Source organism: Aquimarina sp. U1-2 (assembly GCF_017897595.1).
Taxonomy (GTDB): Bacteria; Bacteroidota; Bacteroidia; order Flavobacteriales; family Flavobacteriaceae; genus Aquimarina.
In genome coordinates, this window is the sequence record NZ_JAGKIK010000001.1 from 576715 (window position 1) to 634385 (window position 57671).

62 protein-coding genes and 1 pseudogene (2 of these 63 only partly in view) are annotated in these 57671 nt (G+C 36.8%); 50 read left to right on the plus strand and 13 right to left on the minus strand.

From position 1 onward, the window contains the following. The 21 genes from J8281_RS02470 to J8281_RS02570 form a co-directional block, all read left to right on the plus strand. Positions 1-1484, plus strand: partial view of an efflux RND transporter permease subunit gene (locus J8281_RS02470; RefSeq protein ID WP_210195991.1) — the 3' portion only. It extends 1702 nt beyond the left edge of the window; the window shows 1484 of its 3186 coding nt (coding positions 1703-3186); its start codon lies beyond the left edge, outside the window; it ends in the stop codon at positions 1482-1484. Positions 1485-1509: 25 nt separating this feature from the next. Further along, positions 1510-2979 carry an efflux transporter outer membrane subunit gene (locus tag J8281_RS02475; RefSeq protein ID WP_210195992.1) on the plus strand — a complete coding sequence of 490 codons (1470 nt, stop codon included), beginning with the start codon at positions 1510-1512 and terminating at the stop codon, positions 2977-2979. Positions 2980-3237: 258 nt separating this feature from the next. Further along, positions 3238-3675: a nuclear transport factor 2 family protein gene (locus J8281_RS02480; RefSeq protein WP_210195993.1), complete on the plus strand. Its 438-nt coding sequence runs from the start codon at positions 3238-3240 to the stop codon at positions 3673-3675. Positions 3676-3772: 97 nt separating this feature from the next. Further along, the gene (locus tag J8281_RS02485) at positions 3773-4651 is read left to right on the plus strand and encodes a DUF6268 family outer membrane beta-barrel protein (RefSeq protein ID WP_210195994.1); all 879 of its coding nucleotides are present in this window, start codon (positions 3773-3775) and stop codon (positions 4649-4651) included. 97 nt (positions 4652-4748) lie between these two features. Continuing rightward, positions 4749-5663, plus strand: coding sequence for a response regulator transcription factor (locus tag J8281_RS19910; RefSeq protein ID WP_210195995.1), 915 nt, complete (start codon positions 4749-4751; stop codon positions 5661-5663). Positions 5664-5762: 99 nt separating this feature from the next. Then, positions 5763-6311, plus strand: a complete 549-nt coding sequence (locus J8281_RS02495) for an aldo/keto reductase (RefSeq protein WP_210195996.1) — start codon at positions 5763-5765, stop codon at positions 6309-6311. Between the two features lie 57 nt (positions 6312-6368). Beyond that, entirely contained in the window at positions 6369-6569 is a 201-nt protein-coding gene (locus J8281_RS19915) for an aldo/keto reductase (RefSeq protein WP_371812574.1), read from the plus strand. 31 nt (positions 6570-6600) lie between these two features. Beyond that, entirely contained in the window at positions 6601-7176 is a 576-nt protein-coding gene (locus J8281_RS02505) for a VOC family protein (RefSeq protein WP_210195997.1), read from the plus strand. 11 nt (positions 7177-7187) lie between these two features. Then, complete coding sequence (locus tag J8281_RS02510; protein ID WP_210195998.1) at positions 7188-9125, plus strand: L-dopachrome tautomerase-related protein; 1938 nt, start codon at positions 7188-7190, stop codon at positions 9123-9125. Beyond that, positions 9122-9985: an alpha/beta fold hydrolase gene (locus J8281_RS02515; RefSeq protein ID WP_210195999.1), complete on the plus strand. Its 864-nt coding sequence runs from the start codon at positions 9122-9124 to the stop codon at positions 9983-9985. The genes J8281_RS02510 and J8281_RS02515 overlap by 4 nt, the downstream gene beginning before the upstream one ends. 4 nt (positions 9986-9989) lie before the next feature. After that, positions 9990-10181, plus strand: coding sequence for a hypothetical protein (locus J8281_RS02520; protein WP_210196000.1), 192 nt, complete (start codon positions 9990-9992; stop codon positions 10179-10181). Positions 10182-10266: 85 nt separating this feature from the next. Next, positions 10267-11172 carry an AraC family transcriptional regulator gene (locus tag J8281_RS02525; RefSeq protein WP_246848948.1) on the plus strand — a complete coding sequence of 302 codons (906 nt, stop codon included), beginning with the start codon at positions 10267-10269 and terminating at the stop codon, positions 11170-11172. A gap of 95 nt (positions 11173-11267) precedes the next feature. Then, positions 11268-12113, plus strand: a complete 846-nt coding sequence (locus J8281_RS02530; RefSeq protein WP_210196002.1) for an oxidoreductase — start codon at positions 11268-11270, stop codon at positions 12111-12113. 58 nt (positions 12114-12171) lie between these two features. Further along, on the plus strand, positions 12172-13020 hold the full coding sequence (locus J8281_RS02535) for an aldo/keto reductase (RefSeq protein WP_210196003.1): 849 nt from the start codon (positions 12172-12174) through the stop codon (positions 13018-13020). Continuing rightward, the gene (locus tag J8281_RS02540) at positions 13017-13316 is read left to right on the plus strand and encodes a putative quinol monooxygenase (protein WP_210196004.1); all 300 of its coding nucleotides are present in this window, start codon (positions 13017-13019) and stop codon (positions 13314-13316) included. Before J8281_RS02535 ends, J8281_RS02540 begins: the two co-directional genes overlap by 4 nt. A gap of 21 nt (positions 13317-13337) precedes the next feature. Beyond that, a complete protein-coding gene (locus J8281_RS02545; RefSeq protein ID WP_210196005.1) occupies positions 13338-14303 on the plus strand; it encodes an aldo/keto reductase in 966 nt (321 codons plus the stop codon). Positions 14304-14759: 456 nt separating this feature from the next. Further along, positions 14760-15644, plus strand: a complete 885-nt coding sequence (locus J8281_RS02550; RefSeq protein ID WP_210196006.1) for an AraC family transcriptional regulator — start codon at positions 14760-14762, stop codon at positions 15642-15644. A 204-nt stretch (positions 15645-15848) separates the two neighbouring features. Next, entirely contained in the window at positions 15849-16769 is a 921-nt protein-coding gene (locus tag J8281_RS02555; protein ID WP_210196007.1) for an alpha/beta hydrolase, read from the plus strand. A gap of 221 nt (positions 16770-16990) precedes the next feature. Then, complete coding sequence (locus J8281_RS02560; protein ID WP_210196008.1) at positions 16991-17848, plus strand: oxidoreductase; 858 nt, start codon at positions 16991-16993, stop codon at positions 17846-17848. 104 nt (positions 17849-17952) lie between these two features. After that, positions 17953-18387, plus strand: coding sequence for a hypothetical protein (locus J8281_RS02565; RefSeq protein ID WP_210196009.1), 435 nt, complete (start codon positions 17953-17955; stop codon positions 18385-18387). Next, on the plus strand, positions 18384-19253 hold the full coding sequence (locus tag J8281_RS02570; RefSeq protein ID WP_371812575.1) for an IS3 family transposase: 870 nt from the start codon (positions 18384-18386) through the stop codon (positions 19251-19253). Before J8281_RS02565 ends, J8281_RS02570 begins: the two co-directional genes overlap by 4 nt. 305 nt (positions 19254-19558) lie before the next feature. Here the strand turns inward: J8281_RS02570 and J8281_RS02575 are convergent, their stop codons facing one another. Beyond that, on the minus strand, positions 19559-21841 hold the full coding sequence (locus tag J8281_RS02575; RefSeq protein WP_210196010.1) for a xanthine dehydrogenase family protein molybdopterin-binding subunit: 2283 nt from the start codon (positions 21839-21841) through the stop codon (positions 19559-19561). 16 nt (positions 21842-21857) lie between these two features. Then, positions 21858-22316: a (2Fe-2S)-binding protein gene (locus J8281_RS02580; RefSeq protein WP_210196011.1), complete on the minus strand. Its 459-nt coding sequence runs from the start codon at positions 22314-22316 to the stop codon at positions 21858-21860. Between the two features lie 204 nt (positions 22317-22520). On the opposite strand from J8281_RS02580, the gene J8281_RS02585 reads away from it, so the two are divergent. The 7 genes from J8281_RS02585 to J8281_RS02615 all read left to right on the plus strand — a co-directional run bounded on the left by J8281_RS02585 (position 22521) and on the right by J8281_RS02615 (position 28475). Beyond that, positions 22521-22970, plus strand: coding sequence for a cytochrome c (locus tag J8281_RS02585; RefSeq protein ID WP_210196012.1), 450 nt, complete (start codon positions 22521-22523; stop codon positions 22968-22970). Positions 22971-23001: 31 nt separating this feature from the next. Next, a complete protein-coding gene (locus J8281_RS02590) occupies positions 23002-24081 on the plus strand; it encodes an XdhC family protein (RefSeq protein WP_210196013.1) in 1080 nt (359 codons plus the stop codon). A 14-nt stretch (positions 24082-24095) separates the two neighbouring features. Then, a complete protein-coding gene (locus J8281_RS02595; protein ID WP_210196014.1) occupies positions 24096-24707 on the plus strand; it encodes an NTP transferase domain-containing protein in 612 nt (203 codons plus the stop codon). 575 nt (positions 24708-25282) lie between these two features. Further along, on the plus strand, positions 25283-26002 hold the full coding sequence (locus J8281_RS02600; RefSeq protein WP_210196015.1) for an SDR family oxidoreductase: 720 nt from the start codon (positions 25283-25285) through the stop codon (positions 26000-26002). Positions 26003-26004: 2 nt separating this feature from the next. Then, positions 26005-26670 carry an SDR family oxidoreductase gene (locus tag J8281_RS02605; RefSeq protein WP_210196016.1) on the plus strand — a complete coding sequence of 222 codons (666 nt, stop codon included), beginning with the start codon at positions 26005-26007 and terminating at the stop codon, positions 26668-26670. Positions 26671-26735: 65 nt separating this feature from the next. Next, positions 26736-27626 carry an AraC family transcriptional regulator gene (locus J8281_RS02610; RefSeq protein ID WP_210196017.1) on the plus strand — a complete coding sequence of 297 codons (891 nt, stop codon included), beginning with the start codon at positions 26736-26738 and terminating at the stop codon, positions 27624-27626. Positions 27627-27773: 147 nt separating this feature from the next. Further along, entirely contained in the window at positions 27774-28475 is a 702-nt protein-coding gene (locus tag J8281_RS02615) for an SDR family NAD(P)-dependent oxidoreductase (RefSeq protein ID WP_210196018.1), read from the plus strand. 267 nt (positions 28476-28742) lie between these two features. Here J8281_RS02615 and J8281_RS02620 read toward each other — a convergent pair whose 3' ends face one another. From J8281_RS02620 to J8281_RS02640, 5 genes are all read right to left on the minus strand, one after another. After that, positions 28743-31004, minus strand: coding sequence for a 2Fe-2S iron-sulfur cluster-binding protein (locus J8281_RS02620; protein WP_210196019.1), 2262 nt, complete (start codon positions 31002-31004; stop codon positions 28743-28745). 120 nt (positions 31005-31124) lie between these two features. Beyond that, positions 31125-31784, minus strand: coding sequence for a DUF2461 domain-containing protein (locus J8281_RS02625; protein ID WP_210196020.1), 660 nt, complete (start codon positions 31782-31784; stop codon positions 31125-31127). Positions 31785-31786: 2 nt separating this feature from the next. Beyond that, the gene (locus J8281_RS02630) at positions 31787-32302 is read right to left on the minus strand and encodes a DUF892 family protein (RefSeq protein WP_210196021.1); all 516 of its coding nucleotides are present in this window, start codon (positions 32300-32302) and stop codon (positions 31787-31789) included. Between the two features lie 91 nt (positions 32303-32393). Next, positions 32394-32813: a YafY family protein gene (locus tag J8281_RS02635; protein WP_210196022.1), complete on the minus strand. Its 420-nt coding sequence runs from the start codon at positions 32811-32813 to the stop codon at positions 32394-32396. 131 nt (positions 32814-32944) lie between these two features. Further along, positions 32945-33844 (minus strand): helix-turn-helix transcriptional regulator, encoded by a 900-nt coding sequence (locus J8281_RS02640; RefSeq protein ID WP_210196023.1) that lies wholly within the window; start codon positions 33842-33844, stop codon positions 32945-32947. Between the two features lie 286 nt (positions 33845-34130). On the opposite strand from J8281_RS02640, the gene J8281_RS02645 reads away from it, so the two are divergent. Then, entirely contained in the window at positions 34131-34427 is a 297-nt protein-coding gene (locus tag J8281_RS02645; RefSeq protein WP_371812569.1) for a MoaD/ThiS family protein, read from the plus strand. Further along, positions 34387-34848, plus strand: coding sequence for a molybdenum cofactor biosynthesis protein MoaE (locus tag J8281_RS02650; RefSeq protein WP_210196024.1), 462 nt, complete (start codon positions 34387-34389; stop codon positions 34846-34848). The genes J8281_RS02645 and J8281_RS02650 overlap by 41 nt, the downstream gene beginning before the upstream one ends. A gap of 135 nt (positions 34849-34983) precedes the next feature. On the opposite strand, the gene J8281_RS02655 is transcribed toward J8281_RS02650, so the two are convergent. Beyond that, positions 34984-35298, minus strand: a complete 315-nt coding sequence (locus tag J8281_RS02655; protein ID WP_210196025.1) for a hypothetical protein — start codon at positions 35296-35298, stop codon at positions 34984-34986. A gap of 543 nt (positions 35299-35841) precedes the next feature. On the opposite strand from J8281_RS02655, the gene J8281_RS02660 reads away from it, so the two are divergent. Further along, positions 35842-36405 carry a porin family protein gene (locus tag J8281_RS02660; RefSeq protein ID WP_210196026.1) on the plus strand — a complete coding sequence of 188 codons (564 nt, stop codon included), beginning with the start codon at positions 35842-35844 and terminating at the stop codon, positions 36403-36405. 130 nt (positions 36406-36535) lie between these two features. Then, complete coding sequence (locus J8281_RS02665) at positions 36536-37516, plus strand: lipid A deacylase LpxR family protein (RefSeq protein ID WP_210196027.1); 981 nt, start codon at positions 36536-36538, stop codon at positions 37514-37516. 191 nt (positions 37517-37707) lie between these two features. Here J8281_RS02665 and J8281_RS02670 read toward each other — a convergent pair whose 3' ends face one another. From J8281_RS02670 to J8281_RS02690, 5 genes are all read right to left on the minus strand, one after another. After that, positions 37708-38268: a Crp/Fnr family transcriptional regulator gene (locus J8281_RS02670; RefSeq protein ID WP_246848939.1), complete on the minus strand. Its 561-nt coding sequence runs from the start codon at positions 38266-38268 to the stop codon at positions 37708-37710. Positions 38269-38341: 73 nt separating this feature from the next. Further along, complete coding sequence (locus tag J8281_RS02675; RefSeq protein ID WP_210196028.1) at positions 38342-39001, minus strand: glyoxalase; 660 nt, start codon at positions 38999-39001, stop codon at positions 38342-38344. Between the two features lie 217 nt (positions 39002-39218). Beyond that, positions 39219-39632 carry a DUF2000 domain-containing protein gene (locus tag J8281_RS02680; protein ID WP_210196029.1) on the minus strand — a complete coding sequence of 138 codons (414 nt, stop codon included), beginning with the start codon at positions 39630-39632 and terminating at the stop codon, positions 39219-39221. A gap of 7 nt (positions 39633-39639) precedes the next feature. Beyond that, entirely contained in the window at positions 39640-40593 is a 954-nt protein-coding gene (locus J8281_RS02685) for a bifunctional helix-turn-helix transcriptional regulator/GNAT family N-acetyltransferase (protein WP_210196030.1), read from the minus strand. Positions 40594-41054: 461 nt separating this feature from the next. Then, a complete protein-coding gene (locus J8281_RS02690; RefSeq protein WP_210196031.1) occupies positions 41055-41528 on the minus strand; it encodes a hypothetical protein in 474 nt (157 codons plus the stop codon). A 511-nt stretch (positions 41529-42039) separates the two neighbouring features. On the opposite strand from J8281_RS02690, the gene J8281_RS02695 reads away from it, so the two are divergent. The 18 genes and pseudogenes from J8281_RS02695 to J8281_RS02780 form a co-directional block, all read left to right on the plus strand. Further along, positions 42040-42660: a TetR/AcrR family transcriptional regulator gene (locus tag J8281_RS02695; protein WP_210196032.1), complete on the plus strand. Its 621-nt coding sequence runs from the start codon at positions 42040-42042 to the stop codon at positions 42658-42660. Positions 42661-42698: 38 nt separating this feature from the next. Next, positions 42699-43364 carry a DUF2461 domain-containing protein gene (locus J8281_RS02700; protein WP_210196033.1) on the plus strand — a complete coding sequence of 222 codons (666 nt, stop codon included), beginning with the start codon at positions 42699-42701 and terminating at the stop codon, positions 43362-43364. A gap of 1 nt (position 43365) precedes the next feature. After that, positions 43366-45618, plus strand: a complete 2253-nt coding sequence (locus J8281_RS02705) for an HlyD family efflux transporter periplasmic adaptor subunit (protein WP_210196034.1) — start codon at positions 43366-43368, stop codon at positions 45616-45618. 1 nt (position 45619) lies between these two features. Continuing rightward, positions 45620-48766: an efflux RND transporter permease subunit gene (locus J8281_RS02710; protein WP_210196035.1), complete on the plus strand. Its 3147-nt coding sequence runs from the start codon at positions 45620-45622 to the stop codon at positions 48764-48766. Further along, complete coding sequence (locus J8281_RS02715; protein WP_210196036.1) at positions 48766-50118, plus strand: TolC family protein; 1353 nt, start codon at positions 48766-48768, stop codon at positions 50116-50118. The genes J8281_RS02710 and J8281_RS02715 overlap by 1 nt, the downstream gene beginning before the upstream one ends. Positions 50119-50123: 5 nt before the next feature. Next, complete coding sequence (locus J8281_RS02720; protein WP_210196037.1) at positions 50124-50699, plus strand: YdeI family protein; 576 nt, start codon at positions 50124-50126, stop codon at positions 50697-50699. Between the two features lie 146 nt (positions 50700-50845). Next, the gene (locus J8281_RS02725) at positions 50846-51274 is read left to right on the plus strand and encodes a nuclear transport factor 2 family protein (RefSeq protein ID WP_210196038.1); all 429 of its coding nucleotides are present in this window, start codon (positions 50846-50848) and stop codon (positions 51272-51274) included. Between the two features lie 118 nt (positions 51275-51392). After that, positions 51393-51827 (plus strand): annotated as a pseudogene (locus tag J8281_RS19920) (thiamine pyrophosphate-binding protein). Between the two features lie 55 nt (positions 51828-51882). After that, positions 51883-52215 carry a DUF5655 domain-containing protein gene (locus tag J8281_RS02735; protein WP_210196040.1) on the plus strand — a complete coding sequence of 111 codons (333 nt, stop codon included), beginning with the start codon at positions 51883-51885 and terminating at the stop codon, positions 52213-52215. 47 nt (positions 52216-52262) lie between these two features. Next, on the plus strand, positions 52263-53141 hold the full coding sequence (locus tag J8281_RS02740) for an AraC family transcriptional regulator (protein WP_210196041.1): 879 nt from the start codon (positions 52263-52265) through the stop codon (positions 53139-53141). Positions 53142-53231: 90 nt separating this feature from the next. Beyond that, positions 53232-53849 carry a hypothetical protein gene (locus J8281_RS02745; protein WP_210196042.1) on the plus strand — a complete coding sequence of 206 codons (618 nt, stop codon included), beginning with the start codon at positions 53232-53234 and terminating at the stop codon, positions 53847-53849. A gap of 22 nt (positions 53850-53871) precedes the next feature. Further along, positions 53872-54336 (plus strand): DoxX family protein, encoded by a 465-nt coding sequence (locus tag J8281_RS02750; protein ID WP_210196043.1) that lies wholly within the window; start codon positions 53872-53874, stop codon positions 54334-54336. Between the two features lie 13 nt (positions 54337-54349). Continuing rightward, positions 54350-54979, plus strand: a complete 630-nt coding sequence (locus J8281_RS02755; protein WP_210196044.1) for an FMN-dependent NADH-azoreductase — start codon at positions 54350-54352, stop codon at positions 54977-54979. Next, positions 54976-55305 (plus strand): multidrug efflux SMR transporter, encoded by a 330-nt coding sequence (locus tag J8281_RS02760; protein ID WP_210196045.1) that lies wholly within the window; start codon positions 54976-54978, stop codon positions 55303-55305. Before J8281_RS02755 ends, J8281_RS02760 begins: the two co-directional genes overlap by 4 nt. 122 nt (positions 55306-55427) lie before the next feature. Beyond that, complete coding sequence (locus J8281_RS02765; RefSeq protein WP_371812576.1) at positions 55428-55736, plus strand: DUF983 domain-containing protein; 309 nt, start codon at positions 55428-55430, stop codon at positions 55734-55736. Between the two features lie 446 nt (positions 55737-56182). Continuing rightward, the gene (locus tag J8281_RS02770) at positions 56183-56599 is read left to right on the plus strand and encodes a RidA family protein (protein ID WP_210196047.1); all 417 of its coding nucleotides are present in this window, start codon (positions 56183-56185) and stop codon (positions 56597-56599) included. 19 nt (positions 56600-56618) lie between these two features. Beyond that, complete coding sequence (locus J8281_RS02775; RefSeq protein ID WP_210196048.1) at positions 56619-57023, plus strand: cupin domain-containing protein; 405 nt, start codon at positions 56619-56621, stop codon at positions 57021-57023. 34 nt (positions 57024-57057) lie between these two features. Beyond that, positions 57058-57671, plus strand: the start of a protein-coding gene (locus J8281_RS02780) for an MFS transporter (protein ID WP_210196049.1). The gene runs 958 nt beyond the window's last position; only the first 614 of its 1572 coding nucleotides appear in the window; the start codon lies at positions 57058-57060; its stop codon lies off the right edge, out of view.

The following is a 57671-nucleotide window of genomic DNA, read 5'->3' on the forward strand; positions in this document are numbered from 1 at the left end:
CAAGTGGTTTTGTTCCGGCAATGGATCAAGGGTATATGATTAACATTATACAATTACCTCCTGGCTCATCATTAACAAGAACAGATGAAGTAGTTCAAGAAGCCATGCAAAAAATTCTGAATGTACCAGGAGTAGAACACGGTGTTGGTTTTGCAGGATTTGATGGTGCATCAAGAACAAACGCTTCTAATTCTGCAGCAATATTTTCAACCTTAGAAGATTTTGAAACTCGTGCAGAAAAAGGAATTACTATTGAACAAATAACTCAAGACTTAAGAGCTGCTGTTGGTAGTCTTGAAGATGCCTTTGGTGTTGTCGTACCACCGCCACCTGTTACAGGAATCGGTAATGCTGGTGGTTTCAAAATGATGGTACAGGACCGTGGAAATTTAGGTACCAAAGAATTGATTAATGCAACCCAAGCAATGGCACAAGCCGCTAACCAGGACCCTGCTTTAACCAGTGTGTTTACCTTTTTTAATGATCAGACACCACAATTATTTTTAGATATCGATAGAACGAAGGCAGAGCAATTGGGTATCGACACGGGTGATGTATTTCAGACTTTAGAAATATTTATGGGTTCTGCTTACATCAATGAGTTTAACTTTATAGGTAGAACCTATCGTGTGTATGCACAAGCGGATGCACCAAACCGATTAACTCCAGATGATATTGGTCGAGTACGTATACGAAACAAATACAATGAGATGGTACCACTCGCCAGTATCAGCACACAAGAAGATATTTCTGGTACGGTACGGGTACCAAGACATAATTTATACCCTTCCGCAGGATTACAAGGTGATATTAATCCGGGCTTTAGTACTGGTCAGGCGCTTGCACGTATGGAAGAACTTGCTGAAGAAATTTTACCACAAGGCATATCCTACGAATGGACAGAAATGGCCTATCAAGAAAAGCAAACCGGGAATACCGCAATGATTGCATTTATTCTTGCCGTTATATTTGTATTCTTATTGTTAGCTGCTCAGTTTGAAAGTTTAATTCTTCCGCTTGCGGTGATCTTTATTGTACCGATGGTACTACTCTCGGCAATGATTGGGGTAGATTTAGCAGGATTAGACAATAATATAATGGTTCAGGTAGGATTAGTGGTACTGGTCGGCTTGGCAAGTAAAAACGCCATCTTGATTGTAGAGTTTGCCAAACAGCTCGAAGACCAGGGGAAAGACCTTAAAACAGCGGTTATTGAAGCCTCTCGATTACGTCTACGGCCTATTTTAATGACCGCTATGGCATTTATTTTAGGGGTTGTACCTCTCGCCATCGCAACTGGAGCAGGTGCCGAACTAAGAAACGCTTTAGGTATCGCGGTATTTAGTGGAATGCTTGGTGTAACGCTGTTTGGGATATTTCTTACCCCTGTCTTTTACTATCTGGGGAGAAGGTTAACCACCAAAAAGACAAAACCGAAAGCAGAAGTCATTGCAGATACCAAACAGTCACAGCTTGCACACTAATCCATAATTATTAAAACAAAATACAATGAAAAATTCAATATATACAATCGTGATAGCCCTCGTATTGGTGTCCTGTGGGATTACCAAGAGAGACCATGAGAATTCAGTTGAGATAAATCTGGAAGAAGACTATCTCACCGCAAATCTTAACAATAACCAGTTTGAAAAAGCGGCTATTAATCAAGAATGGTGGCGCACCTTTAATGATCCTATTTTAGATACACTTATCGCAAAAGCAAAAGACCACAACCTGGATATCGATATTGCTGTTGCCAATTTTTATGGAGCAAGAGCCGCTTTAAAGGGCACAAAGTTCGATCGTTTCCCAACCGTTACGCTTAACGGTTCATATCAAAGACAACGTTTGGGAGAAAACGTGTTTATCGCAGGAGTTAACCCAACATTTAACACCTATAGCGGCAGTTTTGATGCATTTTGGGAAACAGACCTTTTTGGTCGTGTGACCAATAGAATCAAAGGTGCTTATGCTAACCAACAGTTAGCGCTGGCAGATATGCAGGACGTTTATGTAAGCATCTTTGCTGAAGTGACCCGAAATTATATGGAACTACGTGGCATTCAATACCAGTTGGATATTGCACAGCGCAATCTGGATGACCAGCAGGAAACCTATGATTTGACGGTTCGTTTGACTGAAGCTGGTACCAGTAATAGTCTGGATGTATCAAGAGCTTTGGCACAATTAGAAAACACAAAAGCAACTATTCCACCTTTAAAAGCAAGGGAAATTGCCATTAAAAATAGTCTAAGTGTACTTTTAGGAGAAATACCCGATCAATTAAATGAAAGCTGGACAATAGCTAAACCATTGCCTAGCTTACCTGAACAGGTATTGGTTGGTAACGGTGTTGACTTTTTAAGAAGAAGACCCGATGTACGCCGTGCAGAAGCAGCATTACAGGTACAGATTGCACGTTACAATATTTCGGTAGCAGAGCTATACCCAAATATTCAATTTGGAGGAAGCATAGGCTTCTCAGCTATCAACTTTTCAAGTTTTGGAGAAAATCAGGCTTTTACCTGGAGTATTTTACCACGTATCAGTTGGGCAGCTTTTAACCTTGGCAGAGTGAAAAAACAAATTGCCGCTGAAGATGCTTACACACTCGCTGCTTTAGCAGCATATGAGAAAACGGTATTGATGGCCTTGGAAGAAATCAAAACCTCAATGGCCACATATACTAGCGAATTGGAGCGTCGTGAATTACTACGCAAATCAGCAAAAGCCAGTCAGGATGCTGCTAACTTTGCGCAAAAACGTTACACCGCAGGTCTAGATAGCTTTATTGACTACTTAAGTGCAGACCAAACCTTACTGGAAGCGCAAAACAGGCTTGCTATAAGCGAAATAAACGCAGCAACCTCACTAGTTGCTATTTACAAAGCTTTAGGTGGCGGCTGGGAAAATACCACGCAAGAAGAACTAGACGAAAAATTTAAAGGAATGAAGACGGCAGACAAATCAAAACGGTAATTTGTTAGTTTTTCATTGATTTGTTTTATTGATTGATGGTAGAAGGCAGCGTTTGACTACTGAACAGACGCTGCTTTCTTATTTTTGAATGTATCAACATCTCTATAGTTTGTGGTATTAGTTCCTGATTTTCTATTTCTAAATTTCGAATACTATAGCGTATTAGATTTTGGTCATGTTGTGCTTGATTCTGGTTAACCGCAAGGTAGCCTTCACCTCTAAATTTGAACCTGTAAACAAACATAAAAAATTATAAAAATGGAAACACAAAAAATAATAACAAACATAAAAGTAGTTCAAAACTTTTTAACCCTTCAGTATGAAGGTAAAGTTGAAGAAGCCTTTGAAAAATATGCAGACCCCAATTTTAAATGGGTGGTATCTACCAATAATAATAAAGAATTGACTAAAGCTATTTCTTGGGCTGGATATGAACACCGCGGCCTTGAAGGCTATAAAAAACTTAATGAATTGCTTTTTGGAGAATACGAGCCTTTAGAATTCAATACCAACGAGTTTTACGAAGTCGAGAATAAAGTCTTTATGATCGGTGATTTCAAATTCAAACATTATACAACCGGAAAAATTGCTGAAAGTGACTTTGTAGGAATATTTAATCTAAAAGAAAACAAAATTACTGACGGACAATTTTATGAAAATACACTCGCAGTAGCGGCAGGAAGAACTAATTATTAAAAACTCAGAGTAAATTAATGAATTCTTTATTTGCGACAAATCCATAAAAATCGAAAAAGAGTCGTATTAGAATTATAATATTAATGACACAGGTAAGATGTACAAATGGTGTTGGCTATTCGTTGTAATATCCCCAATAGGGTTAATAGCCCAGGTCTTTAACCTAGCCAGTGTAGACTACACCATTTTACCCGCTGGCGAATCTGATTTTGAATACAACGGTATTCGCGTAAGCCTTAACTATCCGATAAAACTCAATGAGCGCGACTATATGTTTTTGGGTGGACGTTACGCCAACGCTAATCTTATTTTTGGTTCAGAACCCAGGCCCTTTGATAAAAAAGAAATAGATGGTTTTCAGATTTTGGATTTGAACTTCGGCTACTTAAAACGACTTAAAAACGACTGGTTGGTGCTGAGCCGCTTTTCACCAGGACTAAGTTCTAACCTAACTGCCAAAGACCTCACCATTAATGATTTTGTAATTTCCGCAGATGTAGTTTTTATTTTAAACCGAAAAGAGAATCCCAAGGGGAAACCGTTTCGCTTGATTTTTGGGGTATCGTATTCTGAAAATCGCGGTTTTCCGTATCCGCTTCCGTTTTTAAGTTATTACCGTAAATTTCATCCCAAATGGTCATACAATTTTGGAGTCCCGAAGACCAACTTACAATTTCACGCCAGTGAACGGCATCGTTTTAAACTCACCGCAGAGCTGGATGGTTTTACTTCAAACTTACAAAACGGTACTTTGCTGGATGATGGTCAAGTGGCAGAGAGCATTAATGCCTCTCTCATTTTAGGTGGTCTTAAATATGAATATCATTTTTTAAAGCGATTTGAGCTTTACGCGAAAGCGTCCTACATCCTGAATAAACGTGTACAACTTCGGGATGGGAATCAGGAAAATATATTTCTACTGGACGATGCTAATGGGTTTTACTTGCGTGTAGGCGTAGAACTTAAGGTGAACTGAAAGAAATATATATTTATTTCAAAGAATACAACAAATGAAAGAATTTTGAAATGCTCATGTAATACAACTACAAATTTTTATTGATTATCTTTTTCGAGTGAAAACTGAGACTAATTACTACAAAGACATTTACAAGTTACTTGAAGGGTTAAAAACCGTAAAACCTTTAAGTAAAGACTTTCACATTCATAAATTTTCCGATACGCCATCCACCTGGGTTAAGGAAACCAGTATCTTCAGAAGCAATACTTATTCCATCATTTTATTGACTAAAGGCGAAGCAAAATATAAGATTGGTCTTTCAGATTATCACATTACAGATGGGAGCATTTATTTTCAAGCACCCCAACACTTGAGGTATTACAATAGGCTTTCAGATTGGGAAGGCTATGTCATTGTTTTTATGGATAGTTTTTTTGAAAATCATCCTACATTAAAGAAATTGGTCACAAGTTTTGACGGATTTAAAATTACTTCAAAGGTAGTGGTACCATTAGATGAAGAAACACTCTTGGAGACCCAAAAAATGTTCCAGCATATTTATGACATAAGCTATTCAAATAGCACTCATAAGTTTGATAAAGCTAAATCATTATTGGAATTAATAATGAGACAAAGCACAGAACATTATAATTTGCGATATAAAAATCAAGAAGAAACCAGACAAAACCGTATCGTAAAAGCTTTTGAACATATTATTGAAGAACATTTGTACGACATCACCCAAAACAAGGTTGAAAGAATTATTGGGATTTCAGAAATCGCGGAAAAAATTAATGTAAATACTACCTATCTGGGCGAGGTACTGAAAAAAGCAACCGGAAAAACACCTAAAGAAATCCTCTCGAATCGTATAGTTCTTGAAGCACGTTCCTTACTTACCAATACCGATATGGCGATTAATGAGATTACTTATTTTTTGAAATTTCAGGACGCTTCTAATTTCGCAAAATTTTTTAAGTCTAAAACTGGTTTTTCACCTACCGATTATCGTTTTAAAACTAATAATTGACATAAAAACTGGGAAAAGTACCCACCTTTCTTCCTTTTTCACCCTAATCACACTCACATTCATTCGCACCTTTGTACTGTAATTAAAACACAGTATACCATGGAAACAAATAAAACATTCAGATTAGGAGATTTTGAAATCAATCGAATTGGTTTTGGAACAATGAGAGCTTCAACAGGAGTAGGTATTTGGGGAGACAACTCGAATAAAGAAAACACAATAAAAGTCATTAGAACTGCCATTGAAAATGGTGTCAACTTTATTGATACAGCAGATGCTTACGGGCCTTATACGTCGGAGCTTTTGGTTCAGGAAGCAATTAAACCTTTCAAAAACCAATTGCGGTTAGCCACCAAAGGTGGAGCGGTAAAATATAAACCAGGTGCTGTAATGGCAAATGGACATCCTTACTACTTGCGTACCGCTATCGAAGGTAGTTTAAAACGCTTAGAGCGCGAAACTATTGATATGTACTTCCTGCACCGAGTAGACCCAAATATTCCTATTGAAGAATCGGTAGGTGCGTTGGCTCAATTTCAAAAAGAAGGGAAAATCAAGCATATAGGTATTTCTAATGTGACGGTAGAGCAATTGGAAAAAGCGCAGTCGGTTACTAAGATTGATGCCGTTCAAAATGCTTTTAGTTAGAAGGACAGACGATACGAAGCTGTTGTAAACAAAACCACAAAAGAAAATATTGCTTTTATAGCACATACGCCTGTAGCAGTAAACAATTGGGATGATAACGCTTTCGCGAAAGCAGACAAAGAAGGAGTATCCGTAAACCAAATGTCCTTAAAATGGTTATTGGACTATGCACCGAACGTGATTTCGATACCTGGCACTTCATCGGAAAACCATTTGATGGAAAACTTATCCTCTTATGGCATAAACATCAAATTTTAAATCAAAAAATAACTTATAAAAATTAGAAACAATGAAATCGAAGATTCACGAATACCAAAACAAATATGTAGCGATGAGTAAAAAAATAGTAACAACAATCGCAATCGTAGTAGCAAGTGTAATCATCTACAGCTTTGCTAACAATGAAACTACCAACACTGACAAAGGTTTATCAACAATGAAGGCAGACCACCTGTTAATTGGCGTGAACAACTTTACTGAAACACTACAATGGTATGAAGATATTTTAGGTTTTGAAGTGGAAGTACAGTGGAAAGTAGATGGACTCGACAACCTTGACCTGGCTTATTTGAACAATGGAGATTTTAGACTTGAAATTATAGGGGACAATTCCGCGCCACAGACCAACAGACAGGCATCAGGTTTTGCTGACCACTTATCACACCAAGGTTTTGCTCATCTCTGTTTTCAAGTTGAGGATATAGATTTAGCAATGAAGCAACTTAATGACAAAGGCATTGAAACTTTTGTAAAGGCAGAAACATATCCATTAAGTTTTTATGAAAGACGAGTGGCTTTTATCAAAGACCTAAATGGAAATATCATTGAGTTTGCTGGGCCATTAAAAGACACAAGAAACAATTAAAATAAAGCAAAATGAAAACAATAATCACAATGGTATTGGCTCTTATGACGGCATTCATAAGCCTTGCTAACGAACAACTACAGTTGAAAGAAGTCGCTTCTTTCAAAGAAAACAGACCCACAGCAGTAGCCGTATCTCAAGGAGGTAGAATATTTGCCAACTTGCCTTATTCGAGCTATTCACCAGACTCGCATACCGTTTCGGTAATTGAGATTTTGGCAAATGGAACTCAGATTCCATATCCAAATAAATCTTGGAATGAAAAGTCAAATAATGTAACCAACCACTATTTGAACATTCAGAGTTTAGTTATTGACTCACAAAACGATTTATGGGTATTGGATACAGGCTCACCCAAACGCCGAGGCGTTGTCAAAGGCGGAGCCCGATTAATACACATAGATTTGGCTACAAACAATGTACTTCGAACGGTAACAATTTCCAATGAAGTGCTAGGCAATCAAAGCTATTTAAACGATTTGCGAATCGATAAAACACAAAGTTTCGCCTACATCACAGATAGTGTCGATGGAGGAATCTTGGTTGTCAATCTTTCTACTGGTGCACAAAAAAGGGTTCTTCAAAATGAGCTCATCGCAACTAACGATACACAGAAAACTTTGGTCATTGAAGGCATTACCTTAAACGATGCCGCTAATTTTTATGCGACCGATGGTATTGCATATGACCCTCAGGAAGAAATGATTTACTATCAGTACCGTCCATTTGCTGGTTCTTCAGCATTGATGAAAGTCGATGTTAATGTATTGAACGATTTTACGCTTTCGCGAAACCAATTAAAGGACCAGGTAACGTTTGTTGGTAATACAGTCATCGCCGATGGTATCACTTACAAAAATGGTTTCATTTACCTAACGGATTTGGAACGTAACGCAATATCTAGATATGATTTAAAAACCAAAAAACTTGAAACGGTTGTTGCTAATTCAGATATCAGCTGGCCAGATAGTATTGCCTTTGATGCTGAAGACAATATCTACTTCACAACCGCACAATTTCATCGATTGCCAGGTCTTAACAATGGTGTCGATTTACAGAAAGGCGATTTTAAAATCTACAAAACAACTGCTTCAACAGCGGTAGAAAAGACTGAATTCAAACTAAAGTTCGCGCCTCACATAGGTCTTACCAGTCTGGAAGACGGAATGTTTGTCAATCACGCCGGCCAAGACCCTATTTCACAAATTGAATTTATTGCATCACAAGGTTTTAAAGGAATAGAGGACAATTTTATGAAGATACGCCCTGTGGCACAGCAAATTGCCATTGCTCAAGTATTGGAGAGAAATGGAATGCAATTAGGCTCTTTTGTCCACAACACAACTACTTGGCAAGATGCCACATTGGTTTCTGAACCCTCAGAAGTACGTGAGATTATACTCAAAGAAATCAAGGAAACCGTAGAAGTTGCAAAACGGGTCAATGGAAAATATTTGACACTACTTTCTGGCAAAAGTCACCCAACCTTGGAGCGACAATATCAAAAGGCAAACTTTATCCAAAACCTTCGAGTGATAGCTGAAGAAGCTGAAAAGGCTGGTCTTATTTTAGGATTGGAAGCCATTAATGGAACAGAATTTCAGGGTACGTTCATCACAAAAGTGACCGATGCCTATGAGATTGTAAAGGCAGTAAACAGCCCGTCCATTAAACTCACCTTTGATATGTACCACGTACAGATTGAAAACGGGAATGTTATCAACAACTTTGACAAAACTTTTGACGAAATCACCTATGTCCATATGGCAGACAATCCTGGGCGAAGCGAACCAGGTACAGGCGAAATGAACTTCGAAAACATCCTTAAATATATCTACAAAAGTGGCTACAAAGGATTCATCGATATGGAACACGTAAGCACTATTCCTGGTAAAGAGGGAGAGCAGAACATTTTGACCATTTATAAAAATTTAAACGAGAAACTATGAAAAAGATGATAATCGTATTTGCCATACTCTTGGCGAGTACTGCCTTAGTGGCACAGAATAAAGAAAGCGACTTTCAAAGCATAGAAGTCTTTGGCCAGACTTTAAAATATATTGAAAAAGGGAAAGGTAAAACACTGATTTTACTTCACGGTCTGGGCAGTAATTCTGAAAGATGGAGGTATAACAATGATGAATTATCCAAATCATACAATGTAATTTCATTAGAACAAATAGGGTTCGGTTATTCAGATAAACCAACAATTCCCTACCGCGGTGCAACATTGGTGGAGTTCCTAAATGAGTTTATGAATCAGAAAGGTATTAAAAAGGCAACACTCATTGGTAATTCGATGGGTGGTTGGGTATCAGCGTTATTTGCCGTTACGCATTCTGAGAAATTGGATAAACTCATTCTAGTTAACCCTGCCTTTTTGTTAGGAATGCCAGACGATGCCGATGTTGATGCGATATACGCTTTTGCTAATCCCTCAACCCTTGAGGGTATGGCAAACTATACCAAGCGTATCTATTTTCAAAATGAGGAGTTGCTCAAGACCGAAAATCTCAAAGAAAGCTTGATTAAGAAACTGAGCTGGAATGATGGGTACACGGTGTATCAAATCATAAAGTCCCTAATTCAAGGTAAAGATCTTATGGTGGATAGCTTAAACAATATCAAAGCAAAGACCCTTATCATTCAAGGGCAACACGACCCTATTGTACCTATGAAAACCATAGAAACACTAAAAAAGCAAATAAAGGACAACGTTACTATTATCTATGAAAACAGCGGTCATTCACCAATGGTAGAAGAGCCCGAAAGATTTAATACAGATATTCTCAAATTTTTAAAAAAATAATAAGATGAAAAAGCTAAGAACCATAATGATAGTCTGGGTAGCCATCTACCCAACTATTACCGTAATACAATACTTTTTTGGAGAAACGTTGAGTCAATTGCCTCTCGCACTACGTACGCTAATCCTAACAAGCGTGCTAGTACCTTCAATGGTGTGCGTGTTGATTCCGTTTTGGACGAAAGTATTTTCTAAATGAGCTGTCTAAAAGTTGAGTTACTTTACAGCTATATTTCAGATATAAAAGTTCTTGCTGTTTAATGTAAAAATACTACCTTTTGAAAATGAAAATAGACGGTATTCATACTTTATCTACAATTCAAGAGTATTTTAATTTTATCAATTACAAAGGAGCTATATTTAAAGAGTTTTCTATTGCCAGATTAGAGGAGACCGCTAAGGTCATACCACAAAAAATGCCGCCATATCGAAAACGCTTTTTTAAAATCATGCTTATTCTCAACGGAGAAATAGATATGCATAACAATGAAAATGAAAATCATTTAAGTAATAACACTTTATTCTTTTCAGGTTCAGGTCATATACAATCCTGGGAAAGTATATCACCTTTGAGTGGCTTCGTAATTTATTTTACCTCAGACTTTTATTCAGTTGTACACAAAAAGAATAAACTACATTCGGATTTTCCTTTTTTTACATCAAATGCAGCTATGAGTATAGCTATCGCTCAAGATGAGAGTAAGCATTTACAGCGAACCTTTGAAAATATTATTTTGCTATCTAAGCAAGATTTACCGAACAAAGAAGATATTTTTAGGTCTTATCTTAATATTTTGCTTTTAGAATCTAAAAATTTGTACGAGCAAAAGCTTGGTACAACAGCGGTATTACAAGATTCAGATAAGCGCATTCTCAATAACTATAATCAATTAATAGAAGAGCAGTACGGAACTGACAATGAAGAAGTCTTTAAATCTGTTCAAGAGTTTGCTGAAGCACTGTCCATTCATCCTACCCACTTAAATTATGTGGTAAAAAGCCTAACGGGCAATACCGCATTACAACTTATTCATAATAGGAAATTGCAAGAAGCAAAGTCTCTACTATTTCAAACTTCCAAAACAGTTAGCGAGATTGCTTACGACCTTCATTTTGATAATCCTACCCATTTTGTCCGTTTTGTAAAGAAAAAAACAGGCAAAACACCCTTACAACTTCGCAATACTTAAAAGTGGTCATATTTCCTTGATTTGTGGTTTAGCTATAGCCCTATTCCACGGGTACATTTGTAGAGTAATTGTTAAATAACTTAAAATATATACAAATGGAAACTGAAAACCAAAAAATATGGCTGGTAACAGGTGTTTCTAGCGGATTCGGGAAAGCCTTAATGACCGCTATTAGTGAAAAAGGAGATATTGCCGTCGGTACCGTAAGAAAGAAAGAACAGTTAGTATTAACAGAGTCTATCAATCCGGGTAAAACCTTTGCCTATTTATTAGATGTAAATAATAGCAAACAGGTTAGCGAGGTAATTGATAATATAAAAACTAAGTTTGGTAAAATTGATATTGTAGTAAACAACGCTGGTTACGGATTAATCGGTGCGGTGGAGGAAACTTCTGAACAGGAAGCAAGACAGCAAATAGAGACCAACGTCTTTGGTGCATTGAGCGTAACTCAAAAAGCATTGCCAATAATGCGAGAACAAGGTAATGGTCATTTTTTTCAGATATCATCTATCGGTGGATTGGTTTCTTACCCCGGTGCCGGAATTTATAATGCCAGTAAGTACGCATTAGAAGGGTTTAGCGAGGCTATTGCAAAAGAAGCAAGGCATTTGGGAATAAAGGTGACGATTGTAGAGCCAGGACCATTTAGAACAGAATGGGCAGGCACATCAATGAAACAAACCAAAAATCGGATAGCTGCATATAATACCACTGTTGGTGAGTTTAGAAACTGGTTAGAAGCCGATAATGGTAGCCAGGTAGGTGACCCATATCTGGCAGCCAAAGCAATGGTCACTTTAGCGCATTCAAATAATCCACCTTTAAATTTTCCTGTTGGCGAAATGGCAATTAATGATGCTCGAGAAAAAATAAATAGGTTGCAACAAGAAATTGATAAATGGGAAAGTCTATCTGTCAATACAGCATTTAACGAATAATTATAATGTAAGCATCACCTAAAGTTACGTTTGGGTGATACCAAAAAAACAAATTAAAATGGAAGCAATAGTAGAAAACAACACCTTTAAAATAGGTGGAGAACTAGAAGTAAATAGACTTGGATATGGCGCTTTACACACAACAGGTAGAGGAGGTTACGGCAATCCTGAAAATAAAGAAAGTATAATTAATGTACTTAATAAAACCAATGACTTATGTGTCAACTTTATTGATACCGCTGATAGTTATGGTCCTTATATTTCAGAAGAAATTATTGCCGAAGCACTATATCCTTATAATAATAAAACGGTTATTGCAACCAAAGTTGGCTATGAACGCCCAAACGGGAGCTGGATTATCAATAATGATCCTAAACGAATGCGTAAAGCACTTGAAGGCAGTTTAAAGCGATTAAAAGTTGAACAGATTGATTTGTACCAATTACATCGAATTGACCCTTTAATTCCTTTAAGCGAACAAATAGGTTTTTTAGCAGAGGTTCAAAAAGAGGGATTGATAAAACATATCGGTTTATCAGAAGTAAACCTTATACAGCTTCAAGAAGCTATGAAACACGCAAAAATTGCAAGCGTACAAAACCAGTATAGCTATGGGAACAGAAAATGGGACGATGTTTTAGACTATACTACCGATAATGATATTGCCTTTATTCCTTGGTATCCTTTGGATGCAGGAAGTGTCTATGGCAAACAAAAGTTAGAAATTATCGCTAGTAAGTATGGCTTTTCTTCTCATCAAATTGCCCTTGCTTGGTTGTTACATCGCGCAAAAAATATAGTTGTAATTCCAGGTACATCAAACCTCAAACATTTAGAGGAGAATGTGGTAGCAGGTCATATTCCGCTTTCAACAAGTGATATGGATTATTTAAATAGTGCGTTATGAAAGTAGCTGTTGGAGTTTGGCAAATTAAGGGTAACTATCGGGACGAATTTATAAGCTTGAGTAAAGACATCGCTCAACAATCAAAAACAGAAAATGGTCTACTTAGTTATTCATTTTCAGAAAGTAAAGCCAAGAAAAATGAATTTATATTTCTTGAAGAATGGAAAGATGATAAAGCCATTGAAAATCACGTATCTCAAGATTACTTTAATTCGTTTATAGAGAAAACTAAAGTGATGTTAGAAGAGGATTTCAGTGGAAAAATATATGAAGTAACAACAATTGAAAAATTTTAAACAAACCAAAAACAATAAATTATGGAATATCGAAGAATAGGGAATACTGGCCTACAGTTAAGTGCCTTTTCCTTTGGAAGCTGGGTAAGCTTTCATAAACAGATTGATGATGCCCTTGCCGATAAACTTATGGGTATAGCATACGACAATGGTGTCAACTTTTTTGATAACGCCGAAACCTATGCTTTAGGCGAAAGCGAAAAAATGATGGGGAGAATTTTTAAGAAAAAGAATTGGGAACGTAGTTCATTTGTCGTATCCTCAAAAGCCTTTTTCGGATGGCACGGAAAAGACAACAAACCCAATCAAATGGGTTTAAGCAGAAAACATTTAGTTGAAGCCTGTAATGAAGCATTACAGCGCCTTCAAGTAGATTACTTAGACCTTTATTTTTGTCATAGACCAGATGAAAGTACACCGATTGAAGAAGTCGTTTGGACAATGAATATGCTTATACATCAAGGTAAAATATTGTACTGGGGAACTAGTGAATGGAATGCAGCACAGATTATGGAAGCTCACCGAGTTGCACAACAATACAATCTTATTGGCCCCAAAGTAGAGCAATCGCAATACAACATTCTAAAACGTGATAAAATTGAAACTGAGTTTAAGGATGTCTATAAAAATGTAGGTTTGGGTATTACCGCTTGGAGTCCTCTCGCAGCAGGATTTCTCACAGGAAAATACCTGGATGGTATACCAGAAGGTTCCAGATTTGCAATTAAAGGTATGGATTGGTTATCGAGCCAATGGCTACAAAAGGAAAAGATGGAACAAGTACGGCAACTTAAAAACATCGCAGATGATTTAGGCGTAAGTATGCCTTCAATGGCATTGGCTTGGACGCTTAAGAATCCAAATATTAGTTCAACCATTTTAGGGGCGACTAAAGAGGAACAGCTACTACAAAATTTAAAGGCATTGGAGGTATTGCCGCTGTTGAATGATGATATTCTAGAAAGAATAAACCAAGCTACAATCTAACAAATAGCACTTTTAAAATTAATTAAATAATTCAATGTAAACCATAGTACCCTACTACTATGGTATTACTATTTATAGGGATTCGATTTTGGTCATACTAACTTTTAAATTGGTTCCTATATAATCCTAAGGTCACCGTAATTTTGAATTATAAAATAGTAATAACATAAACATATAAGTGATGAAAAAATTAAAATCAATATTTATCGTCTGGATAGCCATCTATCCCACAATTACGGTCATACAATATTTTTTCGGCGAGATTTTAAGTGAACTACCTCTTGCGATACGCACCCTAATTCTAACAGGCGTACTAGTACCATCAATGGTATATATTTTAATTCCATTTTGGACAAAGGTATTTTCTAAATAAACCACTAAAAGTTAAATGCAATTTCGTCTGTAATGTGGTAATGAGTGTCGCTGTTTTTTTTAATTTTATAAAAAAAACAGAACTTGTCACAAATACCCATCCATAAAACCATAAACGAACTTTACGAGTTTTTGGGTTCTGATTTGGCAAAAAATGCTGAAGCATTCCATATCGCAACTCACGAACAAATTAGAGAACTCTTACCTTCAGAAGTAAAACCTTTTAGAAATGATTTTTTTGAAATTTCTATAGTTTTGGGAGGTACAAGTATTGAATATAAAATAAACCAAAAAACCTTTAAGACACCACAACAATACCTTGTATTCAATGCACCCGGACAAGTACACAAGTGGAGTGGTATAAAGGGTGACCTTTCCGGATATGTAATGTTCTTTAAACCAGAATTTGTGAGTAAGCTTTTTCAAGAGCGTGCCCTCAGTAATTTCCCTTTCTTTAATATTTATGAGGCTAACTTATTTGAAGTAAATGAAGAGAAAGTAGGACAATTACACTTCTACTACCAACAAATTTTTGATAATTATTATAGCCAAAGCAGTAGTGCTAACCAATTGGTTAAAGCCAACCTGCAAGCCATCTTATGGCAGTGCAACCAATTATACGAAAATAAGAACCAAGCGCTACCAGAAAAAAAAGAAACAGACGGTATAGTAGCACGATACAGGCATTTGGTTAATAAACACTTTTTATCAGTTTCTACAGTAAATGAATATGCAGGAATGCTTAATATAACGCCTAATTATTTAAGTCAAATTATTCTACAAACACTAGGTATCAATGCTAAAAGTATTATTGATGACCGCATCATTTTAGAAGCCGATTATCTTTTAACCTATTCTGATTTCAGTATCAAAGAGATTGGCTACAGTCTTAATTTTGACGAACCAACACATTTTACACGTTTCTTCAAAAAACATAAGGGTGTAACGCCCGGTTCTTTCCGAAAATAAAGTAGTAACCAAGAAATTGGTCATTCCATCATTGTTATAGGTTTCTAATCTGGTAAACTACTGGGATATCTTTGTATTGTTCAATTATTAAAAGCAGATACAATGAAAACAAGGAATAAAACTTTGACAATGCTAAGTCTAATACTCGTAGCAACATTAGCAACCTATGCACAACAATCGTATAACAATTTAAACTCAAAAAAGATGAAAAATTTAACAAAGACAACAACTATTACAAAAGAAAAAATCAATTTTAAAAGAGATGGTTTAAACTTGGTCGGTCACTTATTTAAGCCTACAAATTTTGACCCAATGTTGCAGTATCCTGCACTAATCGTTCAGGGTTCTGTATCATCCGTAAAAGAAATGATGCCTGACAATTATTCACAGTTACTCGCAAAAGAAGGTTTTGTGGTTATTGATTTTGATTATGCCAGCTGGGGCGAAAGCGATGGTTTACCCAGACAAAATGAAAGTGTAGATGGTAAACTTAAAGACCTTAAAGCTGCTGTGACCTACTTAGAAAACTTACCCTACATAAATAAAATAGGAATGGTGGGCGTTTGTACCTCTGGAGGCAATGCTGCATATCTTGCCGCAGAAGATGACCGAGTAGATGCTATTGCAGCTGTTGTGCCTTGGATGTATGAGCCTGCTCTTGCAGAGCCTTTCTGGGGAAAAGAAACGTTAGATAAAAACCATCAACGTTCTTTAGAAAATAGACAACTCTTTAAGACTACTGGTAAAAATGAAAAAACACAGATATTCACCAACACCACAGAAGTTGAAGGTTTCAATTTTACACCTGGTGAATATTACTTTGACAAAAGCCGTGGTGGTGCTATAGAAAACTGGAAAAATGAAGTTTCCTGGAGTTCTTGGATAGATTGGGTAGAAAAATTCGACCCTATTAGTCAAGCCGAAAAAATAACTGTTCCCACCCTTGTGTTTTCAACAGATGAAGCCCTTATTCCAGATCAGGCCAAAAAGTTCTACAGCTTATTAAATACAGAGAAAGAACTCGTTTGGGGAAACGGATATCATTTTAACTTCTACGATGTGTATCCTCAAATGCAACAGGCTGTAGATGCAGTTGTTCCCTTTATGAAAAAACACCTTGATTAAATCAGTAGCAGATTAATTTACATAAAAATGATTTCCATAAACGGGAGTCATTTTTTATTTAAAGTTCTGCTTGTAAAATAATAGTTGTGTTAAATCAAGTATTGTATTATGAATAACATCATAGTAATTGATCACTGTAACCAATATACAGGTCAGCACTAAGGTAATTTGACTTCGTAATTTTGAAGTATCAAATAAGTTTAATTAAAAAAATTCACAAAATGGAAACAGCAAATAATAAAAGAGTGTGGTTCGTAACCGGAGCTTCTTCTGGTTTCGGCAAAGAACTCGTAAATGAAATTACAACACGTGGCGAAATTGCCGTAGCTACCTTTAGAAAAGAAAATCAAGCACAAGAATTCACAAATTTAGATGAAGGAAAACTTGGGGTTGTGGTTGATGTTACACAAAACAACCAAATTAAAACTGGAATTGAAACGGCCATAGCACATTTCGGTAAAATTGACATTCTTGTCAATAATGCCGGTTATGGTTCTATAGGAAGTATAGAAGAAGTTTCGGAAGACGAAGTGAGACGTCAAATGGATATTAACTTAATTAGCCCTGTTAATCTCATTAAAGCGGTATTGCCTTTTATGAGAAAAGAACGCTCAGGGCATATCATCAATATCACTTCAGTAGGTGGTGTTATTGGTTTTACAGCTTCAGGTATTTATAACGCTTCAAAATTTGCGTTGGAAGGTATTGGCCACTCGCTTGTTCAACAAGTAAAACATTTAGGCATCAAAGTAACTAATGTAGAACCAGGACCTTTTAGAACAAATTGGGCCGGAGCTTCAGCAAGCTACGAGGACACAAAGATTGAAGACTACAAAGCCTCAGTAGGCGAAAACCTAGCTTGGATGAAATCTATTAATGGTAAGCAGGCCGGTGACCCTACAAAAGCAGCAAAAGCAATTTACGAAATGTCCCACTTGGATAATCCACCGTTATTATTCCCTTTAGGCGAATATGCCTACCAGGTGTTAGAGGAGCATTATCAATTTGCTTTACAAAACCTGAAAGATGTAGCGTACTTAGGACGTCCTACTGATTTTCTTGTAGAAGCAGTTCTTTAATTGGTAATCTAAATGTTAGAAAAAACCCGCAACAGAAATGTTGTGGGTTTTTACATTAGGTAATTGTCTCGTCCTAAAATATCGATACACTAAATTTTAGTGTAATGAATAATTCAGCAAAGACGGGATATGTAAAACGTACCCAAAAAGATTATTCGCTTTCTTTCAAGCTCCAAGTTGTGGAAGAAATCGAATCAGGTCAATTAGATAGGCTCAACGCCCATCTTAAGTATGGTATCCAAGCTAGATCAACTATAACCCAATGGTTAAGAAAATATGGTACCTTTGACTGGGAAAACTTATCCTTAGTTACTGTGGCAAAAACACCTGAACAACGTATCCTAGAGCTTGAAGCAAAGATCAAATTGCTAGAAAAGCAGAAAGCCAGAGCAGAGCATTTGGCTGAGCGTGCCGACAAGAAAGCTATTATTTTTGATATGATGGTAGATCTTGCCGAGCAGGAATATAATATCCAGATCAGAAAAAACTACGCGCCCGAGTTATCGAAAAGTTCAAAACAGAACACAAAGAAACCATAGTTTCCACCTGTAAGTTACTCGGGCTAGATAGACAGGTATATTATCGTAGTATTAGATCCACGGCGCACAAGCAGTCAATAGCGCAACGAGTTGTTGCATTGGTTCAAGGTATACGCAATGTAATGCCCAGGCTTGGGACCAGAAAACTCTACCATATCTTGAAAAACGAACTTGCTACCTTGAATGTTGGCAGGGACAAACTATTTAAAATTCTTAAAGCAAACCATATGTTGATAAAACCCAAAAAATCATACCACGTAACGACAGATTCACACCACCGGTTTAGAAAACACAAAAACAGGGTTCATAACTTAAAAGTTACCAGGCCGGAACAAGTTTGGGTCAGTGATATTACCTATGTCGGAACACGGGATAACCCCTCGTATTTAGCTTTGGTTACTGATGCCTATTCTAAGATGATAGTAGGATACAATGTATCTAACTCCCTATCAGTAGAAGGTTCACTTAAAGCATTACAAATAGCTCTTGACAATAGAAAATATAAGAATCTTCCCCTAATACATCATTCAGATAGAGGATTACAGTATTGCTCTAATGACTATCAAAACTTATTGGTCCAGAACAATATCCAAGCCAGTATGACTGAAAAATATGACCCTTATGAAAATGCAATAGCAGAAAGAGTCAATGGGATTTTAAAGCAAGAATTTAATGTGGATCAAAAAGTAACTAACTTCAATATCAAAACTAAATTAATTGAAGATGCAATAAAAGTTTACAATCATATCAGACCTCATCTATCCAACCATATGCTTACACCTAAACAAATGCATCAACAAAGAGAACTAAAACCAAAACAGTATAAAACAAAAATTCTCAGAGAAGCTAGCTTCTCTGAGAATTAAATAATAAATTTAATCTATCAATAATCTGTATCGATTATTTAGGACTGGTCAAATGGTCATTTTGTCTATTGTTTTTGTTAACAAAAAGGCTTTTACAGAAGGTAGCTTTGTGATGAATATAAAACCATAAGAAAACCGAGACCAGACTTGAAGAATTGCTGTCTCGATTTCCCCTAAGTAAACTACCTCCGGGCAAGCCCATTGAGGCATTCGTTGTAAACAATTTTTCAATTTCGAGGCAAGCCTCGGGGTATTATACACTTTGGCGGTGCCAATAAACTAACCAATTTCCTTATAAAGTATCCTTAACTCACCATCATTGGCATTTTTGTAATTCGTTTTCCAGATGCGCGGCTCAATGCATTGGCTAACGCTGGAATAAAAGCCGGCACCGGTGGCTCGCCCACTCCAGTAGGTTTTACATCGCTTTCTACTAAATGCACAAATACTTTTTTAGGCGCATCAGGCATTCTGGCTATTTGGTAACCGTCAAAATTATTTTGTGCTACTCGACCGTTTTTAAAAGTGATAGCGCTGTTTAAGGCCAGGCTTGTTGCAAAAGCTGCGCCACCTTCAAATTGGGAAATCACTCTGTCACGATTTACTATCACACCACAATCTACCGCGTAATGTACTTCCGGGATAGTAATCGTACCGCTATCATCAATGGCGACTTCGACGACACAAGCTACATAGGTCAAAAAGGAATGATGAAAGGCAATACCTTGCGCTCTTTTTCCAGAAAGGGATTTACCCCAATTAGACTTTTCCCTTGCAAGCTTTATGACATTTTTCATCCTACCCGTGCTCATCGGATAATCTTCTTTCTTTTCGTTATAGGGTTTGATATCCCATTTGATTCCTTCGTGGTCTAGGTCGCGGTCATTCCCCAAAAGTTCAATGATATTATCTGCCGCATCTTTCTTTCGCGCAAGAGCAATCTCATCGATCATACTACCTATCGCAAAAGAATGGTGAATGTTAGATACAGAACGTATCCAACCAATACGGGCATGGGCTTTTGCAGGTAAGGTTTCAATTCGTAAATTTTTAAAATCATACGGAATATCGACAGCACCCAAGCCAAGCTCAAAATCAGCAGGCTCTAAGGCTTCAACTACTGATGTAGCTACAATGGATGAGAAACAAGTTTTATGGTTCCAGGCGGTCACTTTGCCTTGTGCATCAAGACCTACACGAATATTTTGGGCACTTTGAGCGTGATAAAAGTCGTGGTGAATATCATCTTCTCGGGTCCAAATGACTTTGATGGGCATTCCTGTCTTTTGAGAAAGCATTGCTGCTTCCACAATAAAATCGGGCTTAGACTTCCTACCAAAACCACCACCCAAAAGAGTCACATTTACGGTAACATTTTCAGGTTTTATTTTCAAAGCTTTAGCAACAGCTTCTTTAGCTCCTTCAGGATGTTGGGTACAGGCCAGTACTTCGCATTTCCCATCAACTACGCTTGCTACTGCTGCAGGGGGTTCAATAGTGCCGTGAGCATAAAAAGGGGCTTCAAAAGAATAATCGATGGTGTGTGATGCGCTGCTCAAATTACTGTCCACATTACCGCGTTCCATACGTGCATTACCTTTTTTAGACAGAGAACTTGTCATTTCGTTTAACTGTTTGGCACTATCAAAATTACTATTGGGTCCAAAATCCCATTCTACATTCAACGCATCTCTACCTTTAATTGCTGCCCAAGTATTTTCGGCAACTACTGAAACTCCGCCTAAAGGCACATTGATTTGAGGTGGTAGCAACCCCGAAGTCAACTCTATCACATCTAAAACGCCTGATATTGCTTTCGCGGAAGCGGCATCAAACGATTTAACCTTTCCTCCCACAACTGGACATCGGGCAATGACGGCTATCTTCATCCCATTCATCACGGCATCCATTCCGTAGATTGCTTTTCCTGTTACTATATCTTTATTATCTACAATTGGCAATAACGTACCTATGAATTTGAAATCTTTCGGGTTTTTTAATACGAGGCTTTCAACATCTGGCATGGGGAGTTGGGAAGCGGCTTCTGCCAATGCACCATAATCCAAAGTATTGCCATTAGTAGTATTAATAACTTGATGGTTTTCTGCCCTGCATTGCGCCAGCAACACGCCCCATTGATTGGCAGCAGCTTGTATTAACAGAGCTTTTGCTGTAGCGCCGGCTTGTCGAAGCGGTTTGTAAAACATTCGAACCGAAAAAGAACCATCGGTATTTTGGTTGCCATATTTGGCTTCGTTGCCTTCTGCCTGAATGATTTTTACACGACTCCAATCAGCATCGAGTTCTTCGGCCACAACCATAGGCAGCGACGTTCGTATGCCCTGACCCATTTCTGAACGGTGAGCAACTATGATTACCGTGCCGTCTAAATCTATTTTTAGGTAAGCATTGGGTTTAAAAACTGTTTTTAATGATTCTTGATGTTGGTTTTTAAGGTTATTTCCAAAGGCAAAATGTACGCCCAAAATCAGCCCGGTTGTGCTTATTGAGGTAACACGCAAAAACTGCCTACGGCTTACAGCAAAAATTTTAGCCTCTTGTGTTTTAGATTTTAAAAATGGGAACATATCTGGTAATTTTTTATTATGATTTTGAAGCTGCTGTTTTGATAGCCTCTTTAATTCGCGTATACGTCCCACAACGGCAAAGATTTCCTGCCATTGCTATTTCAATATCTTCATCTGAAGGATTTGGATTGTTGTTCAATAACGATGCAGCAGCCATTATTTGTCCGGGTTGGCAGTATCCACATTGCGGTACTATGTGATCTATCCAGGCTTCTTGGACTGGGTGAGAACCATCTTCTGACAAACCCTCGATAGTGGTAATTTCACCAGAGGTTGCTGCAGCAACGGGTAAGCTACACGAGCGCACGGCAGTACCATTCAAGTGTACGGTACAGGCACCGCAGAGCGCACGGCCGCAACCAAATTTGGTACCCTTCATATTAAGCGCATCCCGCAAAACCCAGAGCAATGGTGTGTCTTCAGCTACGTTTACAATTTTACTTTCCTTATTAATAGTTAAAGTGTATTCTGCCATAATATTAGTTTTGGTCTGTTGTGAAATTACCAAAAGACAACGGGTAGACTTGGTACATTTTTGCAGTTTTTCTAACACTTTCTAATACCACTTTATTTAAAAAGTATCCTTTATGTGATAAAAAGTGACGTAATCTGAAAACGGATTGCTCCTAATTTTGTTTAAGAGTTAAACCACTTCAATAACTAATAAATAGTAAAAAAAATGATATCAAAGAATATTTTAATACTACCAAGCCTCTTTATCATACTGCTCTCAGAGAAGATTGAAATAAACAATGATGACTTCTTAGGCTATACTTCAGTCCTCGAGATTCAGGATCCGAAACTTAAACAAAGTATTGCACAAGGTAAAAAAGTATATACTACGTATTGTGCCTCCTGCCATCAAACTACTGGAAAAGGTGTTGCTAGAGTTTTTCCACCTTTGGCACAATCAGATTTTCTACAAAACCGTGAAGAAAGCATACGTGTAGTAAAGTATGGACAAAGTGGAAAAGTAACCGTAAACGGTAAAGTGTACAACAGCGCAATGTCACCTATGGGGCTAAACGATGAGCAAGTGGCTGATGTAATGAACTACATCTTCAATTCCTGGGGTAATAAAAACGACAACATCGTAACGGTGCAGGAGGTGGCTTCGGTAGCAAAGTGACGCACCAAGCGCCTTGTGATAATTGAACGAGATGTTAGAATTGTATTCTATAATAGAAGCGTACTATGCAGCACAAGCTAAAGGCTTGCGTTCTGTTTTAGCATCGGTTGTGGCATTAGAAGGAAGCTCTTATCGACAGCCTGGCGTACGTATGCTACTTATTGAAGATGGTTCTATGGTAGGTGCTTTAAGCGGTGGATGTGTAGAAAAAGAAGTGCTAAGACAAGCTCAAGATGTTTTTATTAAAGGATTAAGCAAGGTAATGACCTATGAAGGGCGTTATAAATTAGGATGCAAAGGAACACTTTATATTTTATTGGAAGAAGTAAGATTATCAACTGGATTTCGTAAGATTTTTTATAAACAATACGTCTCTGATCAAAAATGGAACTTACACTCTTTTTTTAACAGGAGTAATGACAAGCCCGAAGCAATGGGAACCTATCTCGTATTTTCAAATTTAGGTATTTACGGATTTTCAGGAACTGTAAACTATAACTACAAACCCTATTTCTTTAATGTAATTCCAAAAAAGACATTACTCCTTGAGATAGTTATAGGAACATATGAAGTTTCATTATTTAGCCAGAAAATGAAACCACCTTATCAGCTTTATATTTTTGGTTCAGAACACGATGCTCATATCCTAGCTAAGGTAGCCGTTACTTTAGGATGGCATGTTAGTATCATACGTTATCCTGAAAGTTCAAAAATTCTTGTTGAAGGCGAAGATAATTATAGGGTAAGAGAGATTGCTCCATCTGATTTGAAACAGGTCAAATTCTCTCAAAAAAGTGCCGTAGTCTTAATGACACACAGTTTTTCAAAAGATTTGGCTTACCTACTTGAGTTAGAAAAACACAACTTTGAATATTTAGGTATTCTGGGGCCTGTACATCGTAGAGAAGAATTATTACAAGAATGCTTAGAACGTGGAATGCTACCAGAGGAAGACTTTCTCGAAAAAATTTATGCCCCGGTAGGTTTAGATTTAGGCGCAGAGACCCCACAGGAAATTGCTTATGCCATCGTTGCTGAAATCCTGGCTGTTAAAAATAAAAGAGAACCCAAATCTCTTAGACAAAAAACCGGAAGTATTCACGTCATTTAAAATAAGACATTCAGATGATAGTAGCCATATTGGTTTTAGCAGCAGGAGCATCGAGTAGAATGGGGCAACCAAAACAGCTGTTACAATGGAAAGGCACCACCCTAATACGGCAAGCAATGATACAGGCATTGTCTTGTGAAGCAACCAAAACTTATGTTGTTACCGGTGCCTACCATAATGAAGTATGGCAAAACATCGAGAACTTTCCTATCGAACAGGTCCATAATCCAAACTGGAAAGACGGTTTAGCCAGCTCGATTCGTATTGGTATTGAAGCCATTGAAAAATGCTCGCATTATAATGAGGGTGTCGTCATAAAATTAGTAGACCAGCCTGCGGTAGATTTTGTATACCTAAATAGAATCATTAAAAAAGCCAAAAAATTATCGCATCAAATTATAGCTACAGCATACAACAATACCCTTGGAATACCAGCACTTTTTAAGAGATCGATGTTTGAAGGCCTTAAAAGTCTTGAGGGTGACGTGGGTGCTTCCTCAATTATTAAGGCGAATCAATCTGTGACGCATATTGTAAAACCTAAAGAACATTTTTGGGATATGGATACGCCAGAAGAATATAAATTTCGTTTAAACGAATTAATAAGTGAAAATACGGTTAGCTAAAATTTCAATATCAGATTTTGGTCATTACCAAAAAGATTTAGGTTAGTCAAAATGCTAGGGTACAGTTTAACTTTGAAATGAATTTAAAACATACTATTATGAACACCCAATGTATTCAATGTGAAAGACCATCGTTACTTTATACTATCCTATCAGAACTTACATTTCTGAATAAAACCGAGCGCATAACTACTGCTATATCTAAAATTACTCATCGCTTTTTGAGTAAGATACGATCGAACTATAAAAGTGCTTTACAATTTTTTTGGGTGCAGGTCTCAGTTTTAGTAACGAGTTATTTACTGATATCGACACTTATTTTATGGATTGGTTACAAGTTGGTAACGATGTATTAGATATTGGTTATAATTAAAAAACATTGCCATTATTTCTTGGGAGCATAAAAAAACAGCTCTGTACGTAGCTTAAAACTATAACAAAATGAAAACAACATACAAACTCAATAAAAAAATCTCTTCTAAACTGTTTAGTGATGGTTTTTTAATTGAAATTAAAAAAATGCATTGAAGCAAAGAATAATAAATAAAATATTTTAATCCATAAATTATAAAAAAATGATTCCTGTAGAAAATAAAAAAGTAGTCATTGTAGGGGCATCGTCCGGTATTGGGAAAGCATTATCACATATGTTTTCTGATAAAGGAGCCATTGTTTATCTTGTAAGCCGTACAAAAGAAAAATTAGAAGCTGTTCAAAAAGAGTTGAAAGGCAAATCGTATGTTTTCACCATGGATATGCTTAACGATTCCTCGGTAGAAGAAACTTTTGAAAAAATTGGACATTTTGATTATTTAAGCATATCTGCCGTAGCCGATGAAACAAAACTAATGTCTCCTATAAAATCTATGAGCAATACCATAGCGCATAGAGGAATGGAGAAGTTTTGGGGGACTTTTAATGTGACTAGAGCTGCTTCAAAATACATAAATCAAGACGGAGCAATAGTAGTTACCTCAAGCATTTCTATTTATAGGCCTTCTAAAAACGGTGCTTCTATAATGAATGCAGCAAGCGCTGCGGTAGCCACCTACTCAAAATCCCTAGCACTTGAAATCGCACCGGTACGTGTAAATATCATTGCGCCAGGAGTTGTTGGCACTGGCGTATGGACAGAACAGGAAAAAGAAAGTTATAAGGAATGGGGTAAGAATACCTTACCCATAAAACATTTGGGAAAACCAGAGGAATTGGCTTATGCATATTATTCGACATTAACAAATCCCTATATGACCGGTAGTATCATATCAGTCGATGGAGGATTAACAATGATTTAGTTATGAAAAAAGAAAATATATTAATTATAGGAGGTACAAGTAGTATGGGTTTAACTACTGCGCAATTAGCTTTAAAAAAAGAGTATACCGTTTTTGTTGCTGGTCGAAATGAAAACAAACTCAATACCACTGCCAAATTACTAGATGTACAAACGATAAAGTTGGATGCTACGAGCGATGAAGACTTTTCTAAAGCATTCCAAACATTGCCGAAGTTAAACCATATCATCATAACTGTAAATGCTCCAGGTACGGCCTCAAGCATCATTGAAACCGATGTTTCTACCGCAAAAATAGCCTTCGAACGTTTTTGGATGAATTACAGATTACTTCATATAGTAAAGAATTATATGAATCGCATCGGCTCAATAACACTAATTTCAGGTAGTAGTAGCAAAACTCCTATAAAGGGTTATGGGTTTTGGGGTACACTTCACGGTGCAATAGAGGCATTAGCAAAAAATGCCGCACTTGAGTTAGCACCAATACGGGTAAATGTAGTTTCGCCAGGAGGTATAAGCCTAAAACCAAACAATCAACTTTTAGAACATTTTGGAACACCTGAAGATGTGGCACAAGCGATCATATCTTTAATCGAAAATCCTGCTATAACCAATACCAAAATTGATGTTGATAGCGGAGAGCGTCAGGGGGATTGGAACGCTTAGATATTGATACTGAACGGTTACTTAAGGTTTTGGTCATTTTTGCAAAAATTGTTTAACTTTGGCTTATGTCAAAAAAAGATATTCCTGTCTTCGAAACCAGTAATGACCTACATACCTTTACCGGCTATGAGCACAGAACCCATATTTCTGATTTTGACATATTTACCTTAGAATCTTTAGAGCCTACCTGCCGTAGATGTATGCCGCCGTATCGGCAAAATTTTTACCAAATAGGTATTTTGAGCTATACAGGAATTAGCGAGATTAACTTAAACACTAATGCTGTAAAATTAGACCAAAGTCCTTTGTGGTTTGTCGTACCCGGACAAGTATTTTCCTGGGTACGTGATCCAAAAATAGCAGGGTATCACATTCAATTTAAACGTGAGTTTATAGATGATTCTGTAGGTCATCTTACCAGAGAATTTCCATTTCTAAAAGTAGAAGAAAATAGTGTTTTTCTATTGACTCAAGAAGAGCAGTTGCATCTTCAAAATGATATGAAACACATACATACCGTATTTCAGGCACCACACCCCTATCAGGAAAAAATGCTTCAAAATATGTTATTGGGTATGCTGTACTTTTGCAAATCTATTTATGAAAGGCATAAAACCGTAGAGAGTACCTTATCAAGAGGACAAGCATTAACTCAAAATTTTCAGCAATTGGTAGACAAATTCTATGTAGATACCAAAAATGTAGGTGATTATGCTGATAAACTAAATGTTACTCCAAATTATTTGACCACTGTCGTAAAAAAAGTTACAGGCAAGTCAGCAAAAGATCTTATTCATAATCGATTACTTTTAGAAAGTAAAAATATGCTCTCTTTTACCGATATGGATGTCGCCGAAATAGCCTTTCAATTAAACTTTCAGGAGCCTACTCATTTTACTCGTTTTTTTAAAAAACTAAGCGGTACCACACCCAATAAATTTAGACAAGCTCAGTAGATTTTAAAATTGACTTACTTCATTTTATCATTCATTATCCTGAATCAACTATAGTTGATAACATTTATATCATTATGTATTACAAAGTGGTTATTTATTGACTGTATAACACGGTACCTTTGTGGTGTAATTATAAAGCATAGGAATATGAAAAGGAATAAAGTTGCATTAGTCACGGAAGGTGGAAACGGAATGGGAAAAAAATTTTCTCGTATTCTTCAACAAGAAGGGTTTGATGTTATTCTTGCTACAGAAATCAATAGCTTTCATACACTAAAGAATGAATTTTTTAATGAACAATCAATTTTTGTCATAGAAAGTGATTTCTCTACAAGTGAACGCTTACAACCTCTTTATGCCTATATCAAAAAGAAATACGGAAAGTTAGATGTGCTTATCAATAATGCCGAAATAGCCAACGGTTTTGGACAAGATATAGACGCAGTAAAACTGAATGAAATTAAGGAACTTTACGAAGCAAATTTCTTCTCGGTAATTCGTGTAGTGCAAACTTTCCACGATTTACTAAAGCGCAGCCGTAAGGGAATTATTGTTAACATTACTAGTACCCTTGGTGATATTGAAAAAATACAAGACCAAAATTTTCCCTACGCCTCCTACAAAATGATAGCCTACTCTTCGGCGAAGGCTGCTTTAAATATGTTGACAGTTCTTTTAGCCAAAGAAACACAAAGCGAAAATATTAGTGTAGTCGCTTTTGACCCTGTTCTTATGAAAAATTGTACACACAATTCTGTTTATTTTTGTGAAAATGTACAAAAGAAGTTTGTAGAACTGATCAAAAATGATGATACATCGAGAAACCCTATTATCACACTACAGGATTGAGAACGTTTGCCAATTCAAGCATCTGGGTACATGGTAAAACTCCTACATTCCGCAGAAAAGCATTAAAGAAGTCAAAACCTATGAATACAAATTATAACTCTACCAAACTGATTAAAGCTTCAACATAGAACCAAAAATAAAATTGGACGGTTTATTGGTTAAAAGCAGTCCTAGTTTTGTTCATAGGAATTTGAGGCTATTCCGTCAATAGGATGCTTTTGCTACTTTATTCGTTTTACTTACAAATTATACCTTATTGACCCTTGTTTACAAATCGATAGTAAGGTCTTTGGTTTTACTTCTAGAGCAGCAAAGTGTAATTTTCATATGCTTATCTTCTGAAGTAAGTATTCTATCTCTAGCATCAGGTTCACCCTCAAGCACGTCGACAGTACAAACTCCACAAATACCATAACCGCAAGAAACTGGTGTAAAAATACCATGGCGATCGAGTGCTCTGGTAATCGTTTCGCCCGGTAACACAGGTATTTTTTCTCCTGATGATGCCAAAACTATATTGAATTTTTTATCGTCTATGGTAGATCCAAAGTCCTCACTATAAATGGAATTTACATTAATACCACAATTTTCGCCAGCGGCTTTTACATCATCCATTAAAGAAGAAGGACCACACGTATAAATTGCAGAATTTTCTGGTGCATCTGTAAATGCTGTTTTTATCCAGCCACGCTCATTATGAATAAAAAGGTTATCCCCGGCTAGCGACCTCAACTCATCAGCATAAAGATCTTTATTTTCTTTTTTTACTGCATAATGCACCGCAAAAGATTTATTTAGTTCCGCAAGTTTATGTGCCATAGGAACCAATGGTGTGATACCAATACCGCCTGCGACCAGATAGTAAAAATCGTGATGAATACGAAGTGGAAAGTTATTACCTGGCCTATTGACTTGTAATACATCACCTACTTGAAGTGTTGCAATTTCTAAAGAACCACCATTTCCTTTCTGTTCTGCTTTTATTCCAAACCTATAATCGTTGTGGTCGCCAGATGGATTTGATAAGGAATATGCCCGTATTTTACCACTTGGCAACTTTATTTCTGTATGAGCCCCAGCTGCCCATCTCGGCAATACTACACTTTCATCTCTGGCAGTAAGCTCAAGCCCTATGATATCACCTTTAAATTTTTTGATTCGTTTAACCTTAACTGCTTGCCAGTAATCCTCAATTTTTTCCTTCTTGGTATCAATATAGAATTGTTGCTTGTTACTTTTCCGCACCAATCTTTTTTCACTCGGCAGCAGTTCAGGATAACTTTTTTTAACTGCTTTTCTATGCATTTGTAGCTGAGAGAGAAGATTCCCGTTGTTCGTCTCACTCCAAGGACAAACGGTGATACAAATACCACAGGTATCTTTTTCGTTAAAGTAAGGCATACATCGATCAAAATCTAAATGGTATTTTTCCGTACCCCTAACCATTTGCTTTTCTGGATAAATAGCCTGTGGAGGGCAGTTCTCTACGCAAATCCTACAATTGACACATACATCTTCAACACCTATATCTTGAGGCTTATCATATTCTAGCGGCATATCTGTTAATACAGTTGCAAGCCTTACATTTGCCCCATGCTCCCTGGTAATTAGTGAGGTATGACGCCCCATCTGTCCCAACCCGGCATTTACGGCTATAGGAATATGAAGAACCTTTGTTGTTGCATTCATCAAATTTGTGTTGGCTTCTGCATTATAACCTAGGCTTCTTATATACTTTGCCACTTTGTTTGCAGCTTTACCTACATCTACATAGCCTTCAATAATTGCGGCACCACTATCGTTAGAAGGTATGGTGAGCATTGTCTCACGATCCATTGGTGCTGCTAAGGACACCGCATTAGGTAAATAATCTTCTACGCCTTCATAGACAGCTTCCTTAGTTACTTTGGTACACCCAATTGCCGAAGCACCTGCTTCAATTCCTATTCGCTTAATTTCTTTTGAATAGAAACTTGGATCATCGATTTCAACTTTTCTCAAAGAAACAGCTCCATTTTTAAAGTTATTATACCAAGAAGCCTTTAAAACTGATCTCAAAGCTTTTTTAGGTGTAGACATTACAAACAATAATTCCATTGCACCATACGTGTGAGAATACCCATTGTGATAGAATTTCTTAACTGGTCTAAATTCAGTTTCACCCATGCCTGATAATACTTTACCTGGTAATGGTTCTTCGTCGTATTTTAAAACATAATTAGGCTCTGGATATTCAGCTTTCCTCATTTGTCTAGCCTTAAACCTATGAGGTACCACAGGTGCAGCCGGTATAGGCTTATTGTGATTTTTCTTCTTCAGATCCTCCGGTAATTTTTTCGCAAAAACAAACTTATCTACAAAAATGGGCTTACCTGCTTTTTTTCTACGATTCAAATACCAAATCCATAATTCTCTAAGACCGTGGGAAAATAAAAATAGTAATGATATTGCTATACTGGTTTTGACAACAGTATATCCTCGATTCAAAACCTGAGTTATATATGTAATTTTGGCGTTTGACCTTTCCATAAGGGAATTTCTTGATATGATGATTATAACTTGAGAAAACACTTTTTTAAGGCAGTACTTTACAAAGAATTCATAAATAAATACAACGACTCCCTTTAATTGATAGGTACTCTTTACCTGTTAGGAAATTGCCCTTTCTAAATATTCATTAAGCGGTTGTAGTTTGAGATATGTGTCTTCTACAAAGTCTACAAAATCATCGCTGGCTACAAGCTCTTGGGTAATATCTGCTTTTGCTAAAATATTTTTGTATCGAAGTAGTTCTATGTGCTCGTGATCATCGCTGTATCCGCGAGGTGATGTTTTTAATTTTTGATCATCTTCTGCTAATCCTCCAAAATGTTTTTGAAAATCTTTTTCTTCGATAATGTTTTGAAGCTTTTCGCCATCGTAATCAATAGCATCTCTTACCTTTTTAAGTGTATTGTTGTCTGGTCGATGCAGTCCGCCACCGATAAAACAACCACCAACACCCACAGAAATATGTATTTTGGAAATTTTGCTTTCTTTGGTCATCGGCGAGCAGGTAAAATAATCTTTGTAGATAGGTTTATCCGGTTGAAAACGCCTATTGTTATTGATTCTCATTATTGTGTCTTTGGGTTTAAATTGCTCAAAGTAAGAATCGCGTTCCTCGAGTCGTTCCAGAATAAGAGACACTTCTTTGAGCCATCTCTCTTTGGCTGTGTGGTAACGCTCACGGTTTTTATCCATCCAATCTTTAGCGTTGTTATTACTTAGATCCCTTAAAAACCGAAAAATATATTCTTTCTGTACCATACCTATGACAACTCACTTAATAAACGTTGTTCCATATCACGCATTTGTTTGATGGCATCATCGTTAGAAATTACTGATTTGCCATCTTTTTGAAGTAAGCTGAGATCTTCTTCAAGCCCCATATGTTTGGCCAACGTAATAAAGGTTTCAAAACCAGCAATAGGATAATGTATAAGGTTACGTAGTTTACTGATAATGGCTAAATCCCTGAGTTGTGATTTTTCGTAGTCCTGTTCTAAGACCAATGCCTCAGCTTCAGCGCCCAATGCCGTAAGTGCTTTGTTCTGGGTATTGTCGAAATGCCGGTTATGGTTTTCAAATATTCCGTCAAAAATCTCCAAAGCTTTGTCCATTGCGCTCAATGCAATGCCAACAAATTCTTTGACTTCTTTGTCTTGAGCTTTATCTTTAATTTTCTGTATTGATGAACGTGATTTTTCGCATCCATTGCTCATATCTTCTACCTGCGTAAGGTAAAGTTCTTTGACTGTTGTAATTTCTAATAATTGAGTTTTCATACCATTCATTTTTTTAGTTTGGCTTAATATAAAAGTACATCGTGACAACGTATTGTCACAACATTGAAAATTTAGCAAATACTTATGAATATTAGCGATGCACTATATCCCTTATGGAGGTCTGAATGGATAATGGAAGATTTTCGAACAGCTTTTTCACAGCATTGTCAAAGTCCTGATAATACTCAGGGGAATGGCATTTTATATGGAGCTTACTTATGTAAAGGGCACGAATTTCTTCTTCACTGAGATCAGATACAAAAACATCTAGTGAATTTGCTAAATATACTCCCTGTTCTTTATTGATAAGTATCGGAATATTTGCCTTCTGAAGTGTGTTAATATCTCTATATATAGTTCGTTTAGATACATTGAATGCCTCTGCAAGAAATGTAGGAGTTAATTTCTTGGGCGTATGACAGCGGTCTATAATGGCGATAAGCCTTTCTAATTTTTTTTGATCTTTTTCTTTCAATACTAAATAAGTACTCGCTACTAAATCGGTAGTCAAGATTTCACATTTAAAAGAAAAAAATACTAAAAATTTTTAATTAGGATGAACTCATTACATTTTGGGAATAGCGCTTTCGCGAAAATTTTTCTATACACAAACTGAGCTTTTTAGACTATTTTTCAAATTTCTTATTGCGCCATAAATTCTGAAGGCGTCATACCTGTATGTTTCTTGAAAAATTTAGTAAAGTAACTGGTGTCAGAAAACTTTAAAATGTAAGCCACCTGGGTAATACTTATCCTACTATTTTTAAGCAACGACTTTGCCTCAAGGATTAGCCGCTCTGTAATAAGTTGCCTGGCAGACCGACCCGTCATTTTTCTTAGTACATCACTCAAATGATTAGGGTGTACAAAAAGTTTTTCAGCATAATCTTTAACCGAAAACAAATGTTCAATTTTATCTGATACTAATTCATAAAAATGATGTTCTAATGCCGAATTAAAGTTGATCACCAATTCGTTATCGGCATCCTTAGGAGAATTATCTAATTTGTATTTGCACACCACGCCTGCTTCTTCTAATATAATATGCAACTGATGCCAACAACAATTTATAGAGTTGCGTTGGTAATACTCGTACAACTGTTTAAAATAGTTTAAAAAGACTTCTAATTGCGAATCATTAAGTTGAAACTTTTGCTGTCCTTCTAAAGAATAATAAGGATAATCGCTGTAATGCGTTGTCAATTTGATTTCTGTGGTAAAATCATCAGAGAACAGACATACAAAACCTTCCCAATTATTGGTATCTCGATGATAATGTCGTAAATGCCTTGGCCCCAAAAAATATAGAGAACCACGGCACATTGTATAATCATGCAATCCTATTTTATACGTAGCTGTTCCTTCCTTTAAGAGAATAACTACATAGGTACTACTGCGGTAAAGTCCGGTATGATTAAGTTGGCTATCCGGTGCATCTTCTAATCTGTGAATATGAAAATGCAGATGTTTAGCACGTACCGTTTTCAAACCTTTGAGTAAATCGGCTATGGTATCATAGTAAGCAATAGATTGTTCCTGCATTAAATTAAAATTTCAATTATTGTACGCTACAGACAAAAAACTGCATTCATTATTCTTAAGTATAAAAAAAATAATGATCTATAGCGTACCCATTCTATTTGATTAATTCAGATTATGCATTAAAAGTCTCATAACGAAGTTCTAATGTACAATCCGGGTTTAAAATTAAAGATAACCATATACAAATGCTTAGTTATGACACTTTTCTCAGGTTAGAGGGCACAAAAAGAACATTTTCATCATATATAAGGAGTGACAGAAAATATAGAAAAAGTGACATAATAAAGTGAAGCCACAAATCTACATTTACGATTATAACGAACCTTACGGTAGTGCGAGCAAAAGTATGAGAGTTAAAACATTTGGAATATCAAAGGATATTATAGGTGAGTCAACATTAACATTGAATGTAGATAAACCGATGACCGTAAGTGATTTGAAAGAATTTTTGAATAAACAATATCCCAAAATGAGCACGATAGGCACTTACAGTATTGCTGTAAATCAAGAATACGCAGATAACCATCAAAACTTATATCTGGATGACGAAATCGCAATCATTCCGCCCGTTAGCGGCGGTTGAGAAAAAAAACCAATCCATACAACTGGTCAACACCATTAACATTGCTAAAGCCATAGAACAGTTGGAAAACTCAGAAGCAAGCGCACAGTCTATTTTTATAGGAACAGTACCTAGTATGAGTGGCAGCTTTGAAGTAAAAAAATTGTTTTTTGAAAGCTATGAGCAAATGGCTATTAAGGAAATGGCTAAAATTTCAGACGTAGCACTAAGCGAATTCAACCTTAAAAAAGTAATACTCTGGCACTGTTTATCTACAAAGGTTGTAGGAGAAACCGTTGTGTTTGTGGGTACGTGCTCTACCCATAGAGCAGATGCTATAGCCGCCACCAAATATATTATAGACACACTTAAAGAAATGGTTCCGATATGGAAAAAAGAATACTTTAAAAATGGCTCGATCTGGGCCAATGCTCATCCTTAAAATGCTACCACAACTACCTTAGAGAAATAAACTACTCTAGTAAAAAGAGTTCATCAGAACTGGAATGGAACCATAATTGAATCTTTTACCATGTCAAAAAATAACACGCAGTATTTGTTGAGGGGTTACAGGAACCTACCTTAACAGTAAGGGTTTTTCGGACACCAACACTTTCCTATCTTGTCGGCTTTCGGACTTAGCTAGGTTTTTCAGCACTTCCTTATCAATTTCAAAAGGAAACTGCTGATTGTCTATCGCTTCTTTAAATATTACCAGTTCGGTAATGGTCGTTTCTGTGGCCTGCATTTCTCCCTTGTGTATCACCTGGGTGATCACCTGGTTCTGAAAAAGGATAGCGTCTTTGGTTTGTGAATAGGCTTTTACGGCTACAATCATAAAAATAATGATAAGGCTTATAGATATAAGGTCTTGAGTTTTTGAAGTTTTCATACGTTTAAAATTTTTCGATTTCTGAATGTTCAAAAATTTTTTGAATGAATTCAGGAACTCACATAAATTTCAATCATTTCATTGTGTTCATTTAAAATGATGAAAATTTACGTTCGTTTCACAATATTTCGTTTTTAAATTCTATGTAAAGGTACCTTCAAATAGAGCCTATTATGTGGTAGGAATTAAAGGGATTATAGTAAGTTTTTTTTGGAAATGCTTAAGTAAATAGACAGTCGCTTATTGTTTACTTCAATCAGAAAAGCAAGTAATCGTTTTTTCTGATTTACCTCTGTTAAAGTCATCTTTTTTACAAGAAGTGACCTTTTTTATGTTGCTATTTATCCTTCAAAAAGTGCTACGCTTACCTTAAAAAGTGACGAATCAAAATTGATTCGAGGTGATATTTTGTGAACCGTTAAAATTGATGTAAAAAAATAATATGCCACAAAAATGACCATAAAACCATAAAAAATGACCATTCTCAAGTAACACTTCTATAGAACTTTGTACTAAAGTTAAACCCTAAAAACAATCAAAAAAATGAGAAAATCAACAACCTTAATCATTCTAATTTTGTGTACAACTGCCATGGTAGCACAAGATTTTCATTATGGCGTACGAGCAGGGCTTAATGCTGCCAACTTTACTGGCGACCTGGAGGATACCGAAGTAAAGTATGGCTTTTCAGCAGGTATTTTTGGCGAGCTAACGATAACAGATCAATTTTCGGTGCAGTTAGACGCGTTATTCTCTTCACAAGGTGCAGAAATTGAGAATAGCGACGACGCTAAATTCAAGCTCAATTATCTCAATTTTCCGCTTACGGCAAAGTATTACTTCGTAGATGGTTTCTACGGGCAGACTGGCCCTCAGTTTGGTTTTTTGCTTAATGCCGATTTTGAAAATGGGAACCAAGAGACCGACATTAAAGATGACTTGAAAACTTTTGACCTTAGCATCCCCATTGTTTTGGGATACCAATTTGACTTCGGGCTATTGGCCGATATACGATACAACATCGGGGTAACCGATCTTAATGATGGTTTGGGAAATGATGATCTTAGAAATGGGGTTTTTCAACTTATGGTAGGCTATCGCTTCTAAAAGAGTTTCTTAAGAACCTAAACGAAAAGAGGTATTTATCTTGCAAGCTGCTTTTAAGTAAGTGGCTTTTTCGCATAGATGAGTTATGCTTTCGCGAAAGCTCTACATTCAAAAAAAACGACAAAAAATAATGAAACGATTCACAAAGACCATTCAACTTTTTATGGCGACTTTGCTCTGTATGTTTGCCAATTTAGAAATAGGTTCTGCACAAGTGTCTTTACATAAAGAACAATCACCTAAGTATGTACTCACTTTAGGGCACGACAATGATTTTTTAGTCTTTTTTGACAGTACAGACCGATACTACTCTTACGGATTAAATGCAGATTTTAAATGGATTCAACCCGACGCCAAATTTTTATCCAGCTGGTTTACTACTAGAAAAACGGCAATTCATTCCGTTTCATTAAATATTGAAGCTTATACTCCTGAGTATAACGAACGAACAGGTGAAGCCATCCCCACCGAAGAGCGGCCGTATGCCGGACTAAGCTACCTCAACTACAGTATTGCTTCGTATTATGAAAACTACATCATTACTTTGGGTGTAGATTTAGGAATTTTAGGGCCTCAATCACAGGCTGGGGAAATACAGAACTGGTTTCACGGTATTATAGGCGATGAGAAGCTGCAAGGCTGGAACCAACAGTTGGAAAATACACTGGCCTTTAACCTACTCGGGCAATGGATACAATCGCTTTATAGAGCAACTAATTTTGATGTGTATGGTGATGTAAAAGTGTCGATAGGAGCAATACATACCAATGTACACCCTATGTTACATTTTCGTTTAGGGAAGTTAAAACCTATCACACAATCTATAGCTTCGAACAGCGGTCTCATAAATTCTGATACCGAATTTTATTTTGATGGTGCCGTAGGTTATTGCATTTCTGCTTTTGATGGTACGGTACAAGGCAACATTTTTGAAGATGATGATTTTTTTGACTTTGATGCGATGAACAACTTTATCTTTAACGCCTCTGCTGGCTTTGGCTTTCAAAAAAACAACTGGAAGTTATTGTTGAACTACCATTTTACCACGGGTGCGCTCAACTCAAGCGATACGCATACGTTTGCAGCGTTTAAGGTAGGACGGTTTTTTTGAGGTTATTTTATAATCAACATATCGTGTTTTACGCAACTACTTTTCGGTTGACTAGATACTCAATTAATTTTTTAAGTAGCTCTAATCCGATACCAGAATAGCCCCCTGTAAGTATAATGTTCATTATTTCTGTTTTTGAATTTGTAGAAGGCAAATTTCAGCATACAAATGGTCAAAAACATTAATAAATATTAAGATTTTCTATTTCTAATGGTATCTCCTTTAACTTTACTAAGTGCCTCAGGTGTTACACCTAAATAAGAAGCAATCATATGTTGGGGAACTCTTTGGGATAAGTCTGGATATAATTCTAGGAAGTGATGGTATCTATCTATAATGGATGAGCTCATTAGCATTAAAACGCGTTCCTGCAATCGGGCAATTCGATTAACCAGTGTCATTTTTTCCTGTTGTTCTAATGCTACTTGCTTATCAAGCGGGATAACCACAGATGGCTCTAGTGCTTCAATAAATAATTGACATTTAGTTTCAGGCGGATTGCTATCTCCTATGTACCAACCAGAAGGGCTGAACATATAGGTGTGCTCCTTTCCGTTACTATCTATTAAATAGCTTCGCAGCAAGCCTTCTTCTACAAAGTAAATCTTCGTATTTACATCGCCCTGCGATTGCAGTAATTGCTTACGTTGAAGAGATAATTTTTCGTTTTTCATTTTCAAAATGACACCCCCTAAAGGTCCTCGTCTATGAACAGTTGGGATTTTGTGCCTAACTTTTTGGTTTATTACCAACCTTTTCTTATTAATTCATTTCAATCAAGTGATTAAACCGCTATTATTTTAATACATTAATTACCTTATTACTTTATTTTCTTATTTTAATAGTTGTTTCTTTGTCTGATTCGGTTAGCGTAATATTTGTCCAATTACTTGTTGCTGGGATTTCTGTCGGAAACCAATTTCGATTATTCTTCACAATAATCAGCAAACCATGATCATCACCAACTGCTGTGAACAATTCGCTATTTTGATTTTTCTCAAAGAGTTTTAGATCGAATTTTTCAATCAACTCCTTTCCATATTCGTCTGGCTTGGTTTGCACTATTCCTATTTCGCTAATGTTTAAAATTTGATTGCTATTAAATTCGTTTGACTCTTCGTTGTTCAAATCTTGTCTTGCTATAAATTCTAATACATTTCCATCTGTGTCAAAGAAATAGACCGAGTTAGCATTCCAGGTTTCAAAATTGGCAATCAATACCTCATCCTCTTTTTTTATTAATTGGATTTTATCGCTTGACCAACTAATTGCCTCTTGTAACTTGTTCTTCGGAATATTGAAAGCCAAATGATATATCGGTTCAGATTTTTCCGTATCCTCAATTATCTTCAAAGTAGATTGTCCTATGATAACTTTGATTGAATTTTTATCAATTCTCTCAATTGGTAGTTCTAATGTATTTTGATAGAAATTGCCAATATCATTAAGATTGGTAGTCTTTATTTCAATTTCGTTTAATTTCATTTCTGAATGTTTTTTTAGCTTGCAGGGAACGGGATTCTACAAAGTCAGATGTGGTCATATTTCCTGAAATTTAATTAAAAAATGGGATTTTTGTATCATTTTCCGAGTTTCCATTAGCATTACACTTCAGCACAATTGGCGTTATACGCTGTCGACAACAGTTATTTTTTCATTGAAGTAAGTCTCATTCCGAACTTAATTCGCTTGTTTAGTGGTTTTAATTGTGATATTTTAATCCATTCAGCGCTTTGTTCACCTTCATATTTTCGCCATAAATTATAATGCCTACGAGTTCTTGATTTTCGTCTGAAGTCTTTCCAATTTCAATATGATTTTCATCTTCATTTTTTGTTCCAAAAAACCGATTCGTATATACTCCTATGTTTAGTTCTCTTTGTCTTGCTCGGTTGAATGCTCTTTGTATTTGAGGTTGATCATCGGCTTTGTAAATGGTTATAGGTTGCTTGATAAAAGGTAGGAATTCAGAATTTGAAGCGTTAATAAAAGATTTTCCGTGAGTTTCAGGGAACTTTATTGCTACTGAACTTGCTAAAAATGATGCTACATTCAGTTTTTGCCAATCCAACAAATCATTCTTGATTACAATTGCTATTTTATTTTGAAAAGTCATTTTGAAATTAGTTTAATGTGAGTTCCATTTGAATGTTACATCTTTCGTATGGTGTATAATGTCCAGAGACTTTTTTGAACCCTAATTTTTCATACAATGTTATAGCAGGTTTTAAGATAGTATTGCTTTCCAAATACAAGTCAGAAGCATTAAGTTCTTTGGCTTTTTCTATGATTGATTTTCCCAACAAATGGCCAATTCCTTTACCTCTTGCTTTCGGGGAAACCGCCATTTTTGCCAATTCATAATCATATTTGACATCTTGCATTTTGAGTAATGCACAAACGCCAAGTACAACGTCATTCTGTACTGCTACCAGAATTTTTCCGCCTTTGTCTAATATATGACTTTGTGGGTCGTCTAAGGCTTTTCTGTCTGCATCTTCGAGTTTAAAATATCGTGTAATCCATTGTTCGTTGAGTTCTCGAAAAGCGGAATGGTGTTCTGGCAAGAATTCAAGAATGACAACATCAGATGATTCTCTCAGTTTTTTTTCTTCCAATACTCTCGTTAGTATAGATTTTTCTTCAAGCAAGTATTCAAACTCTTGAATAGCCAGCCAAATATTGTGCTTTGTTTGTTTCAGCATATTTTTTATGGCAGATTCAACGTCTTTGTATTGTTCCGCTATTTTTGAGGTTACTTCCATTCCTTTTTTAGTTAATAGAATGTTGTTTTTGCGTCCATCAAGAGGGTCTTTTTGCTCGGTTACCAATTCTGCTTTTGACATTTCATGTACGATTTTGATAACCGATGGATGCGAATGTCCAATAGCATTTGCTATGGAAGTAATGGGTTTTCCCTTTTCTTGATTAGATAAAAAATAGAACACTGGAAACCATTTTGGTTTTAGTTGTATCTCGTAAGCGTTATAGATTTTTTCGGCATCCTCCGTAACCTTTGTACTTAAATATCGTAATCGGCTTCCTAGTGCCATTTCACCAATTTCTTCAAAATTCATTTATATATGTTATTAAATACGTAACTAATTACAAATATATAGAATTAAATTATAGAAAATAGCTAAACTTTGATAAATAAAAATAAATTGTTCGCTCTAGTTTTGATTGTTGCCAACTTATTACATCGATACCAAACATAACTTTATCCCGATTTTATAACGGGATAACGATAACTTTTCTTTCATTTTTTATATATAATTTAGTAAGAATGTATGATTCTCGTAAAGCTCTCAAATCAGGCTCATCTTCCTGAGGTAAGCGGAATTCAAAAAAAATTGAAAATAGTGTCTAAGATTATTTCGATAAAATAGTTTTTCTACAACAATTCGATACCGCAGAAAATTTTTAATAGAGCAATAGTACTTTTAATAAAAGCTTGCTGATTTGATATCATTACTAACTTTGGCTTAAACTCCTAAAAGCTACATTTAAAAATTTAATCGAATTGTAATTTTGTTTTTCAGAAAAAGACAACGCCGTCATTTTCCAATTGGTCCAAATACCCTTGAAACGTAGAAGCTCTAAAGCGTTCATAAACTTCTAATTGCTCTGAGATAGTAAGACCATTTAGCAACGGAAGATTCTCTTTTTTCAAAAAATGGTTGAAAGCCTGAAAATCATCTGATTTTCGCGCAGCCCTTTTTAAAGTTTTAAGCATTTGCGTTTCGCTGTTTATAACACCTTTGTCGTAATAAAGTTTTTTGTTTTTACGAGATGCTCTTAAAGCATTTCGATAATTAAATTCACCGTCATCTATAATTGATAATAATGCTATGGTGCTTTTAGAACGCTCCGATTTAACCTTGGTTACCGAAACTCTTTCAAAATTAGGCGCTGAATACGCGATTAATTCTTGAGACCTTAAGGTTTGTACGCTCGTTACTATCATAAAAATGAGTGTAGCTTTTATACTGCGTGATTGTAAAGTTTTCATTGTGCTTAAATTTTATACTACAAAGTTACGAGCATACTCGCCTTAGGCATTAACCAGAATCACCTTTAAAAAGACCATTCTTTAATGTGCCTTATTTTTATTAAAAAGTACCCACTAAACCTCATTTTGTGACGACATCGCAATGAAAAGATATCATACTTTTTCAGTTACCACGCTACGATAAACAACCTTCGACCATTTGGATGCGATAACCGATATAAACCCCACTCTTGTAGGGGTTTGCGAAGACCGTGAAAAAAAATTAGTATTCCAATGGGCTGACCTCTATAAATATGTGGATTATTACCTTAATGTCTATTTCTATTCTTCTACGCGGCTTCTATAATGATTATTTTATGTAGCCTCGCTTTCTCAAAAACTGATTAATTAAAAGATTTTGATTGAATAGTAAAATGAGGAAGGTTTTGAACTTGTTTAAAATTTAGTTAAAAAGATCAAACAATAATTAATTATTAGTTTACTTTGCATAAAAATGACCTTAAGTCAACGAATGAAGACTACAACTCGTAAACATCTTAGCCCATTAGAACGTCGTGAACAAATTGTAATGGCAGCAGATGCTGTACTGCAACGCGTAGGTGTAAATGATTTTACTATTGACAAGGTTATTGAATCCTTAGGTATTGCAAAAGGAACAGTCTATAAATATTTTGAAACTAAAGATGATGTGCTGGCAGAAGTAAGCATTAAGGCACTTAATCAGTTGCTTAACTATTTCAAGTTAAGTGAGAGAAACAGTCCTGAGGGTATAGAAAAAACGAGAGCAGTGATTATGTCTTGTTACTATTTTGGCCAAGACCAGAGTAGATATTTTGAACTTTTGGTCTATATGGAAAGACCCGAGTTTCTTACCATCTCTGACGCTTATCTCGAAATTAGCAATAAGCTTACAAATTGGTATTCAAGTCATATTGCCTCTCAACAGGAAAAAGGACATATAAGAAAGGATATCGAACCGCTTGTCGCAAATTATATGACTTGGGGTTCTTGTATGGGCGTAATGCAGTTTCTCGACGCAAAAAGAATATTTATAGAAAACAACGACGAGATTACACAAAAGCAACTGATGGAAGCCTATGTAGACGTTATGATTAAAGGGATGGGAGCATAATTTTTTTTAATTAATATGACTTACAGTCATTATAAGTTATGGTACAAAAAGAATATATATTTAGGTTTTTAAGGGATTTGAGTAATAACAACTCAAAGGAATGGATGGATGAAAATCGTGAGCGCTACCATACGGCAAAAGAAAGATGGATTGAAGAAGTGGATTTAATCCTTGATAAACTGGTCAAACACGATAACTACTTCCAGAATTTCAAGCCAAAAGACACGCTTATGCGTATTACAAACAACCGTCAGTTTCACCCCAATAAACCTATCTATAAAGACCACTTTAGCTGTTCTCCTATAAATAAGGGTGACGCTTTCGCACGTATATATATTTCTGTCGGCGTTGGTCATTCCTTCATCGGTGGTGGGTTGTGGCGACCAGAAAAGAAAGTACTTAAACAAGTAAGAGAAGCTATCGATTATGATGGTGAAGAACTTAGGGACATATTAGAAGATAAGAAATTTCAAGATTTCTTCGGTGGTCTGGCACATGACCCCGATAAGCTGAAGACATCACCGCGTAACTATAGCAATGACCACAAGCACATCGAGTTATTACGCTATAACAACCTCACGGCACAAGTAAAACTAACTCAAGAACTTGTTGTAAGTGATGACTTTGTAGATTATGTAGAAGAAGCTTTTGTGACACTACAGCCGCTCAACAAATTTATTATGAAAGCCATTTCTGTAGCATGATATGAAACGACTCAAGAACCATATTATCATTTCCTTAATCGCACAAGTAGCGACGAATATATTTTTTATAATCACTTTGCTCATTGGTATTTCTTCAATAAATCAAGCGATGGTGCGTGGCGTTAGCTTTCTTGAGTTTGTTGCAATTACAAATGGCGCATTGATAATTATTTCTGCATTTAGTATTACCTATAAAAATTTTGGCAATCAATTGCTTAAATGGGGCTATTCTAATGCTTTTAGAGGTCTAGTGCTTATTGTTTTGTCTGTGATAGTCTTTTATTTCGCCTCATTAATCCTTTTTGGTTTCCACTTTGTCATAAAGAAAATTTGGATAATTGAAGGACTGCTAAACGTAATGAGCAACTCATATTTTGGTGCGCTTACCTTCTATTTCGCAATGGTAAGTACGCTAATGTTTTTTATTTCAAATCTAGAGCGTCGTTCGGGTAATGTTTTCCGATTGATGGCACAATCAATGGGAAACTCTATGAAGCCAAAGTTAGTCGACCGTGGTTTTATGTTCATTGACCTGAATGACGCTACTAGTCTAGCCGAGCAACTGAGTGGTAAAGATTATGCTAAGCTATTACGGGATTGCTTCAGAATGCTCAACGAGCTGGTCTTTGTCTCTTCGTTTGAAGTTTATCAATATGTAGGGGATGAAGCCGTTATTACCTGGAAAGCTGAAACAAAGAATGCCGATTTAAGAGCACTACAGCTTTTTAAAGATTTCAAAGTCTATTTAGAAGAACAAAGTTCTGCTTTCGCGAATGCATACCACCTACAACCAAAATTTAAATGTGCTATTCATAGTGGCGAGGTCGTGCAGAGTGAGATAGGTCGCGATGTAAAACACCTAGTCTATCATGGTGATGTGCTCAATACTACCGCTAGATTATTATCACAATGTCACGAGAATAAAACAGATATCATTATTTCTGCAGCTGCAGTTCAAAACAAAGAACTCGTTGAACAACACTTTATATTAAGCCCTGCTGTTTATAACCAGTTAAAAGGAAAACAACAAAAAGTATACGCCTACACTTCAAAACCAATAAAACAACATAACTCAAAAGATTTTTTTTTGAACTCAAAAATGACTAATAGTCGCAATAAATTAAAAATGAACCCTATGAAAATTAAAACTCTATTTGCATCGCTACTTGCGTGTTGCATCTTGCTCACATCTTGTGGTGGCGATAACGATAAAGAGCAAGAATCAAAGAACAATCCACAAACTGAAAGTTCAGTACAAGTTATTAGAAAAAGTGACCTAAGTCTTTATGAGGTTAATCCCAGGATGATACAGAATTTTAACGTGATTACCGGTCGTGTGGTACCTACTAACTCAACTAGCCTTCTTGCAGAGGTACAAGGTCGTATAGGCTCTGGTGCAAAGCCTTTTAAAACTGGAAATAGCTTTAAAAAAGGTCAGGTCATTTTACGCATTAATGCTACAGAATTTAGCTACAACGTTCAATCACAAAAAAATGCCTTTCTTAATATACTAACAGGTATAATGCCCGATTTGAAGGCAGATTATCCTGATAACTATCAAAATTGGCTCAGCTATGTTAATTCTTACGATGTAAGTAAGTCCTTACCGCCACTTCCTGAACCAAAAAGTGACTCAGAAAAATATTTTGTCACATCAAATAGCGTATACAACACGTATTACCAGATAAAGTCACAAGAAAATCGATTGGGTAAATACACCATCGTTGCACCGTTTGATGGTTCACTTACAGATACAAGAGTAGATGCAGGTGGTCTGGTATCACCAGGACAGCCTTTGGGCACTTTTATCAGCAGAGATAATTATGAAATTGAGACCGCAGTTTCCTTTGCAGTTTCAAAAGACCTGAAAGAGGGGGATATCGTAACATTCAGCGCTACCGAAGACAGCGATGAGTACGAGGCAAAAGTCGTACGTATCAACGATGTGGTTGATGCGCAAACACAGAACATTCCCATCTTCTTTTCGGTAGATAATCCAGAGCTTAAGGCTGGGCTTTATCTTCAGGGTAAAGTTATGAACAGGACGTATGATAATGCCGTACGCCTTCCGAAGAAAACGATCTACCGTGATGAAACAGTACACATTCTTCAAAATGATGTAATTGTAAAAAAACCAGTTGAGTTGCTCAACACACAGCTAGATAGCATCACAGTAAGGGGTCTTGAGTCTGGCGACAAGGTCATACTCAACACATTTGATAATCCAGTTTCAGGACTAAAAATTACACAGTAGGATGAAAAAGCTAATTACCTACCTCATCCAGAAACCGATGATTTCTAACATCGTCGTCGGATTAATCGTTGTTCTAGGGCTCATTACCGTACTGCAAATGCGCTCAAACTTCTTGCCTACAGAGCCAGTAAGTTTTATAGATGTAAGTGTTGTTTTTAGAGGTGCCTCACCACAAGAGCTAGAAGAAGAAGTCATCAATAAAATTGAAGATAATTTAGACGGAATCAAAGGCATAAGACGCGTGACCTCGACTTCATCAGAAAGTTTAGGACGTGTCGAGGTCGAAATTCTAGACGACGCAGATCCCAATGAGGTTCTACAAGACGTTACAAATGCCGTAGACCGCATTACCACGTTCCCAGATGCCGTAGAAAAACCGAGTATAGGCAAACGAGAAATAGTCAACTACACGATGACCGTAGGTGTTACGGGTAGTAACAGTTTGAGAGAACTAAAGGACTATGCAAAAAATATTAAGGATGAACTTTTGCTATCCCCTAAACTGTCACAAGTTGCAATTTCTGGTTTTCCTGATGAAGAAATCGAGGTGCGTTTTCGCGAAAGCGAACTAAGAAAATACCAAATCACTTTTGACGAAGCTAGCGTGGCCATACAACAGGCAAACCTAAAAGCGTCTGGTGGTAAAATTGAAACAGGTAGCAAAGAAATCTTGTTGCGACTGGACAATCGTTCCTACACCGCGCGTGGTCTTCGTGATATTCCTGTGAAAGCAACTGCAGATGGTAAGATAATTACGCTAGACGATATCGCGGTCATCAAGGATCAGTTTGCCGATAAGCCCGATGCTGTATATCTCAACGGCGAGAAAGCGGTAATGATGACTATTAACAGTCGTAGTGAGGAAGACATTCTTGAAAATGCCGAGTATGTAGCAAACTATATCAACACCTTCAATGCCACACACCAGAACATTAAAGCGCAAATTGTAGAGGATAAAAGTATCTCGCTCAATCAAGCTATAGGAACGCTAAAGAACAACGCTTGGCAAGGAATTCTTTTGGTACTCATTGTACTGGGTCTCTTTCTACATCCTCGGGTAGCCTTTTGGGTAGCGTTTAAAATTCCTGTCGCTTTGCTTGGGATGTTCGTGCTTTCCAACTTTTATGATTTGACTATTAATCAAGTATCGCTTTTTGGTACCATCGTCGTTTTAGGAATTATTGTTGATGATGGTGTGGTGGTCGCCGAAAATATTTACCAGCGATATACCGATGGCGATAGTCCGCTTAAAGCAGCCGTGCGAGGTACCATAGAAGTTATTCCTGCCATTGTAGCATCCCTCAGTACCACGGCTCTTGCTTTCTCGCTGTTCTTTTTTATAGACGGTCAGCTAGGTGATTATTTCAGTGATATTTCGTTTGTGGTATGTGCAACACTTGTTATCGCGCTTATAGAAAGTATGTTTATTCTACCAGTGCATATTGCCCGCTCTAAGGCATTAAGTAAAAACGATAAACCGTGGAAACTTACTCAAAAGACAAATAACAGTTTACTCTGGTTCAGGGACAAAGTTTATGACCGTGTCATTAATTTTTCAGTAAAGTTACCTTGGGTAGGAATTGTAGGCGTGGTGTTAGCGCTGATCTTGACCGTAAGCGCTTTGGGTAGTGGTCTTATTAAAAGTACCTTCTTCCCTACTATTGACCAAGATGTCATTACCGCACAACTGGAATTGCCTTTAGGAACAGCAGATAGTATCACAAACCAAAAACTCAAAAGGATTGAAGATGCCATCTGGGAAGTCAATAAATACTACACAAACCAGCGTGAGGATAGTGTTGACGTTGTGAAATATACAGAGCGTATCCTCGGACCCAATAGTGACGAAGGTCGTATTAATGTCTATATGATGCCTGGTGATGAACGTGGTATCCTCAGCTTTAAAATTGCAGACCGCATCCGCGAGGAAGTTGGCGGTATTCCAGAGGCGACCAATTTGAAATATGGCAGCATCGCGGTCTTCGGTAAACCTGTTTCTATCGCCTTGCTGGGCAACAATCTGGAAGATATGCGTGAGGCAAAAACCATGCTGCGCAATTACCTGAAAAATCAAGACGAGCTTAAAGACGTCACAGATACCGATAAAACCGGAATGCCAGAACTGAAAATGGTGCTTAAACCACAGGCCAAATTCTTAGGGTTGTCTGAAGGGCAGGTTTTTAACCAAATACGTAAAGGATATTTTGGTCTTGAGGCGCAAAGCCTGCAACGTGGCGATGAAGAAGTGAAAATCTGGCTACGCTATGACGAGAGTGATAGAAAAAACCTAGACCAGCTGAAGGATGCACGCTTGCGTTTACCAACCGGTGCATCTATCCCTATAGGTGAAGTAGCGACTTTTAGAGAAATCGAGGGTGTGCGCAGTATCAATCATCAGAGTGGTATTAGAGAAATACGAGTTGAGGCTGATGTAGCGAGTCTTACTACCTCAGTCCCAGCGGTACTAAGCGAAGCAGAAGGTACCATCTTAAAAGAAATCAAGGAAAAGTTTCCTAACATCAAGTATACCCTTGAAGGTGAGGCTAGACAAAGTTCGGAAACTCAAGAAAGTAGCGGTGGTCCATCAATGGTCATCCTTATCTTAATCATTACACTCATTCTCATCAATTACCGCTCGTTTGGTAAAACGATGACTATACTCGCAATGCTCCCATTTGCCTTTGTGGGCGTGGCTTGGGGTTCGTTTATACACGGTATACCCGTAAGTATTTTCTCATTTCTGGGGATGATTGCGCTCTGGGGTATCCTCATTAACAACGGTCTGGTTTTGATGTCCACTTACAATGAGTTCCTCAAAAAAGGAAAAGAGGCTAAAGACAGTCTTAGAGAGGCCGCTATTTCAAGATTTAGACCTATCGTACTCACTACAATAACTACCGTTTTGGGTCTCGCACCTTTATTACTGAACAATTCAGTAAGTGCTCAGTTTCTGAAACCTACGGCGATTGCCATATCCTATGGACTCATCTTCGGTATGGTACTTACGCTTATCTTTTTACCTAGTGTACTCACTTCAGTAAACGGGTTTAAACTGTTCTATCATAAAAAACTGAGAGGAAATAAAGAGGCAACTGTCGCATCTCTGGATATCGAATTAACCGAAGAAAAAAATGAAATCGAATACTAATGAAATATCAATTTATATCTATCCCTACGGCACTTGTTGTACTCTTTTTCGCTTTCGCGAAAGCGGGATACAGCCAAGAATCAGCCATACAAGAATCATTGACCTTGGAGCAGGCAATGGCACTAGCGCTAGAAAACAACTTTTCTATACAGATAGAGCGAAAGCAATCTGAAATAGCCGAAGAGCAATATTCCATAGGAAACGCTGGGCTGTTACCATCTATACATCTTATAGGTAGTGGTAATTATACGAACAATCAAACTGATTTGACTATCAGAACGTTCCAGCCACCGCCAGCACCGGCGACACAAAGTTTTGACGAGAGTGGTGTGGCGGCTCTCACAGCTCAAGGTGTCGTTCAGGCAGATTATACAGTCTTTGCTGGTTTTTCTGGTCGGTATCGCTATAAGATTTTAGAAAGTGCCAATCAAATAGCGCACTACCAGCAACAGGTGACCATTAATCAAACCCTGGTACAAGTTTCTACTCTGTTTCTTGAAATAGCAAAACTTCAGCGACGTGAAGAACTGTTAAAGCAAAACATCGAGATTACCAGCGATAGAATTCAGCGCATACAAGACCAAAAGCAGTTTGGAAAAGCGACGGGCTTAGACGTTTTGAATGCCGAGAGTAATCTTAACCGCGATAAAACGCTACTTGACCAGGTTCTACTCACAAAAAACAATCTCATTAGGGATTTGAATTTTGTTATAGGCTATCAACCGGAACAGCAGTATCGTGTAAGTGTGATGTACGCGCCACAAGGTTTGCAGGATATACCTTCCATTCAACAGGAAATATTGAAAAACAATCCGCAATTATTACTCGCAGAGCAAGGTATTGTGACCTCTGATTATGAAATAGGATTGGCAAAATCCAGAACAATGCCACAACTAGATGTATTTGCAAATTACGGTGCCTTTTATCAGGAAAACGACCTGCAACAGCTTGCCGAAATCACCAATATAGGTTATACGGTAGGCGCTACCTTACGGTTTAACATCTTTGATGGGTCACAAACGCGTACGGCCATACGCTCTGCAGAGTTGCAAAAAGAATCCATAGAAATCGAGAAAGAGCAACTTCAATCTAGATTATTGACCGATGCTGTTACCGAGGTCAATAGAATTCAAATACTCGAAACGCAACTGGAACGAGAAAGAGTAAACCTCATCACCTTTCAAGAGGCTTTTACCAGAACAGAAGAACGCTTTAAAAATGGTAAGGCTACCAACCTTGATATACGAGATGCTCAAACCGCCTTGCTCGATGCAGAAATCATTATTGCTGAATTGCAGGCTGATATAATGAACGCTTATTTGAGGTTGGATAGGTTGAAAGGAAAAATCTAAACACTATGGATAAAGATAGATTTGAACAAGTAGAAATCAAATCGCAGGAAGAATTGCGTGATTGGCTTTTGAAAAACCATTTTCAAAAAGAGAGCATTTGGCTCATAACTTTCAAAAAAAGCTCGCCAGAAATATATGTTTCTACTGATGAAGTTCTTGATGAATTGCTCAGTTTTGGATGGATAGATGGTAGACGATTAAAATTAGATGATAAGCGCACCATGCAACTTGTTACACCTCGTAAGGTCCAGCATTGGTCTAAAACTTATAAAGAAAGAGCAAAGCGATTAATTGATGAGGACAAAATGCACGAGGCAGGTTATCAGTCCATAGAAGAGGGTAAGAAATCTGGTCTTTGGAATTTTCTGGATGACGTAGATGCACTCATAATTCCTGATGATTTAAAAACGGCTTTAAAAGAAAAAGAAGGTGCCTTTCAGTTTTTTGATGCCATTAATGACAGTAGTAAACGCTTTGCCTTGCGCTGGCTTAAGTTGTCGAAAACCGAAAAAACAAGAAATAAAAGAATAGATGAACTAGTAAAACTCTCTAAGAAAGGGGAAAAACTAAAAGGCAGTTGAAAGATATGAATTCAGTCCTACAGCATCTTCAAAACACAGACCCATCATTGATTAACTTAATCCGTACATCGATCATACCAACACTGTACTGGTCAGATTATTCGAGAACAATTTTACTATAACTCAAAACAATTTGATAAATAAAAATGAAAAATTCAGAAACACAAAACATCGAAAAGTTGCTTCAAAACGCGTATAAAAACCTATGGAATAAAAGCGCCGACTCCCCTTTTAATATTGATGAGGCTCGACAGGTTTATTTGCAGAATAAAAGCTTAACCATCATTGACCCTGATTTTAAAATGATAGATAAGGAAGCACCAACTAAGGTTCAGGGCTATGAAAATGTAATGCCTAAACTTGCTGCACCTTGGGATATGGTAAAACAAGGTGGGATTTTAGAAATCTACAATATAGAAACTGAAATATTTGACAATAGGGCTTTTGTCTCTTTTGACGCAAAGGGGAAGATGACATTTACTAATAATGAATCAATTGATTTGCAACGTAATGCCACTCAGATGCTAGTGCACACTGATGATGGATGGCGCATTGCTTATGAACACGTGTCATAAGTTGACACTAGATAAATTCATATATCAAAAAACAAGGAACTCTTTGTTATAGATATATGATTACAAAGTAATAAACTTTTAAAATACTATAAACGTGTCAGAACAATTGCTTTAAATTCTGCAAAATGAAAAAGTGAAACACATTTTTGGTGTGACAGGAGATGCACTTAATTCGTTAATAGATACGATAAGCAGGCAGGATGAAATACGATGGGTAAATGTTAATCACGAGGGCAACTAATCTTTTGCAGCTTATGCTCGGGGCGAGTTAAACGGCAACATAGGTGTTTATGCAAACACTGTAGGGCCTAGAGCTTTATATACCGTAAATGGTCTGAATAATGCCAGTAAAGAAAGATCACCCGTTATTACCATCATAGGATTCTATTCTAAAAATCACAAGGGCGTATTCACCCATCATGATACAAATATGCGTATACATCTAATTTCTGATGACAGGCAAGAAATGAGACATGTTAATAAATTAATACTAAAACCTGGAGATGCTTTGCTCTCTTTGCAAAAATCTAATTGCTATGTGGCGATGTCCTAAATGCAAACGCAATTTTAAAAGCGATAATCAATCGCATACCTGTACAAAAATTGATATGGGAGTGCTTTTTCTCAAAAAGCCCGACGACTTGGTACTGGCATTTGATAAATTACTTATACTAACCTCACAATGGGAGCCCAATGAGGTAGGTGTTTCAAAACACAGTATTGTTTTTACCTCAAAAAAAGCGTGGCTTATTGTAAAACCTATGCAACGTGTGTTAGATATAAAATTTTATTTTGATGAGGAGCTCACCTCAGAACGTATTTTTAAACGAGCACCTTGGGGTAAGAAGTATGCGCATCATATCAGGGTAACAACGGCAGAGGAAATTGATGATGAGATTGTGTCACTCTTAAGAAAAGGGTTTGAGTTTTCTCTTGCCTAATCGCACCTTGAGATTAAATCACTAAAACAGACCAACAACGTAACACATTGAATCTCTACCACAACATAAAAGACCTCCTTCAAGATTGGAATATTTCTACAACCGCTTCCAGCGAAGAACTACATATTTTAAGGATAGAAGACCATTTTAAAAATGAGCCGTTCAAGTTTGGTCCTTATCAGCAGGACTTTTTTGAACTGTCCTTCGGCTACGGTCACGACGTCAATATGAAAATTGGTAATACCGATTTCAACGCCCTAGACAATGTATTATCCTTCACTACACCTTACCAAATAGCGTCCTGGGAGATAAATGGATTTAACCCGGACTCTATTGGGTTTATGGTACTGTTCAAGTACGACATATTGGGTACAGCAAAGAACAAAATGGAATTTCACCAGCGATATCCGTTTCTAAATCTTCACGCGACGCCAGTACTTTTTTTAACCGAAAAACAGCAGGAAACAATTATTAATTTAATGCAAAACCTACTCTTCGAGTTTAAAAACAACCCAAATAACCAAATAATCATACGCTCTTACCTTACTATTATATTAGAAAAAGTCAAAGAATTTTATAGCGATGCAGGTACTAAAGGTAACTTTTTAAATCGCGCGCAAGAGATAACATTTTTGTTTGAAAATGTTATTAAAGCACAAACCAACTATAAATTGAAAATAGCAGACTATGCCAGGCTTTTAAATGTTAGTAGCGCTTATTTATCAGAGTCTGTTAAAAAAGCATCGCACCGCACAGCTCACGCCATTATACAAGAGTATCTAATTTTAAAGGCACAATCACTTTTAAACCAGACCAATAAAACTATTACGATAATTGCCGAAGAACTGGGTTTTGAAGAGTCTTCAAATTTTGTAAAGTATTTCAAAAAAGCAGTAGGTACGACACCACATAAGTATCGGAGATAACCTCAAATTTTACCATTTTTACCTTAAATACTATAAATAGAATATTAAGGCACTATAATAATTTTGTAACAAACAAAACAACTGTATGCTATGAAATTAAAACAAATAGGTTTTTTCTGTCTGTTTTTCGCTTTCGCGAAAGCAAATTATGCACAAACTACTCTTGAGGCATTTACAACTGCCGATAATCTTACTCTGGAAGGCTGGTTCTTCAAGCCACTTAATGAGGATTATAAGCTTACCCTTTTTAGCTTAAACGAAGCCATCGTAGAATATAATACCGAAGAAACCACCTTTGTATCTTATAATGTAATAGGCCATAATGTCTGGAAGGGTTTTGGACCCGTAGTAGGTGCAAGAATATTAGAAGGACGTGGTAGTGCTCTAGCTGGAATACAATGGGCAAAGGCGTCTGAGAAGTTTTTGATTACCACAAACTTTACTACTGAGGTAAGAGATAATCCCTTTTACGAGCTCTATATTTTAGCGCAATACAAGTTCCCTATCGACGAGAAAATTAGCTTCTTCAGCCAGTTACAGAACTCAACCAACTTTAATAATGACCGTCACGATTTCAGCTTCCAGCGATTGCGTGTTGGGATAAGTTGGAAGAAATATCAGGTTGGTGCGGGACTCAACACTTTTCAGTTTGGCGACGATTGGGACTTTGAAATCGACCCGGGAATTTTTGTAAGAGTAGAATTTTAAATAATGAAACAAATTAAATACAATGAAAGATTTACTATTTAAAACCAACGAAAACCTTGCATCATCCATTCCAAGAATAGCTTTAGGTATCGTCATCTTAATTCACGGTAGTACAAAACAGGGAAGTGGCTTTGCAGAATTTGAAGGCTTCATCACAGGCTATATGCAATTATCAGCTATAGTAGCATATGCTACCGTATTTATCGAAACCGCAGGCGCATTAATGCTCATCCTGGGCGCGGCCACAAGGCTAAATGCCATAGCAATGTTCGGCTTATTCTGCATAATTATAATTACCGTACACAGTGCCATTGGTTTTCAGATGAACTGGAACGGCCAGTACGATGCCGGTATGGAAGGTTATGAGTACCATCTATTGGTTCTTACCATCTGTGCAGGGCTTATTGTTTTGAGTGGTGGTCGCTTTTCAATTGACCATGTCACACAAAGCAAAAATTCATCTAAAACAATAAAGGCTAATAACTAAAAAATGTATTACTATGAAAATTTTACACATAGATTCCAGCATAAGAGGCGACCGCTCTGTCTCACGCCAATTGACCAAATATACTTGCGACCTCATTAAAGAGTCGAGCAATGTAGAGATAGATTATTTAGACCTAAGCGTTGATACGCCCAACCATATCAATCAACAGTTTATGGATGCGCAACACACGCCAGTTGATGAGCTGAGCATTAAGCAACATCAATTGCTTTCAGAAAGCAATACGCTAATTGAGCGTTTGGAAAATGCAGATATTTACGTGGTGGGTTTACCGATGTACAATTTTACATTTCCGTCCAGTTTCAAAACATTTTTAGATAATGTGATGGTTTCGGGTAAAACTTTCAAAAGCGATGAAACTGGCGAAGAAGGTCTATTGAAAAATAAAAAAGCTATAATAATATCCTCAAGCGGCGGGATGTACAATACCTCACCAACCGAAGCTTATAACTGCCTTTCACCCTTGATTACCGCTTGCTTCGGTTATATAGGTATAACTGATATTACTCCAATTAAAACCGAGGCGACAGCTTTCTACGGACCAGAAAAAAAGGCCAAGAGCATCATACAGTCACGCAAGGATCTAGAGCGTGCGGTAAATAAACTAACAAAAGAAAAAGTATGAAGTGGTTTTATCTCATTATCGCCATAGTAAGCGAAGTCATCGCTACTTCTGCGCTAAAGGAAAGCAATGGATTTTCTAAACTTATCCCATCCATAATCACTGTTGTAGGCTACTGTAGTGCATTTTATTTTCTGTCGTTGGTCTTGCGTGAAATGTCAGTAGGTGTTGCCTATGCATTTTGGGCAGGTGTAGGAATTGTTCTCGTCGCAATGATTGCTTATTTCCGTTTTGATCAAAAATTAGATGCCCCGGCATTGATAGGTATCGTTCTAATTACTGCTGGTGTCATTGTTATTAACGTGTTCTCTAAAAGTGTGGCTAGCTAAAATGAAGTAAAATGTTCAAGGGTTCTAAAATATATAGCATACTTACAGGAAAATGTCCAAGATGCCATCAAGAATCGATGTTCAAAGAGCCTCATTCTTATAAATCAACAAAGATTTTAGAGATGAATGAGCGGTGCTCAAGCTGTAATTTGAAGTACCAGATGGAGCCCTCATTTTTTTACGGTGCAATGTATACCAGCTATGGTATAGGTGTCGCTGTTGGTGTTGCCATATTTGTACTTACCTACGCCATTATCGGGTTTAGACCTTTTTACGCATTCATAGCGATTACGATTGGCTTATTTCTGCTATATCCCATAATTGCCCGTTTAGGAAGAAGCGTTTGGATAAATCTTTTTGTGAATTACGATGCAAAGGCGCTTGAAAATCATCAAAGTAATAAAAATATCGATACTAATAAAAGCAAATGAAGCTGGAAGTCCTGGCGCGTTGTTAGCCTATTCTTTAAAGGATGGAAATAGTATTAATTTGGGCTATCATTACCAAAATGAGGTGTAGGCAAGCCACGCCACGATAGACTTCGGTTGTTTTGCTTTTACGAGTTTTGTACAAAATGATGGTAAGTATTTTGGTTTTTTAGATTATAAAACCGATAAAATAGAAGCTATTCTTAACTATGGAGGCATTAATAAAGAATGGTCAACCTCACTGTTTTACAATCTTACAGTACGACACACCTTATTTTATGATATAAATTATAAAACCGACATTGAAGACTCAGATGTTATGCGTCTTGGTGCTCGAAATTATTTTAAAAACGACAAGTTCTATAGTAAAGGGTTTGTAGCTTTGCAATACGACTTTGCCTCAGAGCTGGCATCGGCTGAACTATTTAAACACTTAAATTAAAAATACAATGAAAAATGAGCTCAATAATAACGGTAGAAGTTTTACCATATCAAATCCTGATGGTGTACACGACCCAGCACCTTTAGCGTATTCTCATCTTGGGATTGTGCCAGCAGGTCAAAAATTAGTATTTATTGCTGGACAAGGCGGTGGTGACGCCAAGGAATTTAGACTGCAATGCATTAATGCTATTGAGGGAGTCGAAACCATAATGAAGGCCGCTGGTGGTGCGCTTAAAGACATTGTTAAGTTTACCATTTATGTGGTAGAACATACAGAAGATAAGCATAACATTATTATTGAAGAGTTACATAAACGGTTTAAACATTTATACACACCGACCTGTAGTTTAGTGCCTGTACCAAGACTGGCTTATCAACTTTCAAAAATTGAAATCGAAGCTATAGCAGCAATGCCTGCATAATCAATAAAAACACTTTAATATGCCAAAAAAATCAAGAATAGAACCAATTCACATAAAAAAAGATAAATGGATAAAGAAACAAGCCCCTCCTAAAGGCGTTTTTAAAGGTGGTGACTATGGTGTTAACTGTGTTGTCATCCGTTATTCAGTAGACAATATTGGTGAAGGTCCAAATCTTCATTTTCATCCTTACGATGAGTTGTTCCATATCATAAAAGGCCGAGCAGAATTCACTGTAGGTGATGACACTTTTATAGCTGAAGAAGGTGCAATGGTGGTTGGTCCTGCAAACATCCCACATTCCTACAAAAATATTGGCCCTGGAAGATTAGATTCAGTGGATATTCACTTAACTGATGAATGGATTCAATATGATTTACCACGCGATGGTGAAGAATTGAGTTCACCTGGGTTGGAAGAATAAATTACCTTAGATTTTTAAAAGATTAAAAGTTTCAATGACAGATAAAAAACCATCAAGCCCATATAAAAATACATTCTTCCTATTATTCGTGATTGCTACTTTCATTTCGAATACGGGAACTTGGTTGTTTACTGTTGGTTCTAGTTGGTTAATGACAGAGTTAGATTCATCTGCCTTGATGGTATCCTTGGTACAAACCGCTACGCTTATTCCATTATTTATCCTTGCGATTCCCACAGGTGCTCTTGGAGATATTTACAATCAAAAGAAAATTATTATAATCTCTCAGTCTTTACTGATAGTAAATACTTTGATTTTCGCCTACCTTGTTTATTTAGACAAAGCTTCTGTTAGTTTACTTCTAATATTCACGTTTCTTAATGGCGTAGGTGCCGCATTTTCAAGACCTGTTCTTGCTGCACTTACCCCTCAGTTGGTTCAGAAAAAACACCTACGCACCGCGGTCAATCTTACAGGTATCGCATACAATCTGAGTAGAGCTTTAGGGCCTATTCTGGCAGGTAGTTTGATTACACTATTTGCCATCGATATGCCGTTTTGGTTAGATGCAATTTCATTTGGTGCTGTGGTAATAGTTATCGCTTTTTGGAAGTATGAAAAACCAAAAGACAGCCTTCCTGATCAGAA

Coding starts and splice junctions, on each gene's coding strand:
- J8281_RS02475 (WP_210195992.1), top strand. CDS start 1,510: ATGAAAAATTCAATATATACAATCGTGATAGCCCTCGTATTGGTGTCC.
- J8281_RS02480 (WP_210195993.1), top strand. CDS start 3,238: ATGGAAACACAAAAAATAATAACAAACATAAAAGTAGTTCAAAACTTT.
- J8281_RS02485 (WP_210195994.1), top strand. CDS start 3,773: ATGTACAAATGGTGTTGGCTATTCGTTGTAATATCCCCAATAGGGTTA.
- J8281_RS02495 (WP_210195996.1), top strand. CDS start 5,763: ATGGAAACAAATAAAACATTCAGATTAGGAGATTTTGAAATCAATCGA.
- J8281_RS02505 (WP_210195997.1), top strand. CDS start 6,601: ATGAAATCGAAGATTCACGAATACCAAAACAAATATGTAGCGATGAGT.
- J8281_RS02510 (WP_210195998.1), top strand. CDS start 7,188: ATGAAAACAATAATCACAATGGTATTGGCTCTTATGACGGCATTCATA.
- J8281_RS02515 (WP_210195999.1), top strand. CDS start 9,122: ATGAAAAAGATGATAATCGTATTTGCCATACTCTTGGCGAGTACTGCC.
- J8281_RS02520 (WP_210196000.1), top strand. CDS start 9,990: ATGAAAAAGCTAAGAACCATAATGATAGTCTGGGTAGCCATCTACCCA.
- J8281_RS02525 (WP_246848948.1), top strand. CDS start 10,267: ATGAAAATAGACGGTATTCATACTTTATCTACAATTCAAGAGTATTTT.
- J8281_RS02530 (WP_210196002.1), top strand. CDS start 11,268: ATGGAAACTGAAAACCAAAAAATATGGCTGGTAACAGGTGTTTCTAGC.
- J8281_RS02535 (WP_210196003.1), top strand. CDS start 12,172: ATGGAAGCAATAGTAGAAAACAACACCTTTAAAATAGGTGGAGAACTA.
- J8281_RS02540 (WP_210196004.1), top strand. CDS start 13,017: ATGAAAGTAGCTGTTGGAGTTTGGCAAATTAAGGGTAACTATCGGGAC.
- J8281_RS02545 (WP_210196005.1), top strand. CDS start 13,338: ATGGAATATCGAAGAATAGGGAATACTGGCCTACAGTTAAGTGCCTTT.
- J8281_RS02555 (WP_210196007.1), top strand. CDS start 15,849: ATGAAAAATTTAACAAAGACAACAACTATTACAAAAGAAAAAATCAAT.
- J8281_RS02560 (WP_210196008.1), top strand. CDS start 16,991: ATGGAAACAGCAAATAATAAAAGAGTGTGGTTCGTAACCGGAGCTTCT.
- J8281_RS02565 (WP_210196009.1), top strand. CDS start 17,953: ATGAATAATTCAGCAAAGACGGGATATGTAAAACGTACCCAAAAAGAT.
- J8281_RS02575 (WP_210196010.1), bottom strand. CDS start 21,841: ATGTTCCCATTTTTAAAATCTAAAACACAAGAGGCTAAAATTTTTGCT.
- J8281_RS02580 (WP_210196011.1), bottom strand. CDS start 22,316: ATGGCAGAATACACTTTAACTATTAATAAGGAAAGTAAAATTGTAAAC.
- J8281_RS02585 (WP_210196012.1), top strand. CDS start 22,521: ATGATATCAAAGAATATTTTAATACTACCAAGCCTCTTTATCATACTG.
- J8281_RS02590 (WP_210196013.1), top strand. CDS start 23,002: ATGTTAGAATTGTATTCTATAATAGAAGCGTACTATGCAGCACAAGCT.
- J8281_RS02595 (WP_210196014.1), top strand. CDS start 24,096: ATGATAGTAGCCATATTGGTTTTAGCAGCAGGAGCATCGAGTAGAATG.
- J8281_RS02600 (WP_210196015.1), top strand. CDS start 25,283: ATGATTCCTGTAGAAAATAAAAAAGTAGTCATTGTAGGGGCATCGTCC.
- J8281_RS02605 (WP_210196016.1), top strand. CDS start 26,005: ATGAAAAAAGAAAATATATTAATTATAGGAGGTACAAGTAGTATGGGT.
- J8281_RS02610 (WP_210196017.1), top strand. CDS start 26,736: ATGTCAAAAAAAGATATTCCTGTCTTCGAAACCAGTAATGACCTACAT.
- J8281_RS02615 (WP_210196018.1), top strand. CDS start 27,774: ATGAAAAGGAATAAAGTTGCATTAGTCACGGAAGGTGGAAACGGAATG.
- J8281_RS02620 (WP_210196019.1), bottom strand. CDS start 31,004: ATGGAAAGGTCAAACGCCAAAATTACATATATAACTCAGGTTTTGAAT.
- J8281_RS02625 (WP_210196020.1), bottom strand. CDS start 31,784: ATGGTACAGAAAGAATATATTTTTCGGTTTTTAAGGGATCTAAGTAAT.
- J8281_RS02630 (WP_210196021.1), bottom strand. CDS start 32,302: ATGAAAACTCAATTATTAGAAATTACAACAGTCAAAGAACTTTACCTT.
- J8281_RS02640 (WP_210196023.1), bottom strand. CDS start 33,844: ATGCAGGAACAATCTATTGCTTACTATGATACCATAGCCGATTTACTC.
- J8281_RS02650 (WP_210196024.1), top strand. CDS start 34,387: ATGACGAAATCGCAATCATTCCGCCCGTTAGCGGCGGTTGAGAAAAAA.
- J8281_RS02655 (WP_210196025.1), bottom strand. CDS start 35,298: ATGAAAACTTCAAAAACTCAAGACCTTATATCTATAAGCCTTATCATT.
- J8281_RS02660 (WP_210196026.1), top strand. CDS start 35,842: ATGAGAAAATCAACAACCTTAATCATTCTAATTTTGTGTACAACTGCC.
- J8281_RS02665 (WP_210196027.1), top strand. CDS start 36,536: ATGAAACGATTCACAAAGACCATTCAACTTTTTATGGCGACTTTGCTC.
- J8281_RS02675 (WP_210196028.1), bottom strand. CDS start 39,001: ATGAAATTAAACGAAATTGAAATAAAGACTACCAATCTTAATGATATT.
- J8281_RS02680 (WP_210196029.1), bottom strand. CDS start 39,632: ATGACTTTTCAAAATAAAATAGCAATTGTAATCAAGAATGATTTGTTG.
- J8281_RS02685 (WP_210196030.1), bottom strand. CDS start 40,593: ATGAATTTTGAAGAAATTGGTGAAATGGCACTAGGAAGCCGATTACGA.
- J8281_RS02690 (WP_210196031.1), bottom strand. CDS start 41,528: ATGAAAACTTTACAATCACGCAGTATAAAAGCTACACTCATTTTTATG.
- J8281_RS02695 (WP_210196032.1), top strand. CDS start 42,040: ATGAAGACTACAACTCGTAAACATCTTAGCCCATTAGAACGTCGTGAA.
- J8281_RS02700 (WP_210196033.1), top strand. CDS start 42,699: ATGGTACAAAAAGAATATATATTTAGGTTTTTAAGGGATTTGAGTAAT.
- J8281_RS02705 (WP_210196034.1), top strand. CDS start 43,366: ATGAAACGACTCAAGAACCATATTATCATTTCCTTAATCGCACAAGTA.
- J8281_RS02710 (WP_210196035.1), top strand. CDS start 45,620: ATGAAAAAGCTAATTACCTACCTCATCCAGAAACCGATGATTTCTAAC.
- J8281_RS02715 (WP_210196036.1), top strand. CDS start 48,766: ATGAAATATCAATTTATATCTATCCCTACGGCACTTGTTGTACTCTTT.
- J8281_RS02720 (WP_210196037.1), top strand. CDS start 50,124: ATGGATAAAGATAGATTTGAACAAGTAGAAATCAAATCGCAGGAAGAA.
- J8281_RS02725 (WP_210196038.1), top strand. CDS start 50,846: ATGAAAAATTCAGAAACACAAAACATCGAAAAGTTGCTTCAAAACGCG.
- J8281_RS02735 (WP_210196040.1), top strand. CDS start 51,883: ATGGGAGTGCTTTTTCTCAAAAAGCCCGACGACTTGGTACTGGCATTT.
- J8281_RS02745 (WP_210196042.1), top strand. CDS start 53,232: ATGAAATTAAAACAAATAGGTTTTTTCTGTCTGTTTTTCGCTTTCGCG.
- J8281_RS02750 (WP_210196043.1), top strand. CDS start 53,872: ATGAAAGATTTACTATTTAAAACCAACGAAAACCTTGCATCATCCATT.
- J8281_RS02755 (WP_210196044.1), top strand. CDS start 54,350: ATGAAAATTTTACACATAGATTCCAGCATAAGAGGCGACCGCTCTGTC.
- J8281_RS02760 (WP_210196045.1), top strand. CDS start 54,976: ATGAAGTGGTTTTATCTCATTATCGCCATAGTAAGCGAAGTCATCGCT.
- J8281_RS02765 (WP_371812576.1), top strand. CDS start 55,428: ATGAATGAGCGGTGCTCAAGCTGTAATTTGAAGTACCAGATGGAGCCC.
- J8281_RS02770 (WP_210196047.1), top strand. CDS start 56,183: ATGAAAAATGAGCTCAATAATAACGGTAGAAGTTTTACCATATCAAAT.
- J8281_RS02775 (WP_210196048.1), top strand. CDS start 56,619: ATGCCAAAAAAATCAAGAATAGAACCAATTCACATAAAAAAAGATAAA.